This is a genomic window from Salinispora goodfellowii, assembly GCF_059570675.1.
Genome location: NZ_JCANTD010000002.1, coordinates 1 through 49330 on the forward strand (window position 1 = coordinate 1; position 49330 = coordinate 49330).

Genomic DNA, 49330 nt, shown 5'->3' on the forward strand with positions numbered 1-49330 from the left:
ATCAACGACATCACCCCGGTACTGAACACCGAGACCGGCCGCGACGTGTACCGCAGCGTCGAGATCTCCACCCCCGAGGCCGACGACAAGCAGACCGACACCCTGCGCGAGGACATCATCCGCACCGTCGACGACGGCCGCGCCGTCGTGGCCAACATCGCCGGCACCGCCACCGACACCAACGGCGGCAGCCACTCCTTCGCCGGCGGCCACTACATCACCATCAACGGCTACCGCGACGCCGGCGACCAGGTGAAGATCGCCGACTCGGCGAACCCGAACACCGCCGAGTACTGGATCACCACCGAAGCCCTCGGCGACTGGATCGCCACCCGCGGCTACTCCACCAGCTGACCACCAACCAACCGACGAAGGGCCGGCCCCACCCGGGGCCGGCCCTTCGTCGTCGGCTGTCGCTCGACGGATGCGGGCCGAGGGCCGGACCGGTAGTCTGAGCCACCGTGACCGGATACCTGGGCTCCTACGCGACGCTCGGGCTCCTGCTCCTCGCCAGTCTGCTCTTCTTCGTGACGGCCTTCTCGGCCAACCGGGTGTTGCGCCCCGCCCGCCCTGCCGAGCCACCTGGCAAGCGCGCCACCTACGAGTGCGGGCTGGACCCGGTGGGCGGTGACTGGGCCCAGGCCCAGATTCGCTACTACGTGTACGCCTACCTGTACGTGTTGTTCGCGGTCGAGGCGGTGTTTCTCTTCCCCTGGGCCGTGATCTTCAACCGGCGCGGCTACGGGCCGGTCACCGTCGTGGAGATGGGGATCTTCGTGGCGGTGCTGGCGCTGGGCATCCTCTACGCGTGGCGGAAGAACATCCTGCGCTGGACCTGACCGTTCGCCACACCGGGTCGGGACCCACGGTGGCGGTGCGTTACGCCAGGCCGCGCCGGGTGGACTCGGGTGGGCGGTCGCCGCGGATGGTGGCCACCATGTCCAGGACCCGGCGGGTCGCCTGGACCTGGTGCGCCCGGAACACCCGGGCACCCAGCCAGGCGGAGATCGCGGTGGCGGCGAGGGTGCCTTCCAACCGTTCGACGGCTGGTAGGTCCAGGGTCTCGCCGATGAAGTCCTTGTTCGACAGGGCGACCAGCAGCGGCCAGCCGGTCCCGGCGAGTTCGTCGAGGCGGCGGGTGAGCTCCAGGGAGTGGTAGGTGTTCTTGCCGAAGTCGTGGGCCGGGTCGATCAGAATGCCGTCGGGCCGTACCCCCAGCGCCACCGCCCGCTCGGCGAGGCCGGTCACGGTCGCCACCACGTCCGCCAGCACGTCGTCGTAGCCGACCCGGTGCGGCCGGGTACGCGGTGTCAGCCCGCCCGCGTGTGAGCAGACCAGTCCGGCGCCGGTCTCCGCCGCGACCTGAGCCAGCGCTGGGTCGGTGCCGGACCACGTGTCGTTCAGCAGGTCCGCACCGGCGGCCACCGCCGCCACGGCCACCTCGGCCCGCCAGGTGTCGATCGAGATGACCACGTCGGGGAAGGCGGCGCGGACCGCGGCGATGGTGGCCACGGTCCGGCGGATCTCCTCGGCCACGTCGACCTCGGCGCCGGGGCCGGCCTTGACCCCGCCGATGTCGATGATGTCGGCCCCCTCGGCGACCGCGCGCTCCACCGCGCGCAGCGCGCTCTCCTGCCCGAAGGTCGCGCCCCGGTCGAAGAATGAGTCCGGGGTGCGGTTGACGATCGCCATGACTCCGAGCTCGCCTGGGCCGAAGGTGCGTCGGCCGAGCCGCAGTGCGTTCGTCATCCCGCCTCCTGAGGGTGTCGCCGGACCTCCCGGCCGTCCCGACGCTAGCCGGTGACCATCGAGTCGGCCGGACCGGCGGTCGCTTCGCCTGCTCACCGGCGATCCGGGGTGGTGGGGTCGCCCCGCCTCGGTTGACGTGCCACGATTTGGTGCATGGGTCAGGTTCTGCTCCTGCTGGTCGCGGCGCTCACCGTCGCGGCAGTCGTCTTCGGTGTGGCGGTGTTGGTCACTGATCGGGATCCGGGTCTGGTGCCAGCCGAGCCGGACGGGACGGCGGTGCCCCTGCCCGACAACCGCCCGCTGCGGGAGTCCGATGTTGGCCAGGTGCGGTTCGACACCGCGTTGCGTGGGTACCGCATGGCTCAGGTCGACCAGGCGATGCGCCGGGCGGCGTACGACATCGGCTACAAGACGGAGCTGATCGGGGTGCTGGAGGCAGAGGTCACCGCGTTACGAGAAGGGCGCAACGCCGATGCGGAGACGCTGCTGCGCGCCCGCCGGCAGGCCGCCGGAGCGCACTCCGGGGCCGCCGCTGACCCGCCCGATGGCGCAGCGCAGCGGTCCCAACCAGAGACCGGCGAGGCCGCTGACGAGTCGGCGGACGAGGCCCGGCTCGGTGGCGAGGTCAAGCCAGGTTCCGGGGCTGGTTCCGGCGGCGAGGCCCGGTCCGGTTCCGGGGCTCGGTCCGGCGGTGAGAGCACGGCTGAGTCGGCGGATGGCATCCGGCCGGCCGGCGCAGCGGATCCGGCAGCCCGGTCGGAGTCGGTGTGACGGTGGGGGCCGGCGCCGAGGAGCCGGCCACCCCGGACCGCGCTGACCTGCGCGAGGTGGCGCGGCCGGGGGCCGGCGAGGTTACCGCCGCGGTGATCGTCAACGCGTCGGCGGAGCGGGTCTTCGCGGCGCTCGTCTCCTGGGAACGACAGAGCGAATGGATCCCCTTCACCCAGGTTCGGGTGGTCGAGGGGGATGGTGGCGAGGGCAGCCTGGTCGAGGCGGTCACCGCGGTCGGGCCGGCCACACTCCGCGACGAGATGCGGGTGGTCCGGGTGGACGCACCGTACGAGGTGCGTGTGGTCCACTGCGGGAAGCTACTGCGCGGCCCCGGCGTGCTGCGGTGCACCCCGTTGGCCGGAGAGCGGACCCAGGTCGTCTGGCACGAGTGGTTCCAGCTGCCGGGCGGGGCCGCCGGACGGGTGGTGTGGCCCTTCCTGTGGCCCGGCTCGAAGGTCGGCCTGACGCGGGCCCTCCGGCGGTTCGGGCGGCGGGTGGAGCAGGGCCGCCTTCCCTGATCCGCCCGGCTGGCCACGGCCGGGCGTGGTCGGTATGTCGGTGGGGTGCCTTAGCGTTGACGCGTGACTGACCTTGTGACCGGTGCTGACGGTTCGCCGCGCTGCGCCTGGGGGGCGGGCACGCCCGACTACGTCGTCTACCACGACACCGAGTGGGGCCGTCCGCTGCACGGCGATGATGCCCTCTATGAGCGGATGACGCTGGAGGCGTTCCAGTCCGGGCTGTCGTGGCTGACCATCCTGCGGAAGCGGGCCGCGTTTCGGGAGGCGTTCGACGGGTTCCGGATCGAGTCGGTGGCCGCGTTCTCCGCGGCGGACGTCGCCCGGCTGCTCGAGGACAGCGGCATCGTCCGCAACCGGGCCAAGATCGAGGCGGCGATCTCCAACGCGCGGGTCGCGCGGGAACTTCCGGCCGGTCTCTCCGCCCTGCTCTGGTCGTACGCGCCGCCCTCGCGCCGCGCCCGGCCGGCCTCGTTGGCGCAGGTGCCGGCGCTGACCGTGGAGTCCACCACGATGGCGAAGGCGTTGAAGAGGCGGGGCTTCCGGTTCGTCGGCCCGACCACCGCATACGCGCTGATGCAGGCCACCGGCATGGTCGACGACCATCTCGTTGGTTGCCACGTGCCGGCGGGCGGTGCCGACGTGATGGGATGGAGTGCATGACGACGGACACCGCGGACCGGACCGACCGGACACCCCGTGCCGACGGCGCGGACACCTGGGCGGTGCTGCTGCCGCCGGGGCGGTACGAGGCCGAGCGGCTCGTGCACCATGACACGCTCGAGCTGACCGGTGCCGAGGGAACTCGGCCGCGCCTCGGTGACCAGGTCGCGGTGCTTGCCGATGCGCCGTCGAGGCTGGTAGCGCTGGGTCGGGTCACGGACATCGGCGACCTGCGCCCGGCGGGCCCGCCCACGGATCAGGTCGAGCCGCGGCTGGTGATCACGTACACCCGACGGTCCTTCGACACGCCGGTGTCGGCCGATTCCCTGATGGTCGATGGGCCGGTCACACCGCTGGACCCGACGGCCTTCCAGGCACTGGCCGACCAGCTCGGCCCGCCCCCGCCGCGGCAGTCCTGGATGGTCAGTCTCAACCTGCCGATCGAGGCCGTGTCGCCGGCGGAGGCGGTTCGGGAGTTCTGGGCCTACGTGCAGGAACTGGGCCCCGGCGAGCTACCCGCATTCGTCTGGCCGTCCGGTAACGAGCTGGCCATGCAGGCGTTCGTCCTCGGCGAGGAGGCCAACCAGGACCCGGAGGAGGACGACTGACCGGGGGCGGATCCCGGCGCCGTCAGCGGCCCTCGAAGACCGGCTTCTGCTTGGCGACGAAGGCCATGGTGGCGGACCGGTGGTCGGCGGTGGCACCGCAGATCGACTGAGCCTGCGCCTCGGCGGCCAGGGCGTCGGCGAGGGTACCCGCGTCCGCGATGGAGAGCTGTCGTTTGATCGCCCCGTACGCGATGGTCGGGCCAGCCGCCAGCCGGGCGGCCAATTCCTGCGCCGCCGGCAGCACCTCCTCGTCGGTCGCGACCAGCCGGTTGAGCAGGCCGAGCTGGTGAGCCTCCGCCGCCCGTATCGGCTCGGCGAGCATCAGCAGCTCGACGGCCTTGGCGTGGCCGACGAGCCGAGGCAGCGTCCACGAGGCGCCGGTGTCGGCGGCGAGCCCCACCTTGGCGAACGCCATGAGGAAGCTGGTGGCGGGTCCACCGACGCGGATGTCGGCGAGGAAGGCCAGCGAGGCGCCCGCCCCGGCGGCCATGCCGCCCACGGCGGCGACGACGGGTTTGGCCAGCCCCGCCAGCCGGGCGACGATCGGGTTGTAGTGCGTTCCGACGGTGTCCAGCGGGTTGCCCTCGCTCGACTCCAGCGTCCGCACGTGCTCGCGCAGATCCTGACCGGCACTGAACGAACCGCCCGCCCCGGCCAGCACCACCGCTCGGCAGCTCCGGTCGCTCTCCAGCTCGGCCAGGGCGTCCCGGAGCGCCTCCTTCAGTGCCATGTCGAAGGCGTTCATGGCCGCGGGGCGGTTCAGGGTGAGGGTTACGACAGCGTCGGTGCGGTCGATGAGGAGTGGCTCGGTCATGGTGTCAACTGACCCTTCTGTCCAATGATGCGGCTACCCGGCGTCGAGACATGCCTCGACGTAGCGGTCGGCGGCCGGCCGCAGCCGGGCCGCGTGGCGGTCGAAGAAGCTGCCGGCGGCGGTGCCCGGCCAGCGCTCGGGGAGCAGCGCCAGCGGCAGCTGTGGATCCCGGAACAGGAACGTGCGCCAGGCGTGTACGAGTCGGAACCGGGCGGCGTACGCCTCCTCGTCGGGACTGCGTACGGTGACTCGGGCGAGCAGCGTCCGTTGTTCGGCGACGAACTGCTCGTATGCCCGGCCGATCTCGGCCAGGTCCCAGGCGCGGCGGACGATGCCCATCGCCCCCGGAGTGCCGGCGGCGTGCGCGGCGGTGAACCGCTCGTAGCGCACCCCCGCCTCGTCTAGGAGCAGGTCCACGCCCTCCCCCGGTCGGGTGGCCACCCACGTGCACTCGTCAAGCGTGCCGTAGCCGAGGAAGCTCAGGTTCGCGGCGAGGCGCTGCCGTTCCCGGCGGGCGGCCGGTGCCGCCAGGACGAGCAGGTCGAAGCGCCCGTCCCAGCCAGTTTTGCCGGTGCGGTAGATCCGCGTGGCCGCCTCGTCCAACCGGCGTGCGGCTTTCGGCGTGATCGCGTAACCCGGTCCGGTGACCATCCGGAGGGGTTCGAGCCAGCCTTGGCGCACCATCCGGGAGACCGCCGTTCGTACTGCTGGCGGTGCGATGCCCAGGGGTGCCAGCAGCTTGACCAGAGCGGCGACCTGTGCGCGGCCGCCTCGGGGCCGGAGGTGGTCACCGTACAGGTCGAAGAGTGCTGACCGTGCCTGCATGACCGCACATTGTGACAGGCATTCTCGGGATAAGCTAGGTTCTGTTACATCAATACCGCCTCGGTTTGGGTCCGGCGGTGTTCATCAGGGAAAATCGTTGGTCGACACCCCGGTGAAGGTTGCGGGTGGTCGTGGCGAAGTGGCTGTGGGGCAACCCACCGACCCTGGTTCAGGTCTGAGGGGAGACAACATGGCGGCGATGAAGCCGCGGACGGGCGACGGTCCGCTGGAAGTCACCAAGGAGGGCCGGGGCATCGTCATGCGAGTCCCGCTGGAGGGCGGTGGCCGGCTCGTCGTCGAGATGACTCCGGACGAGGCCAACGCGCTCGGTGACGCGTTGAGGGCGGCTGCCGGCTGAGTACGGACCGTCCGCGCCTCGCGTGGACGGTCCGTCCGCCTCCTGATCCACCGGCGTTCGCTCGCCGGTGGTCGTAGGTGTGCTGAAACGGGACGGCCGGACGGTGGCCATCCGGGACTCCGGGCGGCCACCTTTGGTCGTGACCCACCGCCCCGGCAGCCGCCTGCGGAATTTTTCCCTGCTCTGCGGAGGTCACTCCGCAGGCTCTTCCTGGAAGGTACGGCGTCGCGTGCTCGCCATCCGTCTAATCGCCGAGTCTGAGCGACTCGATGTCCTGGCCCTGCCCGTCCGACCCGCCGGCGAGGCGGAACGGTCAGCTCAGCCGGTGCCCGTCGCGGCGGCCCTGCCGGCCGGGGTCGCTGACGAACTCGCCGCGCTGCTGCCGGCCGCCCGGCTGGGCGGCGAGCCGGGCCAGACCTGGACCCAGATTCGCCCCGAACGGGTGCCGGCCCGCCTGCGCCCGTTCGGTATCGGGGCCGGGGACGAGGCCGCCTGGCGGACGGCCGGGGCCGCCCTCGCCCGGGCGGCGGCCGACGCGGAGCACGTCACGCTCCCGCTACCGACGGCTGTCACCCCAGCAGCCGTACGGGGGCTGGTGGAGGGGTTGCTGCTGGCCTCGTACCGGTTCCGGCTCGGCGCCGACGAGGCCACACCCGCCCTGGCCGCGGTCGACCTGGTGGTGCCGGATCCAGCGGAGTACGCCGACGTGGTCGCGGGCGCCCGTACCACCGCGGAGATGACCCGACTCGCCCGCGACCTGGTGAACATGCCCTCGTCGGTGAAGAACCCGGAATGGTTCGCCGGGCAGGTGGCCGACGCCGCGGCCGACCTCCCCGACCTGCACCTGCGGGTCCGGGAACCGGATGAACTGGCCGCCGAGGGCTTCGGCGGGATCGTCGCGGTGGGCAGCGGCTCCGCCAACGGTCCCCGGCTGGTCGAGCTGGACTGGCGGCCGGCCGGCGCGCGGATGCACGTCGTGCTGGTCGGCAAGGGGATCACCTTCGACACCGGGGGAATCTCGATCAAACCCCGGGCCGGCATGAAGCTCATGCGCAAGGACATGGCCGGCGCGGCGGCGGTGGTGGCGGCCACGCTGGGGGCGGCCCTGCGGCGGCTGCCGGTCCGGGTCACCACGCTCGCCCCGCTCGCCGAGAACATGGTCAGCGGCGCCGCGTTCCGGCCAGGCGACATCATCCGCCACTACGGTGGCGTGACCAGCGAGACCACCAACTCCGACGCCGAGGGCCGGCTGGTCCTCGCCGATGCGCTCGCCTACGCCGTACGGGAACACCAGCCCGACCTGGTCGTCGACCTGGCCACGCTGACCGGTGCGAACGCGGTGGCGCTGGGCAAGCGCACCGGCGCCCTGTACAGCGAGAACGACCGTCTCGCCGGGGACCTGTTGGCGGCGGTCGACGCAGCCGGTGAAGCGGCGTGGCGGATGCCGCTGCCGACCGACTACGTCGACTACCTCAGCAGCGAACTCGCCGATCTCTACAGCGCGCCGAGCCAGGGTGCCGGGTCGGTGGTGGCGGCACTCTACCTGCGCGAGTTCCTCGGCGAGCTGCGGGACCGGTGGGTGCATGTCGACATGTCGGCGCCGTCCTGGTCGGAAGGGGCGGACGCGGAGTTGACCCCGGGCGCCACTGGCTGGGGCGTCCGTTCGCTCCTGCGCTGGCTGGACACGCTCGGCTGACGCTGGTCGATCCGATCCGGGCGTCCGGATGCCTAGCTGCGCACCGCGGTGAGTAGCCCGTGGCCGACCGGGAGCAGAGCGGGAATCCAGTACTCGGACTCCCGGATCGCCTTGATCGTCTCCCGGGTGGTCACCGTCTCCACGTCCCGGGCGGCCGGGTCGGCGATCCGGCCGTCGGCCAGGGCGCCGTTGAGGGCGAGTACTCCACCCGGTCGGAGTAGCCGGTGGGCGGCCTCCACGCAGGTGGCGAAGCCGGTCGCTTCGGTGTCAACGAACACCAGGTCGTACGCGCCGTCGGCGAGGCGTGGCAGCACGTCCAGCGCCCGGCCGGTAATGATCCGGCTCCGCCCGGAGGGGAAACCGGCCTCGGTGAAGATCCGGCGGGCGATGCGCTGATGCTCGATCTCACCGTCGATCGTGGTCAGTACCCCGTCGGGGCGCATGCCGCGCAGCAGCCAGACACCGCTGACGCCGGTGCCGGTGCCGATCTCCACCACCGCGCGGGCGCTGCCCGCGGCGGCCAGCAGCCGCAGGGCGGCACCCGCACCGGGGGTCACCACCTCGAGCCCGACCTCGTGGGCGAGCGCGCGGGCGGTGCGCAGTACGAGATCCTCGGTCACGTACGACTCGGCGAGTTGCAGAGCCTGGGCCGAAGAGCCGGAATTGGCGACCGTGGCGATGGGGCACCTCCGGACGGCGTTCGGGTCAGAGCGGGCACCGGGTGCTGCGGCAGCAGGTCGGAACGCGCCCTTCAGGGGTGAGTGGGGCACTGTGAGCCTAGAGGCGATGTGCACGGGGCGCAGCCGCGCATCCCACGCATCGACGATCACGTTGGGTAGCCATGACTCCACCCGCGGCTTCCGTGCAATCCTGGAGGCGGTGTCCGTACGAGTGCGCCGGTCGAGCGTGGTTGGCACGGATGGGCCCAGGACGAGTGGGAGGCAGCGACGTGACCGACGGCTGGGACTGGCGCCAGCCCGGGACGGGTGCCACAGCGGCGGGCTCGTCGCCGGCCCCTCCTTCGCCGGGCGGCCCGGGTTCGCCCTGGTGGTCTGACGCGTTGGCCGACCCGTGGCGGGATCCGACGGCACCGGCGGTGGTGGTCGTGCCCGCCGCGCCAGTTCCCGGCACCGAGCCGGAGCCGGTCACCGACCCGGATTCGGCCCGTCCCAGACTGCGGCACCTGCTGATCATTCCGTTGGTATCGGCCCTGCTCGCCGGTGCGCTGGGAGGCGCGCTCGGTTACGCGTTCGCGATCCGGGGCGATACCGCCCCGGTCCTCGGTGGCGCCCCGATCCAGCCGCCGGAGCTGGCCCAGCGCCGGCCGGAGTCGCTCGCCGGGGTGGCCGAGCGGGTGCTGCCGAGCGTGGTCACGGTTCGGGTGGCGGGGCCCGCCGGGACGAGCGAGGGTTCCGGCTTCATCGCCACCACCGACGGCTACGTGATTACCAACGACCATGTGGTGGCGGGCGCGACCGGGCCGGCCACGGTGGTCTTCAATGACGGAAGCTCTGCCCCGGCCACCCTGGTCGGTCAGGATCCGGAGTCGGACGTCGCGGTCATCAAGGTCACGAAGGAAGGGCTCCGCCCGGTGGCGTTCGGTGACTCGGAAGCGCTCGCGGTCGGCGATCCGGTGTTGGCCATCGGGTCGCCGCTCTCCCTCGCCAACACGGTCACCGCCGGCATCATCAGCGCGCTCGACCGGACGATGCAGGCGGACGAGCCGGGCGGCCCCACCCGCTACTACGCGGCGATCCAGACCGACGCGGCGGTCAACCACGGCAACTCCGGCGGCCCCCTGGTGGACGGTGCCGGCCGGGTGATCGGGGTCAACTCCACGATTAAGTCGCTGGTGGCCGAGGGGCAGGAGGCCGGCAACATCGGGCTTGCCTTCGCGATTCCAATCAACCAGGCCAAGCGGATCAGCCAGGACATCATCGGCACCGGCAAGGCCCGTCGTACGGTGATCGGCGCCCAGGTGGGCGGCGGGGGCGGGGTGGGGGTGCGGTTGGTCTCGGTGGAGCCGTCCGGCCCGGCGGCCAGTGCCGGGCTGCGGGCGAATGACGTGATCGTCACGCTCAACAGGCGGCCGACGAACGAGCCGACGGACCTGATCGCCCTGGTCCGTAAGTTCGCACCCGGGTCCGTGGTGGTGGTGGAGTACCGGCGTGGCACGTCGCGGCGGAACGCCTCGGTGACCCTGGTCGCGGATGTGAAGTGAACCGCTCGGCCCCCTGCCGAGCTAGCCTGTGACGTGCGTACGCTTGCGCTGGGGCCGAAGGGAGGATCGTGCGGTGTTCGACAACCTGAACTGGTGGGAGATCGGTGCGCTGTTGCTCCTGGCGCTGCTGATCTTCGGTGACCGGCTGCCCGCGGTCATCAGCGACGGTCTGCGGATGGTGCGTAACCTGCGCCGGATGGCGACCAACGCCACCACTGACCTGAGTCGGGAACTGGGCACCGACATCCAGCTCCAGGACCTGCATCCGAAGGCGTTCGTTCGCAAGCACCTGCTCAGCGAGGAGGATGAGGCGGCGATTCGGAAGCCGCTGCAGGGGGTCTACGACAACCTGCGGGCCGATGTCACCAGCGTGCGCGAGGAGCTGAAGGACGTCGCCACCGCCGTTGACCCAGCCAGCCGCCCGGCCCAGGCGACCGGCGGTACCTCGCCCGCGCCCACTCCTCGGGTCAGCTACGACGACGCGACCTGACCGACGACGCGACCTGACCGACGACGCGACCTGACCGACGACGCGACCTGACCGACGACGGCGCTACCAGCGACGACGGCGCGGTGCAGGGCCGGCGCGACCAGCTGTTGACAACGCGACCTGACTGACGCCTGGCCGAGCCGGGTTGTGCGGCCGAACTACGGTGCCGTGGCATGACTAGCATCGACTGTGGATCGACGTCGTCCGTCGGCGCCGACGGCGACAACACGACGACGGCGCAGGGCAGGGAGCTCTCCTGGGACGGGTGCGTCAACGCCCGGGATCTGGGTGGGCTCGGCCGGGTGCGGTGGTCCGGATGGCGGAGCCGAACGGCCTGAGCGCGGCGGGCTGGGCGGCCGCCTGGGCGTACGGGGTTCGCACGGTCGTCGATCTGCGTAACGCCGACGAGTACGGGCAGGACCGCGCGCCCAGACCAGTGGGGATGACGACGGTGCGGGTGCCGCTCGAACCGGTCGGCACACCGTTCTACGACCACTGGGAGAAGATCGACAACCTGGCGTCGCCGCTGTACTACCCGGCGATGCTGGCCGAGCAGTCGGAGCGGGTGACAGCCGCCGTCCGGGCGGTCAGCACCGCCGCACCGGGCTGCGTGCTGTTCCACTGCTCCGGCGGTAAGGACCGGACCGGGCTGCTCGCGCTGGTGCTGCTTACCTTGGCGGCGGCGACGCCGGAGGAGATCGTCGCCGACTACCTGCTCTCCTACGAGCGCATGCGGCAGCGCTACGCCGAGCTCGGTCACCGCGACCAACTCGTCGCGGTGACCGAATTGCTGGCGACTCGGAACACCACCGTTGAGGCGTCGCTGAGCTCGACAGTCGCCGCCCTGGCGATGCCCGAGTACCTCGTCGAGAAGGGCCTCTCCGGGGCCGAGATCAGCAACCTGCGGGCCCGCCTGACCGGCTGACCGGCGGGCCCAGCAAGAGGTCTGGGGAAGTGTGGCTCGACCAGGTCGAGCTAGTTGCCGGCCGGCTTGAGGCCCAGCGGTTTACCGAGCAACGACTCGCGTCGTACCGCGAGCCGGTCGGCGACCTGGCCCAGCGCCGCGGCGGCGGGGGAGGTCGGCTCGGCGAGTACGACCGGGTTGCCCTCGTCGCCGGCCTCGCGGACCCGGGTGTCGAGCGGGACCTGACCGAGTAGCGGCACCTGCGCACCGACGGCCTTCGTCAACGAATCGGCGACCGTCTGGCCGCCGCCGGACCCGAAAACCTCCATCCGGGTGCCGTCCGGCAGCTCCAGCCACGACATGTTCTCGATGACACCGACCACCCGCTGGTGGGTCTGCAACGCGATCGCGCCGGCCCGCTCCGCCACCTCGGCGGCGGCGGTCTGCGGCGTGGTGACCACCAGGATCTCGGCGTTGGGCAGCAGCTGGGCCAGCGAGATCGCCACGTCTCCGGTGCCCGGGGGCAGGTCGAGCAGGAGCACGTCCAGGTCGCCCCAGTACACGTCGGCGAGGAACTGCTGTAGGGCCCGGTGCAGCATCGGGCCGCGCCACACCACGGCGGCGTTGCCGGGGGTGAACATCCCGATCGAGATGACCTTCACCCCGTGCGACTCGGGCGGCATGATCATGTCCTCGACGCGGGTGGGTCGCCCCTCGGTCCCGAGCATCCGCGGCACCGAGTGGCCGTAGATGTCCGCGTCAACCACCCCGACGGCGAGTCCCCGGGCGGCCAGCGCCGCCGCCAGGTTGACCGTCACGCTGGACTTGCCGACGCCGCCCTTGCCGCTGGCCACCGCGTACACCCGGGTCCGGGAGCCGGGCTGGGCGAACGGAATCACCGGCTCCTGGTCGGTGCCGCCGCCGCGGAGCTTGGTCTGGAGTTCCTTGCGCTGCTCGGGGCTCATCACGCCGAACTCGATCTCCACCCCGGTCACCCCCGGCACCGCGCCCACGGCGGCCGTGATGTCCGAGCGCAGCTTCTCCTTCAACGGGCAGCCGGCGACGGTGAGTAGCAGCTCAACCTGAACCACGCCGTCGTCGCCGATCGCCGCGGAGCGGACCATGCCCAACTCCGTGATGGGACGGCGGATCTCCGGGTCGTTGACAGTGGCCAGGGCGGCCTGAATCGCGTCGGAGACGGTATTGGCGGGTGCAGACATGACGGCAATGCTACGTCGGCGACGAGGTGGCGCCGTCCTGGGTGGCAGCGACGATGGTCACCTGCTCCCGGCACCGGTGTGGCCGTCGCCGGCCGGGTCGGTCTCCACCTCATCCCGGGGTTCGTCGAGCCCGTACCCGTCAACCGGCCGTCCCGGGGCCCGGTGTTGCCGGCGCAGCCGGCGCTGGGCGGCATCGTCCAGTTCCTCGGCGAGCCGGGCCAGCTCGGTGCGGAGGAAGTCGCGGGTGGCGACCTCACCCATCGCGTTCCGGAGCGCGGCGATCTCCCGGGCCAGGTACTCGGTGTCGGCCTTCTGGGCGGTTGCCCGACGCCGGTCCTCCTCCAGCGCCAGCCGGTCCCGGTCCGCCTGGCGGTTCTGGGCGAGCAGGATCAGCGGCGCCGCGTAGCTCGCCTGCAAGGACAACATCAGGGTCAGGAACGTGAAGGTGTACGGGTCGAATCGAAAATGCGTGGGGGCGAGCGTGTTCCAGCTGAACCAGGCGGCGATCACCACCGTCATGTAGACGATGAAGTGGGCGGTGCCCATCTTCCGGGCGATCGCCTCCGACCAGCGGCCGAATGCCTCCGGGTCGAACCGGGGCAGCTGGACGCGCCGGACCTCGCGTGGCTGGTCCAACCGCTCCGGCCGCCGCCGCTCAACCATCCGTGCCGTCCGACGACTCGCCGGTGCCGACCGGGGTGGACGGCCGTGCGTCCCGGTCCCGCCAGTCCCGAGGCAGCAGGTGGTCCAGCACGTCGTCCACGGTGACCGCGCCCACCAACCGGCTGCTGCGGTCGATCACCGGCATGGCGACCAGGTCGTAGGTGGCCATCCGGCGGGTGATCTCAGGTAGCGGGGTGACCGGCCGCAGCGGGTCGATGTCGTTGACCACCACCCCGCCCAACAAGTCGGCCGGCGGCTCCCGCAGCAGCCGTTGGAAGTGCACGATTCCGAGGTAGCGGCCGGTCGGTGTGGTCATCGGCGCCCGGGTGACGAAGACCTGGGCGGCTACCGCGGGGGAGAGCTGGGGCTCGCGGATTCGGGCCAGCGCCTCGGCGACCGTGGCGTCCGGGGGCAGAATCACCGGCTCGGAGGTCATCACCGAGCCGGCCGTGCCCGGCGTGTACTTGAGGAGCTGGCGTACGGGGTCGGCCTCGTCCGGTTCCATCAGGTCGAGCAGGACATCCTGCTCCGGTGGCGGTAACGCGCCGAGCAGGTCGGCGGCGTCGTCCGGGTCCATCTGCTCCAGTACGTCCGCGGCCCGCTCCCGGTCCAGTGCGGCCAGGACCTCCACCTGGTCGTGCTCCGGCAATTCGCTGAGTACGTTGGCCAGCCGTTCGTCGTCGAAGGCGGCAGCGATCTCGTTGCGCCGCTCGTCGGGCAGGTCCTGCAGGGCGTTCGCCAGGTCCGCGGGGCGCATCTCCTCCAGGACCGCCAGCAGGTTGGCGGTGCCCCGGTTGTCGGCGATCCCGCTCAACCCGCGAACCCGGTCCCACTCGAGCTGGCGCAGGTTGCCGCGGCGGGTGAGCCGGCCGGTGTGCTCGCGGACCGCGACTCGCGCCAACGTCCACTCGTCGCGGGTCGCCTCCATGGCGACATCCACCACGACCCCGGACGTCCCGTCCGGGTGGCTCTGCACCCGGCGGTCGAGCAGTTCCTGGAGGACGAGCAGCTCGTTCGGGCGCTTCTCGAACCGGCGCAGGTTGAGGGTGCCGGTGCCGAGAACCACGGCCTCCGAATCGATCGAGGTGATTCGGTTGATCGAGAGGAAGATCCGCCGCCGCATCGGCATCTCGGCGACCAGGCCGACCACCTCCGGCGGGTGCTTCGTGGCCCGTAGCCGAGCTACCGCGTCGCGGACCCGGCCCACCTGGTCGCCGTTGGGGTCGTAGACGGCGACACCGGCGAGCCGGGCGAGGTAGACCCGGGTCGGCGTACTCACGCAGACCAGCCTAGGCGCCTACTGTCTATCAGCATGTCGACCCTGGATTACGAGATCGTGGACGTCTTCACCGATCGCCCTTTCGCCGGTAACCCGCTGGCGGTGGTGTTTGATGCCCACGGGTTGGCCACGGAGCAGATGCAGGCACTCGCACTGGAGTTCAACCTCTCCGAGACGGTGTTCGTGCTCCCACCCACCCGGGCCGACGCCACCTATCAGGTGCGGATCTTCACCCCGGCTGCCGAGTTGCCGTTCGCCGGTCATCCGAGTGTTGGCGCGGCGGTCACCGCCAGCCGACGTGGTCTCTTCGCCGCCGGCTTGGTGCGGCAGGAGTGCGGCGTGGGGGTGCTGCCGATCGAGGTGGATGCGACCGGCGCGACGCTGACCGGCGGTACGCCGACGCTCGGCCCCGAGCTGGATCCGGGACCGCTGCTGGAACTGGTTGGCCTCACCGCGGTTGACCGGGCCGGGCCGGCGCCCCGAGTGGCCGGCTGCGGTCTGGAGTTTCCGTACCTGCCGGTGCATCGGGACGAGGTGCCCCGCGCCCAGCTGAATCCGGGGGCCGCGCAGCGGTACGGCGTGGAGCACGTCGCGGTCTTCTCCTGGGATGCCGAGTCGCGGACCGCGCACACCCGGGTCTTCGTTCCCGGGCTGGGCGGGCCGGAGGATCCGGCGACCGGGTCGGCCGCTTTGGGGCTGGGGGTGTGGTTGGTGGCCAGTGGGTTGTTACCTGGTGCTGGTCGGACCGGCTACGCCGTTCGCCAGGGCAGCGAGATCAGCCGGCCATCCACGCTGGCCTGTACGGTTACCGCGGCCGATGGGGCCGCCATCGGTGCCACCGTCGCCGGCCGGGTGGTGCCGGTGGCCCGGGGCGAGATTGTGATCCCGCCGTTCGTCGGCTGAGCGGCGCGGGCGGTGGGGACCGCTGCCGCGACGGCGGACCGGAGCGGCGTCAACCCCGACCGTGGGTGCGGACCGGCGGTCGGTGCGGGAGGATGCGGGGGTGAGTGACGCGGTACGACGCAGCAACCTGCTGGTTGACGAGGCGCTGAAGAAGGCGGCCATCGCCTGGGTCGGCGTCGCCGACGCCCCGGCATCCGCGCTCTGGTGTGTGCCCCTGGCTGGCGCGCTTCTGGTGGTCAGCGGGCCGGGGGAGCAGTCCGCTCCCGGGCTCGCCGATGCGAGGCGGGCGGAGGTCACGCTGCGGGGCGATCACGGCGGCCGGATCGTCACCTGGCCGGCGGAGGTGACCCGGGTCCTGCCCGACACCGAAGACTGGGAGACCAGCGCACCGCTGGTTGCGGCGAAGCGGTTGAACGCACCAGGTTCGGCTGCCGACCTCGTGGCCCGCTGGGCGACGGTCGGTTGCGCGCTCAACCGCCTCGTTCCCGCTGGCGATCCGCTGGCCGGCCCGGAACTCCCCACCGGTTCGCTGGCCCAGCCACCCCGCCCGGCAGCGGTGGTGCGGGCCGCCCGTAAGCCGTTCCGGCTGCACCGCGTCCGCCGGCGCTGACCTCGGCCGGCTGGTGCTGCGGAGCGCCGGCGGGCCCAGGCGCCGGCAGGCGGCCTGGTGCGGCTCCCCTCGGCGGTGCCCAGGGCGCCGGTGGCGAGCACCGCCTGGAACCTGGGCAGGGGGCCCTTCGGCGGTGAAGGGTTGGCGGTGCGTCCCGGACGATCGTAATCGGATGCTGATCGAGCCCGCTTCGGATACGTGGGACTATTGCTCTTTGTGTCCGCCCTGCCGTACCGGCTGCCGTCGGAGCCGTTGACCGGCGGCGCGCTCGTCCTCGCCGTGCTCGCCGTGTCGTCCTCCGCGCCGCTGGTGGCCTTCGCCGCCGCCCCGGCCCTGGCGGTCGCCTTCTGGCGCAACCTGCTCTCGACCGCGGTGCTCGGTCCGGCCACTCTGCTCCTTCGGCGGGCCGAGCTGCGGGCGTTGGCCGCTCCGGCCGGACGACGCGCCGGCCGGCTCTGTGTCTTCTCCGGTTTCGCGCTCGCCGCGCACTTCGCCACCTGGATGCCGAGCGCCAAGCTCACCACGGTGGCGGCGGCCACCGCGCTGGTCGCCACCCAACCCGTCTGGCAGGGGCTGATCGCGCAGGCCCAGGGGCGGCGACTGCCGAGGGCGGTGTGGATCGGCGTCGGCGTGGCGGTCGCTGGCGCGGCATTGGCCACCGGAGCCGACTTCGCGCTCTCCGGGCCGGCCTTCCTCGGTGATCTGCTCGCAATTCTCGGCGGAATGTTCGCCGCGGTCTACACGGCCTTGGGGGAGCAGGCCCGTCGAACGGTGAGTACCACCACGTACACCACCGTCTGCTATGGCGTCTGCGCTCTGGTCCTGCTTGCGGTCTGTTGGATTGGTGGGGTGCGGCTATCCGGCTTCGACACCCGTACCTGGCTCGCGGTGCTGGCCCTGGTGGCTGGTGCCCAGCTGCTCGGTCATTCGATGTTCACCTACGCGCTGCGCCGGGTCTCGGCCACCACGGTCAGTCTGCTGATTTTGTTGGAGGCGCCGGGTGCGGCGCTGATCGGCTGGGTCTGGCTGGGCCAGCTGCCACAGCCGTTGGCGTTGCCGGGCCTGGCGTTGCTGCTGGTGGGCGTCGCGGTGGTGATCCACAGCAGTGCGCGGGGTCATCGCGCCTGACCCTCCCCGGATCCCTGGCTCCCGTCGATGTCGACGGCCTTCGCGCTGGTTTCCCAGAGCTGAGTAGCCGATTCCGGATTAGTTGCCCTCTGTGCTGGTTGGCGGAGCCGTAGATCCTGGTAGTACCCGCCGCTGTGGAGCCGTTCCGGAGCCTGGTTGGCGAGCCAGATCAGGGTCTCGGCCCCCTTTTCCGCACGGCGGGCCGGCATCAGCCGCATGGCGAAGGTGATCAGCCGGCTGTCACCGCCGAACCGGGTCCGCACCACGCCCGGGTGGAAGCAGTACGTCGGCAGGTCCGGCCAGCGGCGGGCCGCCTCCGTGGTGAACAGGATATTCGCCTGTTTGCTGGTGCCGTAGGCGTTCATCGCGCGGTACCGGCGCAGCGGCTGGTTGAGATCGTTCGGGTTGAGTGACCCGCTGCGGTGGGCGCCGGACGCGGTCACCACGACCCGGCCGAGTCGATCCCGCAGGAGGTTGGTCAACAGGAACGGTGCGAGATGGTTGGTCTGAATCGACAGCTCGTAGCCGTCAACGGTGGTGGTCGGCGCGAGCACGATCCCCCCAGCGTTGTTGGCCAGCACGTCGATCCGGTCGTACGCGGCGCGCAGCCGCTCGGCCAGGGCACGGACATCGTCGAGGCGGGCGAAATCCGCGCGGAACACCTCCGGCAGTTCGCCAGCAGCCTCCCGGAGCTGCTCGGCGGCGGCGTGGAGGCGGGCCGAGTCGCGCCCGACGAGTACCACCTGGTCGCCGCGGCAGGCCAGGTCAACGGCGGCGGCGAGGCCGATGCCGGAGCTGGCTCCGGTCACCACCACCAGTCGACGCCCAGTGAGATCTTCCACAGGTTCGTTCACCCCAGTCACGGCCCGAGGTTACCGTGACGTCCCCATTACTTTGGCATCGTCAAGCCGCCTGCTTGGATCGCCAAGTCCAGATACGTCTGCATGGTTGAGGTGGCGCCGGCCTGTCGCCGGACGCTGGAAGGAGCGCTTACATGACCGCTGTCGGTCGCCCCCGTCGGTCCTGCCTCGCGGTACCGGGTTCCAGCGTCAAGATGCTGGGGAAGGCGCAGGGCCTCCCCGCCGACCAGGTCTTCCTCGATCTGGAGGACGCGGTCGCGCCGCTCGCGAAGCCGGACGCGCGGAAGAACATCATCGCCGCCCTCAACGAGGGCGACTGGACCGGCAAGACCCGGGTGGTCCGGGTGAACGATCTGACCACCCCATGGACCTACCGGGACGTCATCGATGTGGTCGAGGGCGCCGGCGCCAACCTGGACTGCGTCATGCTGCCGAAGGTGCAGGACGCCGGCCAGGTGCAGTGGCTGGACCTCACCCTCACCCAGGTGGAGAAGACCCTCGGCCTCCAGGTCGGGCGGATCGGTATCGAGGCGCAGATCGAGAACGCGGCCGGCCTGGTGAACGTTGATGCGATCGCCGCGGCGTCGCCTCGGGTGGAGACCATCGTCTTCGGCCCCGCCGACTTCATGGCATCGATCAATATGAAGTCGCTGGCGGTCGGGGCGCTGATCCCGGACTACCCGGGCGATCCCTACCACTACATTCTGATGCGCATCCTGATGGCCGCCCGGATGCATGACAAGCAGGCGATCGACGGCCCGTTCCTGCAGATCCGGGATGTTGATGGGTTCCGCGACGTGGCCAAGCGCTCGGCCGCGCTCGGCTTCGACGGCAAGTGGGTGCTGCACCCGGGCCAGTTGGAGGCCGCAAACGAGGTCTACTCGCCAGCTCAGGACGACTACGACCACGCCGAGCTGATCCTCGACGCCTACCAGCACTACACCTCCGAGGCTGGCGGGAAGCTCGGTGCGGTGATGCTCGGCGAGGAGATGATTGACGAGGCGTCGCGCAAGATGGCGTTGGTCGTCGCGGCGAAGGGCCGAGCGGCCGGGATGGCTCGTACCTCTTCCTTCACCCCGCCCGCGCAGTAGCCGGCCGGCGGTCGGGGCGGTCAGCCGCTTCCGGCCCGCCGGGCTTGGCCCCGGTTTCTCGGGGGCGGCCCGTTGCGGCTGGGTGGGCTCAGCCGGTGCTCGCGGGTTCGGTGGCGACAGGGACGAGCACCACCACGGAGAAGACGATCAGGAGTGTTGCCAGGCCGGTGAGGATCCAGCCGACGATGATCGCGGCCTTCGCCAGGCCCTCGCCGCTCTCGCCGGTTTCCCGGATCTGCTTCTGCGCGACGTGGCCGAGGATCGCCCAGACCGGCGCGGTGATGCAGGACGTCAGCCCGAACAGCGACAACACCAGGGCGGCGACGGCCAGACTGTTCGGCTGCGGCCGGGGGCAGCCGTAGCCCGGGTACGCGCCCGGCGGGTTGACGTTCGGTGGGTAGCTGGCCGGCGGGTAGGCGCCCGGGTAGTTCTGCTCTCCGTTTGGGTAATGGTGAGCCGCCAGCGTAGTCAGCCGAATGAAGTTCGGGACATTGCCACCGCGCCGCGTTGCTCGGGCCGGGGCAAACGGGCAGGATTCTGACATGGCGATTGACGCGAGTGCCGGGAGCCGACCGAAACGAGACGCGAGTCGTCGCGGTGTGGCCCGCCGTAGCCGGGCGACGGGCGGCAGCGGGGCCGGGCCCGGCGGGCAGGACGAGCAGGTACCCCTGCCGGAGCCGGTCACCATGCGGCTGGACGGGCGGGTGGCGTTGGTGACCGGAGCCGGCAGCCCGGACGGGATCGGGTACGCGACCGCGCGTCGCCTCGCCGACCTGGGCGCGCGGGTCGCCATCGTCTCCACCACTCGCCGCATCCACGAGCGGGCCGGCGAGCTGGGGGTCACCGGATTCGTGGCTGACCTTACCGATGAGTCGGAGGTCGGTGCGTTGGCGGATGCGGTCACCGAGCAACTCGGTGACGTGGAGGTGTTGGTCAACAACGCGGGCTTGGCGAGTCGGGCGAGCCCGGAGGTGCTGCGGCCGGTCGCCCAGCTCAGCTACGAGGAGTGGCGCGGTGAGATCGATCGCAACCTGACCACGGCCTTCCTGTGTAGCCGGGCGTTCATCGGCGGGATGGCCGAGCGGGGTTGGGGCCGGATCGTGAGCCTGGCGGCGACTGCCGGCCCGGTCAACGCCTTGCCAACGGAGGCCGCCTACGCGGCGGCCAAGGCGGGAGTCGTCGGGCTGACCCGGGCGTTGGCGATGGAGATGATTGCGGACGGGGTGACCGTCAACGCGGTGGCCCCGGGGACCATCCACACCGCCGCATCAACGATGGCCGAACTCAAACAAGGACTGGGCACGCCGGTGGGTCGGCCGGGCACGCCGGACGAGGTGGCGGCGTCCATCGCGTTCCTCTGCTCGCCGGCTGCCTCCTACATCACCGGTCAGATGCTGGTCGTGGACGGCGGCAACAGCGTGCGCGAGGCGCAGTTCCGCTGACCCAGGGCGCTCACCACCCCGGTCGCCACGCCCCCGGGCCTGGGCGTTTCGATTCAGTACGTGCCGCTCTCGTTGCCGCCGATGGCGGCCAGGACCGCCCAGCCGCAGCAGGCCAACAGGCCGAGCGCGGTGAAGATGTAGCTGAGGATCAGGCCCGCGGTGGCGAGTTGGCCACCGGACTCGCCGCTGGTGCGCAGCTGCCGGCGGGCCAGGTGGCCGAGGACGATGCCAGCGGGTGCGAAGACGAAGGCGAAGACCAGGCAGAGGATGGCCAGGACGTTCGTCGCCGAGCTTCTGGGCGGACCATAGAGCTGGTGCTGCTGCCCCCATTGTGGCTGTTGCGCCCACGGTTGTTGCTGTTGTTCCCATTGTTGCTGTTGTTCCCACTGCTGCTGTCCCCACTGGGGCGGGCCGCCCTGCGCCGCACCGTGCTCCGGCTGGTTCGGGTCTGCTCGGTGCGAGGGGGGCGGCTCCGGGCCGGCGGTGGGCTGTTCCCAGGGGGACGCGGGCCGGTCGGGATCCGGTGGATCGGGCGACGATGGCTGGCTCACGGTTTTCTCCTCCTGCCGAGGTCCCTATGGCCGGACGCTACCCCGGCTGGTGAAACTTTTCACAGCGGTTGGGGGGACCGGTCGCCTTGGCGGCACCGCCCGCGCCGCCGATACTGGCCGAGCATTTGGTTACCCCCGAGTAGCACAACGACCCGGAGGCGGATATGGCGCGACTCGCCCAGACACCCGGCCTGACCGACGTGCAACAGTCGATTCTGGAAACCGTCCGGGAGTTCGCGAACAAGGAGATCATCCCGCACGCGCAGCGGTTGGAGCACGCCGACGAGTACCCGGCCGACATCCTGGACGGGATGCGTGAGATGGGGCTGTTCGGCCTGACCATCGGTGAGGAGTACGGCGGGCTGGGCGAGTCGCTGCTGACCTACGCGTTGGTGGTGGAGGAGCTGTCCCGTGGCTGGATGTCGATCTCCGGCATCGTTAACACCCACTTCATCGTGGCGTACCTGATCTCTCAGCACGGCTCGGTCGACCAGCGGGCCCGGTTGCTGCCGAAGATGGCGACCGGCGAGGTACGTGGGGCCTTCTCGATGTCCGAGCCGGAGTGCGGCTCCGACGTCTCGGCGATCACCTCGCGAGCGGTCCGGGACGGCGCGGACTACGTCCTCAACGGCCAGAAGATGTGGCTGACCAACGGGGCGTACGCGTCGGTGGTCGCCACCTTGGTCAAGACCGACACCGGCGCCGATTCGGTGTACGGGAACATGAGCACCTTCCTGCTGGAGAAGGAGCCGGGCTTTGGTGAGACCGCTCCGGGCCTCACCATCCCCGGCAAGATCGACAAGATGGGCTACAAGGGGGTCGAGACCACCGAGATGGTTCTCGACGGCGTGACCGTCCCCGAGTCCGCGGTGCTCGGTGGAGCGGAACAGGTCGGTCGCGGTTTCTACCAGATGATGGACGGGATCGAGGTGGGCCGGGTGAACGTGGCGGCCCGGGCCTGCGGCATCTCGATCCGCGCCTTCGAGCTGGCCGCCGCGTACGCGCAGCAGCGCCGTACCTTCGGCCAGCCGCTCGCCACCCACCAGGCCATCGCGTTCAAGCTGGCCGAGATGGGGACGAAGATCGAGGCCGCACACGCGTTGATGGTCAACGCCGCCCGGCTCAAGGACGCCGGACAGCGCAACGATGTCGAGGCCGGCATGGCCAAGCTACTCGCCTCCGAGTACTGCGCGGAGGTGGTCCAGGAGGCGTTCCGTATCCACGGTGGCTACGGCTACTCCAAGGAGTACGAGATCGAGCGCCTGATGCGGGAGGCCCCGTTCCTGCTCATCGGGGAGGGCACCTCGGAGATCCAGAAGACCATCATCTCTCGTGGTCTGCTCAAGGAGTACCGGCTCTGAGGCATGGTCAGCCCCGGCGGCTCAGGCCGGCGGCGGCGCGTTCGACGGCGAGGCAACGGTCCTCGACGTAGTCGATGCCGGCGTCGGCGGCGATCCGTCGGGCCGTTGGGGAGACGATGCCGAGTTGCAGCCAGACCGCCGGTGCGCCGATCGCGACGGCCGAGCGGACGACCTCCACCGCGTCGGCGGCCGGGCGGAACACGTTCACCAGGTCGACCGGGTGCGGGATGTCGGCGAGGGACGGGTGGGCGCGCTCGCCGAACAACTCGTCCACGGTCGGGTTGACCGGGATGATCCGCCAGCCGTGCTGTTGCAGCTGTAGCGGCACGGTGTGCGCGGGCTTTCGCGGATCCCGGGACGCGCCAACAACAGCGATCACGGCGGCGTCGGCGAGGAGCTGCTGGGGCGTGCGCATCCATCGACTCTAACGCCGCTGATCGTGGCGGGCCGCCGGGAGCAGGGGTGCGCCCGCGAGGTGCTGCCGGCAGTGCTGGGCCGCGGTATCCGGCGGGGGCGGAAGGCCGGGGGATCCGGTGGGGCGGCTAGAGCAGGCTGAGCTGCTCGGCGTGCGGCCGGTCGGGGGGCCGCGGGGTGCCCATCGCGATCTGCCCGCCCCGCCAGCTGGGTGCTGCCAGTTCTCGGCGGAGCAACTCGCCGGCATTGGTCTTGACGATCACTCTGCGGTCGACGTCGGCACCGGCGTCGAGGCCGAGGTAGGTGTGCGTGTTGCGGGCGAAGCAGTACCCGCACGCGTGGCTGCAACCCCGATATGGGTTGATGGTCCACTCGAAGGGGACCCGGGAGGCGCTCGGGACTCGGTTGGTGATCGACTTTGCCTGGATCTCACAGAAGGTCATGCCGGCGAAGTCGGGCGTGGGGAAGCTGCGGGCGGTGGCGCCGGTCAGCGCCAGCGGCAGGGGTGGCGTCGCTGGCGCTGACCCGTCGAGGCCGATCGTGCTCGGATCGGCGGCGAGGTTGTCCTAGCGCATGGCTGATATTCGAACACAGGTACGAACGGGCGGGCAAGTGTTGTGCGTGGGGGGCGTGCCCGCCCGAGGCGGGTCAGTGGGGGTGCTCGGCGAGCTTCTTGCGGACGTCGTCCATGTCCAGCGCCTCGACCTGCTCGATCAGGTTCTCGAGGGCCGACTCGGGTAGCGCGCCGGGTTGGGCGAAGACGATGACCCCGTCGCGGATCGCCATGATCGTTGGGATGGAGCGGATGTCGAATTTTGCACCCAGCTCCTGCTGCGCCTCGGTGTCGACCTTGCCGAAGACGATGTCCGGGTGCTTCTCCGAGGAGCGCTCGTACACCGGGGCGAACCGCTTGCAGGGGCCACACCAGTCGGCCCAGAAGTCGACCAGCACGATTCCGTCGCCGCCGGTCAACTCGTCGAAGTTCGCCGTGGTCAGCTCAACGGTTGCCATCTCAATCTCTCCGATCGCGTGGAACAGCTACCTCTGGTCGAACCAGGGCGCGCCGCAGGGAATTCCCGGGACCCTGATGGCCGAAACGCCGCCGTCGCGGGTCGGTTACGGGGGTGGCCAAAAGTATCGATGTATCTCGTTGGCGAGCTGGGTGCTGCAATACGCAAGTGCATGTCGCATTTGCGTAACCATCGGTAGTGGGAGCGCTCTCAGGGAGATTGATGACGTTGCGCCTACGGGTCGGTAACTTTAGTCATGACAAGGAGCTATTGGATCCACGGTGATCACTTGCGGCGGGGGTCTGGATTGCGCTGAGTGATGTAACAAAAAGGAAACTGTGACCCCCGTCTCTGTTGGAATGTGGCTTCGGTGCGGCAGAATCTGTCGCATCAGAGCGTGGGCGGCGGGTGCCGGGGAGGGCCCCGCCGCTCATTGCGTCCGGCCTCAGGCGGCACTGGTGTGACTTTTCCCGACCACCGTCGTCCCCCGGCCCACCTTTACGATCGGTAAGGCATGCTGTGCCGAACTCATCACCGCCCGTCGAAGGGGGATCAGGATGCAGTTCGGCCGCTACTACGAGGATTTCGAGGTTGACGCGGTCTACCGGCACTGGCCGGGCAAGACGGTCACGGAGTACGACGATCATCTCTTCTGCCTGCTCACGATGAACCATCACCCGCTCCACCTGGACGCGCACTACGCCGAGACCGCAAGCCAGTTCAAGCGCAACGTCGTGGTCGGTAACTACGTCTACTCCCTGCTGCTCGGCATGTCGGTGCCCGACGTCAGCGGCAAGGCGATCGCGAACCTGGAGATCGAATCCCTGCGCCACGTCGCCCCGACGTTCCACGGCGACACGATCTATGGCGAGACCACTGTCCTGGACAAGCGGGAGTCCTCCTCGAAGCCGGACCGCGGCGTGGTCGCCGTCGAGACCCGTGGCTACAACCAGGACGGCACGCTGGTCTGTGTGTTCCGGCGCAAGGTCATGGTGCCGAAGAAGGCGTACGCCGAGGCCGCGGCCGCCGACGGGGTGGATCTGGAGCGACCGAGTTTCCCCACGCCGCGCTGACGGCGTTGCCACGCCGGAGGCTCCGGAAGGCCTCCGGCGTGGCCCGCCCTTCGCACTATTACAGATTTATCCGGTACTCCTCGTTTTGTTGGCCTTTTCTCGGTAATCGGGGCTTATGCTGGCGCCGGAGGTTCCCATGAGCCACTCCGTCGCCGGCGAGCCGTCCGTCCCTGGCCGCCACGCCATACCGCCGACCGCTGCTCCCTACTCCAGCGCGGAGTGGGACCTGCTCTCCAGCCTGCCCAGCTGGACCGTCGCCGTTACCGCCACCCAAGCACCGGTGCGGGGGGTCGCCGCTGGGCTGGCCGGCCTCGACGCCGTCGCCGCGGGTCGGTCCTTCGACAGCGATCTGGTTCGCGCTGTGGTGGCCACGATCTACGCCCGGCACGACGGTTCGGCGAGCGCGCCGAGGGGGCGGCTCGCCGACGACGCCGAACTGCTCGCCGTCGCCCGCGCGGCGGCCCGGCTGCTTGAGCGGCGAGCCGATCCAGCTGACTCGGCCGCCTACCGACAGTGGGTGCAGTCGGTCGCCGCCCGGGTCTGCCGAGCCGAGCCGAGCCGGGGCGGGCCGGTCGCCCGCAGCGACCGGCGGTTCCTCGATCGGCTCGGGGATGCCCTGGGGCTGGGCTGAGTGGCACGTCCGACTGGCCGTACCCTCTAGGACCCGTGACCGGTGAGCAGTTTGAGGTGGGGGTGGGTCCGTGGCAGGGCACCCCGCCGGACGACCCGCGCTACGACCCAGACCTGCTGGCGCACGGTGACCGACGCAACGTCGTTGACCGGTACCGCTACTGGCGACAGGAGGCGGTCGTCGCGGACCTGGACCAGCGGCGGCACGACTTTCACGTGGCGATCGAGAACTGGCAGCACGATCTGAATATCGGCACCGTGGTCCGCAACGCCAACGCGTTCCTCGCCGCCGAGGTCCATATTGTCGGCCGCCGCCGATGGAATCGACGCGGCGCGATGGTGACCGACCGCTACCAACATGTGCGGCACCACGAGACGATCGAGGGCTTCGTCGCCTGGGCGACGGGTGCCGGGCTCTCGGTGGTGGGCATCGACAACCTGCCGGGTTGTCAACCGCTGGAGACGGCCGCGCTGCCCCGGCGGTGCGTGCTGCTCTTCGGTCAGGAGGGCCCGGGTCTGTCCGAACCTGCTCGGGCCGCCTGTGACCAGCTCTTCTCGATTGCCCAGTACGGCTCGACCCGTTCGATCAACGCCGGCGTGGCCAGTGGCATCGCCATGCACGCCTGGATCCGGTCCTACGGCGGGCCAGCGGCCTGAGGCGGTGCCAGCCCTCCACTGTGTGGTGTGCGATCATCGATTGATCGAAGCGCGTCGGCCGGCGAAGCTCGGGGATCGTGGCTGCATGCGATAACCTGGCCGACGAGTGCGGGGTCGTTGCTCGTGGGTCGTTCGGCGTGACCTTTCGAGGTTGACGCGCCTTGGGCTCAGGCACGGTGCACCCGCTCCGGAGTCCGGTGGGCTTGACATGTCCCCCGGAATGTCGGAGAACGGACACAGTCAAATAACTGTACGGCATCACGCTGATACTCTGAGTGTCGCTGCGGTAATCGGACCCGGCGCCCGCGCGAGAGGATGGCCCGTCATGGTCAAGAAGGTCCTCACCTGGGCCGGTATCGCATTCCTGATCTTTTTCGTGGCCTACCGGCCAAACTCCGCGGCGGACGTCTTCAAGTCGCTTGGCGGCGGTCTCGTGGACATCGCCCAGGGGTTTGGCGAGTTCGTCACCAACATCGTCGGCTAGTCGACGATGGGCAGCCCCTCCGGTCCCCCCTTCGACCCCGACGATCCCGACCGGGAGCGCCGGGAGCGCGACACGGAATCGATCCCCCGGATCGAACCAGAGGACGGATCCGGCTATGGATCCGATCCACCCCCGTTCCCGGGTCCTGGCCCGTTCGATGAGGCGAGGCTGGGCGAGGGGCCCGGTTTCGCCGACGACAGCCGGTCGGGGCGGACCTGGATTCCGGACCCCGAGGGCGACTACCAGCCGCCGCAGATCTCCGAGGACGAGATCGCCGGCCTGCGGGCGGACTCGGCCGGCATGGCGCCGCGCCGGGTCCTGCCGCTGGAGGATGAGCCCAGTTCACTCGTCGCCCGCTACCTCTTCCCCACCGAGCGGTACCGGGGTGAGTGGAAGCGGCACTGGGTTCACCTCGTCACCCCGCTGCTCATCGGCGTCGTCGCCACCTTCGTGCTGGGGTACCTCTCCGGCTTCCTCGCCGGCCGGGATGTCGGTGGGCTGACCACCGTCGCGGTGCTGGCCTGGTTTGCCGTGATGGGTTGGGTGGCGTGGCGGGTCGCTGACTGGTGGTACGACCGGTTCATCCTGACCAACAAACGGGTGATGGTGGTCAACGGCATCATTACCCGCCGGGTGGCGATGATGCCGTTGGTGCGGGTTACCGACATGAAGTACGAGCAGACCCCAGCCGGGCGAGCGCTCAACTATGGCACCTTCGTCCTCGAGTCCGCCGGTCAGGAACAGGCGCTGCGCGAGATCAAGAACCTGCCCAACCCGAACGAGCTCTACCTGCGTGTCGTCGAGGAGATGTACGAGCCGCAGGCGGTCGAGGCGCGGCTGGGCAAGGAAGCCGACGAGGCGAAGGCCGACGACGGCGCCTGAGACAACACCGGAGCCGGCGTGACCAGCGTCCCTTCTGGGGTAGGCGACGTGCCGTCCGCGCCGGCGCCGTTAGGTTGATCCGGTGGATATCAAGCTCTTCGGCGAGGTCTTCGTAACCCTGCTCGTGATCGTTGACCCGCCGGGCATGATGCCCATCTTTCTGGCGCTGACCGGACCGTTGTCCGCGCGGGACCGGCATCGGGCGGCCTGGCAGGCGGTGGCGCTGGCGCTCGGGGTGATCGCGATCTTCGCGGTGGCGGGCTCGACCCTGCTCGACTACCTGCACGTGGACCTGCCCGCACTGCAGGCCGCCGGTGGCCTGCTGCTCGTACTGGTCGCCCTGGAACTGTTGACCGGCAAAGCGGATGACCCCAGCCAGCAGGCCACCTCGAACATCGCGCTGGTGCCGCTGGGCACCCCGCTGCTCGCCGGTCCCGGCGCGATCGTGGCCACGATGCTCTTCATGCAGCAGGCCGATGGCGCGACCGACATAACCGCGATCGCCGGCGCGATCGTCGCCGTGTTGCTCGCCGTCTGGGTGGTCCTGCGCTTCTCCGGCGGGATCGTCAAGATCCTGCGTCCGGGTGGGATCGAGGTGCTGACCCGGATCGCCGGACTGCTGCTGGCGGCGATCGCGGTCCAGCTGATCGCCGATGCGGTGGCCGCCTTCGTCACCCAGTACACGACCGCGGGCTGACACTGTCGGGGGCGGATGGCAGGATCGCGGTGTGCGACGAGCTGGCCGACCTTCCACCAACCCGCCGCGACCCCGCGTCGCCGAGCCCGAACAGCTCGGTTTCGAGGGCATGCCGGAGCGGCTCTTCGTCTGCACCCCCAGCAAACTCGGCGCCTACGCGGATTGCCCACGGCGTTACCGCTACACCTACCTGGACCGGCCCGCCCCGCAAAAGGGGCCGCCCTGGGCGCACAACTCACTCGGGGCCAGCCTGCACACCGCGTTGAAGAACTGGTATGCGCTCCCCGTTGACCGGCGGCGGTCGGCGGCGCTGGCGACGCTGCTCAAGGGCACCTGGGTGCGCGACGGCTACCGGGATCCCGAGCAGGAGCGAGCCGCGTTCCGAAAAGCGCTGGGTTGGCTTGAGGCATACGTGGCGACGCTTGACCCGGAGACCGAACCGTTGGGGGTGGAGCGGGTGGTCGCGGTGAAAACCGGGGTGCTGGCGTTCAATGGCCGCGCCGACCGGATCGACTCCCGGATCGGGCCGGCGGGGGCGGAGCTCGCCATCGTGGACTACAAGACCGGCCGGGCCGGGCTGGACACCGACGACGCCCGCGGCTCGCTGGCGCTGGCGCTCTACGCGTACGCGGCGGAGCGGGTCTTCCGCAAGCCGTGTCGCTGGGTGGAGCTGCACCACCTGCCGACCGGGACCATCGCCGCGCACGAGCACAGCCCGGAGTCGCTTGCGCGGCAGGTGTCCCGGGCTGAGGAGACCGCCCGGGACATCATTGCCGGTGAGCGCTCGGTCGCCGCCGGCGGTGACCCGGACCAAGCCTTCCCCACCGCCCCGGGTCCGCGTTGCGGCTGGTGTGACTTCCGGCGGCACTGTCCGGTCGGTGCACAGACGCCGGGGAAGGATCCGTGGACCGCCGTGGAGCGGGTGACCGACAGCGCGTGACGGTCACGCCCCGAGACCGCCCACGGGACCGGGGGCGCGTTGCGTCCCCGGCGCAACGGCGTGAGCCGGGTCGGTCAATCTTCGGCGCGGCGGCGGGCCTGGCAGCGGGGGCAGAGACCCCAGAAGGTCACGTCGGCCTCGTCCACCTCGAAACCGTGGGCGGTGTTCGGGTCGAGGCAGGGGGCGTCGCCGACGGCGCAGTCCACGTCGGCGATGTCGCCGCAGCCCCGACAGACAACGTGGTGGTGATTGTCGCCAACGCGGGCCTCGTAGCGGGCGGGGCTGCCGGCCGGCTCGATCCGGCGGGACAGCCCGGCCCGGGACAGTGCGCCGAGCACGTCGTAGACCGCCTGGGTGGAGACCGAGGTGAGACGCTCTCGGACCCGCCGAGCGATCTCGTCCACCTCCAGGTGGCCCCCGGCGGCGAGCACGTCGAGGACAGTGAGGCGGGGACGGGTTACCCGCAGACCCTTCGACCGGAGCAGCTCCGCACTACTGGGCATGCGCCAATGACAGCACGCGACGACCGAGAGCGACAACCGGGCGGCGGACCGGCGGGGTGAACCGAGCGGATCACGACTGCGTGTAGCTCGGGCGCGGGACGTAGGTGGGTGGGTCAGGTGACCGTAGGCTGGCCGTCCCGTGCCGGCACTCACCCGGAGGTGTCCATGTTTAAGGAGTTCATGGGGCTGCCCGCCCACGTTCTTGTGGTGCACGCTGTGGTCGTTTTCGTGCCGCTACTCGCGCTGGTGGCGATCGCCTATGTCGCGTTGCCGCGGTTCCGGCCCCGGATCGACTGGGCGCTCGTCCTGCTGGCGGTGACGGCGCCGGCCACCGCGTGGGTCGCGGTGCAGTCCGGCGAGGAGCTGAGCGATCTTTTCACCGCCCGCGGAATACAGGGGCCGATCGTTGACCAGATCGCTGAGCACTCGCGGTACGGTGCCCTGACCTTCCGGTACGTACTGGTGTTGGCGGTCGCCGCCATCGTGCTGCTCGTGGTGACCAGCGGTCGCCCCCGTGCGCCGAAATCGCCGCCCTGGGTGATCCGCGTGCTGTCAGTGGTGGTGGTCGCGTTCGCCGTCGTCAGTCTCATCTACGTCTCGCTCACCGGGCACACCGGCGCCGAGGCGGTCTGGGGGAACACCCTCTGACCCTCAGCGCACCAGCCGGACGCAGAACGCACAGCTGAGCGCCAACAGGATCACGACGACGACCGCCCCGACGGTCCAGGTCAGGTGCTGCGCTCGCTGCTCGGCCCGGTCCAGCGCCGTCAGGTCCTGTCCGGGAAGCTGCCGTGGTGGTGGCGGCTGGACGTGTAGCGGCGGATGCCAGCCGGCCGGCGGCGGGATGGTCGGCGGCGGGCCGGTGTATCCGCCGGGCGGAGTTGTCGGCTGCGGGGCGGGCTCGGCGGGCGGTGCGCCGGCCGGGTGGGACTCGGCGGGCGGGTCGGGCTCGCCGGGCGGTGCGCCGGCCAGGTCGGTCTCGCCGGGCGGAGCACCGACGCCGGGGGGTCGCCAGTAGTCGTCCGCGGAGCTGCCGGGAGTCGTCACGCCCGCTGACGCTATCAAGGGCCAGCCCACCCTGCAGACACCCTCAGGCGCACCCCGGGAACGCGGTCCGGTGGTCGAGGTGCATCGGGACCGCGCTGTCTCCTCGGCCGGCCGGGCTAGGGTTAGCTTTGTGACCCACCAGGAGCCGGGAAGATCCGGGGTGCGTGCCGAGGATCGGCCGAGCAAGCGGCGCGATGACGGCTACTCGATGCTGCCGGAGCGGGCCGTTGACGACACCGACCAGGGGTGGGGGGAAGTCACCGGCGGTAACGACGTGTGGTTGCTCGAGCAGCGCCCGCCGCACTGGGACTGAGTACGTGGGCCTGATCCGGGTGCCGTAGCCATCACCTCCGTCGGGCGAGGCCGCTTCCGAGACTCCGGACGACTCACCCTGGTGGGATCGCGTTCCACACCGTGGCTGGCCCGCTCGGTCATCGCCGCACCCTGCCCAAACCGTCGTCGCGAAGCCGGGGCTGACCGTTGCTCCCGGCTTGTTGATCTTCTCCCAATGCAGGTGGGGTCGCCATTGTCAAGCCTAGCAATGTTAAATATGTGAATCGATTGTATTAAGCGTTGCTAAAGGATTTGGTGCGGCCCTGGTGGTGAATTGACGGCGTATGCGAGTGTTCTCCCCACTGTCGGCTTTGGAGGGAGAACAGGTTGTCTGTCAGGAGAATGATCACCGCCATCTTGGTCCCACTTGCGCTGATACTCGGTTCGGGCACGGCGGCGGTAGCCACGACCACGACCGCGACCGCGACCGCGACCGCGACCGCGAACACGACAGCGGAGCGGACCTATAACACCTGGGTCTGGAACATTGCCGGCTGGACGATGAATGACTCGTCAACAACGAACGGTTTGATCAAGGCGATCACCGACTCGATCATTAACCGGACCGCGGACTTCGCCGCCCTCAACGAGGTGTGCCTGGGGCAGTATCAGGCTGTTATTCAAAGGCTGCGCGACCTGGGCTGGCCGGAAGACGACAGCAACTTCGCCCGGTTTGAGACGTCCCACTCCACCTCCTGCAAGGGTGGGGCCATGGGAAACGCTATCTTCAGCAAGGCCCCACTCGGCACCGCCTTGCGTTACACGCTGCCCTCGGACGGGTCATCCGAGGACAGGACGCTATTGTGTGCCCCATTGTTGACTATGCAGAAAATGGTGTTCTGCACCACGCACATTACGCCATCTAATGCGATTATCGACGGTAAGAATATCAATGAGCAGCAGCTGGACGAGGTGCACGGCCTCATGGAGACCTTCAACGGGCTTGGGATGACCGCCATTCTCGCTGGCGATCTCAACAATGAGGCCAACGACGCGCGGTTGAACAAGTGGTACTCGTCCAGTGTGAACACTCAGCACAACTCCGCCAACTATGGCAGCTATCGGGAGCTGGATGACACGGACACCCGTTGTGTCGGGTACGGCGAGACCACCTTCGGCAACAACGACGAAGGCCCGTGTGGGCTGGGCCGCAAAATTGACTTCATCTTCGTGCGAGAGAATCGTCTTGCCGGGTCGTACGACGGTGACTCGCTCTCCATCTCCACCGTGTGCGGCGGCCCCTGTTCCGACCACCGGATCGTGATCGGCACGGCCACGGTCGAGGTGAACCTCTGACCCGGTCGGTCCGCCCCCTGCCACCGAGCTGAACCCAAGCGATCACGGGCAGCCCCTGCGTGTTGACGGTCCCGCTGAGGGACCGTTTCCCGACCGGGTCTGCCCGTGATCGACGTGCCGGAGGCCGGGGCAGGGCGAGGCGGGGCGACCCCGCCCCTCGCTCAGCTGGTGCCGCTGGCGGCGGGGGTCTTCTGGCCGCCGGAGTTGGCCGAGGAGCCCGTGCTCTTCGCGGAGGTTGCGCCGCCCGCTGCGGAGCCGTTCGACGCCGCTCCGTTCGACGTCGATCCGCTCGAGGTCGAGTCCTTCGAGGTCGAGTCGCTCGACGAGCCGGAGTCGTTGCTCGCGGCGGCGGGCTTGCTGCCCGCGCCACCCGAGCCCGAGTCGGAGCGGGAGTCGGTGCGGTAGAACCCCGACCCCTTGAACACGATGCCGACCGAGTTGAACAGTTTCCGCAACCGCCCCGCGCAGGTGGGGCACTCGGTCAGCGGCTCGTCGGTGAAGGACTGCACCGCTTCGAGCTGGTGGCCGCACGCGGTGCAGGCGTACTGGTACGTGGGCACGTTCTCCTCCGGAACTGGCACTGTCGGTTGGCACTCAACGTATTCGAGTGCCAATGGTGCGTCATCGCTCCGGATTCGTCCAGCGGACGTGTGGTGCGCGACACCACCGCGGGTTCACCGCGGCACGGCACCGTCCAGCGTACGCAGGCCGTCCGCCGGGGTGACCACAGCGTGGACCGGCCGGTCATGCGGCTCCATCGGTAGGGTGTGCACCAGCTCACCATCGTGCAGCGGCACCACGGTCAGGGTGGACGCCGGGACCCGGGCGAGCGCCCGGTCGTACGAGCCGCCACCCCGCCCCAGGCGCACCCCCCGCCGGTCCACCGCCAGCGCCGGCAGCACCATCAGGTCGGCCGTCACGACCGCGGCCCGGCCCAGCGAGGGCGCGGTCGGCTCCCGCATCCCCCGCCCGGCGGCGGCCAGGTCGTCGGGCCCGGTCCACGGCGCCCAGTCCAGGTCGAGGTCAGCCCGGAGCACCGGCAGCAGCAGTTCGGCGCCCTCCGGCAGCGCCGCGTGCAGTACCGCCGGCAGATCCGGGCCCCCGGGTTCGGTGGCGACCGGCACGTACGCGGTCACCCGGCGTGGGCGCAGCCGGCGCACCAGGGCGACCAGGCCGGCCTGGACCTGCCGCGTGGCGGCGGCCCGCTCGGCGTCGCCGAGCCGCCGACGGTGGGCGAGCAGCCTGGTTCGCGCCGCAAACTTGGCATCGCGGGTTAATTCCGCCCGATCAGAAAAATCTGGCACGCAACACTCCTGACGCAGGGCTCATCCGGGAGTGACTCTGTGTCAGCATCGCAGGCATCGGCCGGCGAAGTCCCGGGGGGACCGAGTGACACTACGGGCACGCTTAACCGCAGCCTTCCTCACCGTGGTGCTCGGCCCGGTGCTGGTCGGGGCGTACCTCGTGGGGTCAGCGGTGAACAGCATCGATCGAAGCCGGTCCGCCGACCGGCTCGCGGTAGCCACGACCGCCGTCCGAACCGCGGTCAACGTGCTCTGCCAGCAGCTGCGGACGGCCGCGGAGGTGGTGGCCCTCGCCGCCGATCGGGCGGTCGCCGTGGGGCAGGTGGTCGATCGGGGTCTCGCCGCCGCCGTGCGGGTTACCGATGGTGCGGGGCAGGTGCTTCATGCCACCGCGCCGCTGCCCGCCGCGCCCTGGCGGGACTGCGCGGCTCGTACCCCGGCCGAAGCTCCGCCCGGTGCGTTGGCCGTTCGGGTGGAACTGCGGGGCGGCGCCACCGGGGCCGCGCCGGGCGCGGTCACCGCGGTGCAGCCGGTCAACCCTGCGTTCGTGGCGCGGCTAGCGGTGCTCACCGGGGCAGCGGTCACCCTGCTCGACGGCGCGGACCACCCGGCTGGCCGGTTCCAGCGCACCACCGAGTCGGCGGGAGTGCGCGAGGCGGTGCTCGGCGCTACCGGTGGATGGGACGGTGAACAGGTGGTGGGCACCGACGGTCGGTACGTGCGGCGGGTCGGTCCGTCCGACGGGCAGCCACTGTCGCTGGTGCTCTCCGTTCCGCGCGAGCAGCCCGTCAGTCTGTACGCCGCTCTGGCCGCCGCCGTGCTGTTGACCGTGCTGTTGGTGGTCGTTGTCGCCGGACGGCTGGCCCGGGCCACCAGCCGACCCCTGGTCGAACTGGCGGGGGCGGTGGACCGGGTGGCCCGGGGCGATCTGACCGCACGGGTACCGGTGCGCGGCCGGGACGAGATCGGACGGCTGGCCGGAGCGTTCAACCGGATGACCCGGGAGACCGGCACCTACGTCGCCGCGCTGACCAGCAGCCGGGACCAGCTGCGGGGACACCTGGAGGTGCTGGGGGACACCCTGGCCAGTACCCATGACCTGCAGCGGATTCTGCGGGTCATCCTGCACAGCGCCATCGCGGCGACGGGCGCCCGCGCGGGGGCGGTACTCCTCGTCGATTCGGCGGGGCTGCTGGTCGCGCAGGCCACCGAAGGGCTCGAGGCGCCGGCCGGTGGGCCGGGGCCGATCCGGGTGCCGCTGGGCGACCTGGTGGGCGCGGTTACGGTCAGCGGAGAGGCGCGCCGCGGCCGGGTGGAGCCGCCGGTGGCGCCGCCGGGGGAGCCCGCTTGCCGGACGTACATTGCGGTGCCCTTCGCGGCTCCGCAGGCTGATGGTGCTCCATGGGATGGCGGCCCATCCCCCCACGCGGGTGGGCCGCCGGACGGTGCGGCGCCGGCGACGTTCGGCGTGCTCGCCCTCTACGACCGGCTCGGCGGGGAGGAATTCGACGACGACGACCTGGTCACGCTGCGCACCTTCGCCGGGCACGCCGCGGTGGCGGTGGACAACGTCCGGGTGCACGAGGAGACCCAGCGGCTGTCGCTGACCGATCCGCTCACCGGTCTCTGGAACTACCGCTACCTGCGCCAGTCGCTCCGCCGTGAGGTGGAACGGGCCACCCGGTTCGGCCGAATGCTCAGCGTCCTCGCCCTCGACCTGGACCGCTTCAAAGACGTCAACGACACCCACGGACACGCTGCCGGGGACGGGGTGCTGGTCGAGTTCGCCCGGCGGATCCGCGGCGAGATCCGCGAGGTCGACCTCGCCTTCCGGCTGGGAGGAGAGGAGTTCGTGGTGCTGCTACCGGAGACCGACGCCACGGGTGCGACCATCGTCGCGGAGCGGCTCGGTGCGGCGGTACGGGACACCCCGATCGCCGTCGGCGGGTTGGCTGCCCCGACCCAGGTGCCGGTGACCGTCTCTATTGGTGTCGCTGTCCACCCCCACCACGGTGGCACCGGACAGGAGGTGCTCAACGCCGCTGATGAAGCTCTGTACGCGGCGAAAGCCAGCGGCCGAGACACCTGTCGGGTCGCCGGAGCGGCGAAGGCGCCCGCGACCGGGCCCGGGCTGCCGGCGCCGGCCGGCCCAGCCGAGGGGACACCCCGAGCCGGGGCGCGGGATGAGCCGTCGGCGCAGCCCGGTGCCGGTGGGAACGGGTCGGAGACCGAGGCGGCGCCGGGGTCTGGAGCGGTCACTCCCCGCGGCGCGACTTCCGGTCCTCACCGGCCACGGCAGAGCCGCGGCCGATAGTCTCGCGGCATGTCGGAGCACTCAGCGAAAACTCCATCGACGGCCATCGGGACCGGCGGTCCCCGCGCGGTCAAGGCGGTCATTCCGGCCGCCGGGCTCGCCACCCGCTTCCTGCCGGCCACCAAAGCGGTGCCCAAGGAGTTGCTCCCCGTGGTCGACCGGCCGGTGTTGCAGTACATCGTCGAGGAGGCCACCCAGGCCGGGATCGCCGACGTCCTGTTGATCACCGGGCGCGGCAAGACCTCCATGGTCGATCACTTCGACCGCCGTCCCGACCTGGAAGAGCGGCTCGCAAAGAAGCCCGAGCTGCTGGCCGAGGTCAAACGGACCGAGGACCTGGCCGCGATCTACACCTGCCGGCAACCGGATCAGCTTGGGCTCGGCCACGCCGTCGGCTACGCCGAGTCCCACATCGGGGACCAGCCCTTCGCGGTGCTGCTCGGCGACGAGTTCGTGAAGCCGACCGAGCCGCTGCTGCCGGCCATGTTGGAGCTGCAGGCCCGTACGGGCGGGGTCGTGCTGGCCTTCTTCGAGGTCGAGCCCGACCAGACCTCCCGTTACGGCATCGCCTCGGTGGCTCCAACCGAGGCGGAGTTCGCCGACCTCGGTGACGTGGTCCGGGTGACCGGCCTGGTGGAGAAGCCGGAGCCGGAGGAAGCCCCCAGCAATCTCGCCGTGTTGGGCCGCTACGTCCTTCCTGGCCGCATCTTCGAGGCGATCCGCCGGACCGATCCGGGCAGCGGCGGCGAGATCCAACTGACCGATGCGATGGAGCTCCTGCGTACCGAGGGGGTGCCGGTGCACGCCATCGTCTACCGGGGCACCCGGTACGACACGGGCATGCCGTTGGGCTATCTCCAGACCGTCGTGCAGATCGCCGCGGAACGCGACGACCTTGGCGCCGAGTTCCGTAAGTGGCTCGCCGACTTCGTCAACGCGGGCTCCTCGGGTGGTCCGCGTACATGAACGCGACGGCCGACGCCGAGGCGGCCGTGAACGAGTTGACGCCGCTCGCCGACTACCTGGGCAGTGTGCTGCGCAGGTTACGCGCACTGCCGCCACTCGACCTCGACCTCACCCAGGCGTACGGAAACGTCCTCGCCGAGGATGTCGTCGCGACACACTCCGTCCCGGCCTTCGACCAGGCGGCCGTGGACGGGTACGCGGCGTGCTGGGAGGACATTGCCGCCGGTGGCCGGGGCATCGTGTCCGCACCGGCCCAGGCCGGCTCGCCCGGCGGGCGGGTCGTGCAGCTCAACGTCGTCGGTGACCTGGGTGCCGCTAGTTGGCGTCCGGTCCGACTCACCCCGGGGACCTGCTTCTCGGTGGCCGCCGGGGCGCCGCTGCCGATCGGTGCGGACCTGGTGGTTCCGGTCGAGTGGACCGACCAGGGCATGGCCTCGGTGGAGATCTACCGGATACCGAAGCGGGGGTACAGCGTCCGCAAGGCCGGCGAGGAACTCCCGGCCGGCACGTTGCTCGCCCGGGTCGGTACCTACGTCTCGCCGGCGCTGGTCGCGGTGCTCGCCGCTACCGGAATCGGCCATGTGGTGGTCCGGCCCAGCCCACGCGTGGTGGTCGTGGCCACCGGCGACGAACTCGTCGAGGTGGGGCGGGGCAGCCAGCCCGGCCAGGTGGTGGACGTGAACTCGCACGCGTTGACTGCGGCGGCGGCTGAGGCCGGCGCTCTCGCGTACCGGGTGGGCATCTGCGACGACGACCCGGAGGGGTTACGAGGCCTGCTGGAGGACCAGACCCTGCGGGCCGATCTGATCATCACTACCGGTGGTACCGGCACCGGGCCGGGCGACATGGTCCGGCGGATCCTCTCCCGTCGGGAGGGGAACCGGACCGGCCCGGTGGCCTTCACCGAGGTGGCGCTCTACCCCGGTACCGCGCTCGGGTTCGGTACGGTCAGCCCGGAGGAGGTGCCGGTGGTCTGCCTGCCCGGGGATCCGGGGGCGGCGCTGATCGGTTTCGAGGTACTGGCCCGACCGGTGATCAATATGTTGGCCGGGGCGGAGCCGGTCTTTCGCCCCGGTGTTCGGGGACATCTACTGGAGACGATTTCGTCGCCGGCGGGGTTGCGTGAGTTCCGACCGGCGCAGGTCGCGGAGCGGCGTGGCGGCGGCTACACCGTCCAGCCGTTGCGGGGCGGGCCACTGGCCCTTTCCGGACTGGCCGAGGCGAACGGGTTGCTGGTGCTCGGTGAGCGGGTGACCACCGCCGCTGCGGGTTCCACCGTGGACGTTCTGCTGCTGGACCGACGTCGGTGAGGGTGCTTGCCCCGGCCAGCGTTGAGGGCGGAGGATCGGCCGGTGAGTCTTCTGGGGCGTCGTACGCCGGGATGGCCCGCCGTGTTGGCGGACGGTCCGGTGCTGGTGCGGCCCTACCGGCGTTCCGACGCCATCGCCTGGTCTGAGGTGCGCCGCGCCAACGAGGCGTGGCTCGCTCCCTGGGAGGCATTGCTCCCAGGTGCCTGGGCGGACCGGAACTCACCCGACGCGTTTCGCTGGCTGTATCGGGAGCAGCGCCGCTCGGCCCGGATCGGCGAGAGCATGCCGTTTGTGGTCTGTCTCCGCGAGGCAGGACGGGAACGCCTGGTCGGGCACCTGAATGTCGGCAGCATCGTGCGCCAGGCGTTCTGCTCGGGCTGTGTCGGCTACTGGGTGGATTCCCGGGTGGCCGGGCGAGGCATCATCCCGACCGCGCTTGCCCTGGCGGTGGACCACGCCTTCGGGCCGGGCGGGCTGCACCGGGTCGAGATCAGCATCCGCCCGGAGAACCAGCCGTCGCGTCGGGTGATGGAGAAGCTGGGCTTTCGCGAGGAGGCGTATCACGTGCGCTACATGCACATCGATGGCGCCTGGCGTGACCACATCGGGTACGCCCTGACCGGCGAGGATGTGGCGGCCGAGGGGGGCCTGCTGGCCCGTTGGTACCGGCTACGGGCAACGACCGGCTGAATGGGTCCCGACCGGGACGATCGGCGCGGCGTGCCGGCATCTGGTGCCTCCGCCCGTAACCTCAGGTAACTGCAAGCTAAGGCATTTGCAGCCCACCCGTAGGATCTTCGGCTTCAGGCCGAAATGTGATAGATCGTCCGGCGTTGGCCTGTGCTTGCCTGAAATTTCGGCGAACGGGAGGGGTGCGGGTGCCGACCTCGGTGCTCCTCGCCGTCCTCGCCGCCGCCGGCCTGCTCGCCCTGGCGCCGGCCCTGGTCCGCCGGTACGACGCGACCGAGCGGCTGGTGGCGGAGCGGGCGAAGTCGACGGCGCGGGTGCTCCAGCGCCGTCGACGGCGCCGCACTGTCCCAGGTCGCCGACCGGTAAATCCGCCGCGTTGGCTTTCAGTTACGCTAAGCGAGAATAGGGGTTCCGGTGCCGGCGGTGCCGAATCGGCGCCAGGGTCCCGTCGGTCGGACCAGCTGCGCGCGGTTCCGGCGAACCCCAAATGGCAGCGCCGGCTCGGCGGGCGCCTGGGCGCCCACCCACGCCGGCCCAAGCCGCGCCGCCGCCAGGGCCCCCCAGTCATCTACCGGCGGCGACGGGTGCTTGCCGCGCTGTTCTTGCTCAACGCCGTCGAGCTGGTCGGTGTGCTGTTCGTCGGCCCCGGATTCTGGATCAGCTTCGCGGTCACCGCCGCCCTGCTCCTGGCCTACGTCGCCCACCTGCGCTCCCGTGCCCTCGCCGACCAGCGCCGCCGACGCGCCCAGGCCCGCGAGGCAGCCTGGCTGGCCGCCCGTCAAGCCGAGGTGCGGCGCGAGCAGGCGCGCCGGGCCACGGCCCGGCGCGAAGCACAGCGCCGCCTGGCGGCCCAACGGGAGTCGGTGCGCCGTACCGCGATGGGCCTGGACCGGCCGGCGGACCTGCCGGCGGTGGCGAACGGCGGGACCGTCTCCTACCGGCGGGCCGGCGGCCTCCGCGGGCGCCCGTACCAGTCCGGCCGCGGTGCCCACCCGGCCTGACCTCGGAGATCGCCCGCCCGGCCGGAACCGGGCGGGCCACCCGCTCGGTTCGCGGCGCACCCCTTCGCCGCGTCGGGGGCAATTCGCCGGGCGGCCAGCGACCTGTTAGCCTTAGCGCCGGCCCGCTCGGTGAACACCGGGTGGGACCTACGCCGGTACGCCGGCGGAGGGGCTGTGGCGCAGACCGGTAGCGCACCTCGTTCGCATCGAGGGGGTCAGGGGTTCAAATCCCCTCAGCTCCACAGAATTAAGGCCCTGACCAGCAGGAATGCTGGTCAGGGCCTTAATGTTTGTCTATATCATTTTGAATCACCCCCCGAAAACCCCCCACAAACGTGTGGGCGCGGTCGCGTTCGTCGGTGGGGGTCTGCCCGGTTCGCGGGCCGTCAGGCGTTCGCCCGCGTGTGCCTAGGTTGCGGGGGGCGGGCTGTGGCCTGGGCGGTCGGAACCGGCTGGTGTCGGGCTGGCACCGAGTTGTTCGAGGATGTGGGAGCTGTCCGGGGCGAGAGCGGGTTTGACGATGTAGTACGTGTTGGTGACGTCCTCGCTGGCGTGCCCTAGTTGGGCGGCGGCGCTCTTGGCGTCGGCCTCCTTGTCGATGAGGGTGGCGACGGTCTTGCGGAAGGTGTGTGGGGTCACCCATTCGAGTTCGGTGTCGGCGCGGGCTTGTCGCCACTGTCGGCGAACGTTGTGGGGGGACAGCCAGGTGCCGCGCCGGGAGGCGAAGATTGCGTCGTGGGGGTTGTCGGCGGCGTTGAGCTTTCGGGCCAGCAGCATCCCGACCGCGAATCGGGGCAGGATGATGGTCCGGTATCCGGCGTCGCTCTTGGTCCACTCCTGTCGGAAGAAGCCCTTGCCCTTGAGGTAGACGATGGTGCCGCAGATGGTCACGGTCGGGTGTTCGGCGGCGAGGTCCGCGTCTTCCCACCGCACGGCCAGGATCTCGCCGATGCGGGCGCCGGTGGCGAGCATGAGGTCGACGATGTCGGCCAGGTCGCCGCTGTGCCGAGGCCCAGGCTTACCGGGCGTGGGCTGTTGCCACTGGCGGATCGCCGAGCGGACGCCTTCCAGGTGTTCGGTTTCGAGGGCGCGCACGGTGCGGCGTGGCTTGCGAAGGCGACCGGTTTCCCGGAGCAGCGACGGGCTGAGCTCCTGCCCATCACCGAGATCGATCGAGCCCACCTCGTGATGCTGCGTGAGCAGGGCTTCCTCGACGGTGCCCAGACCGCCGCCCTGCTCGACGCGATCCGCCGGTTGGTCGCCGAGGATTTCGCGGCGGTCCGCGACCGGCCCGCGCCGCGCGGGCTCTACCTGATGTACGAGCACTACCTCGCCGACGTGCTCGGCGCCGACCTGGCCGGCCGGCTGCACACCGGACGGTCGCGCAACGACCTGAAGGCCACCGCGACCGCCCTGCGGTTGCGCCGGTGGACCCTGGACTTCATTGCGGAGGCGGTCCGGCTGCAGGGGGTGCTGCTGGCCCGTGCACGAGCCCACCGGGACGCGCTGATGCCGGCGTACACCCACTTCCAGGCGGCGATGCCGATCACGTACGGCTACTACTTGACCGGGGTCGCCCTCGCCCTCGGCCGTGACCTGCACGCCCTGCGGCACGCCGCGGCGAGCCTCGACACCTGCCCGATGGGCGCCGGGGCGGTGTCCGGGTCCGACCTGCCCATCGAGCCGGCTAGGGTGGCCGAGCTGCTCGGGTTCGACCGGCCGCCGGTGCACGCGATGGACACGGTGGCCAGCCGGGACACCGCATTGCGGATCCTCGGCGCGGTGGCCGGGCTGGCCCTGACGCTCAGCCGCCTCGCCACCGATCTGCAGCTCTGGAGCACCGCCGAGTTCGCCCTGCTGTCCTTCCCGGACCGGCTCGTCGGGGGCAGTTCCGCGATGCCGCAGAAGCGCAACGCCTTCCTGCTGGAGCACGTGAAGGCCAAGGCCGGCGTGGCGGTCGGGGCCTGGACGGCGGCGGCCGCCGCGACCAAGTCCACTCCGTTCACCAACTCGATCGAGGTGTCGACGGAAGCGGTCGCCGCGATATGGCCGGGCCTGGACGCGGTCCGCGACGCCGTTCAGCTCGCGCAGTCCCTGGTCAGCGGCGCCCGGCCGAGTGCCGAGCAGGGCCGCCGCCGAAGCGAGGAGGGCTTCGTTACCGCCACGGCGCTGGCGAACCGGCTGGTACACGAGGGCGTTCCGTTCCGCGACGCCCACGCGCGGGTGGGTGAGGCGGTCCGGCGCGCCGTCGCGGCCGGGACCACCGTGCTGGAGCTCGATCCACCGGCCCGGGCGGTCGGACCGCTGTCGCCCGCGGCGGCGGTGGTCGGGCTCAACCGGGGTGGTGGGCCGGGGCAGTTCGATTCGTCGTTCGCCGCGGCGCGGACGTCCGTGGTCGCCGCCGCGACCTGGGGCCGGCAGCGCTGGTCACGGCTGGCCGGGTCGGCCGAGGAACTCGACCGCGCGGTGACCGCGCTGACCGAGGAGGCGGCATGACGGCGCCCTGGCTGGCGCTGGTAGAGAGCAACACCACGGGGACCGGCCGACTGTTCTGCGCCGCCGCCCGGCACCTTGGTCTGCGCCCCGTGGTGCTGACCCTGACGCCGGAGCGATACCCGTACCTCGCCATGGACGGGATCGACGTGCGGGTGACCGACACCACCGACCCGACCGCCGTCCGCGCGGTCGCCGGGGAGCTGGCCGGGTGCGGCCTTGCCGGGATCACCTCCAGCTCGGAGTACTTCATCACCATCGCCGCGTCGACCGCTCGGGCGCTCGGCCTGCCGGCGCCGGACCCGGACACCGTCGCCCGCTGCCGGGACAAGGAGCAGCAGCGGGCCGCCTTGGCGGCTGGCGGCCTGATCGTGCCGGCCTTCGCCGCCGTCGACTCGGTGGCCGCGGCGGTGGCCGCGGCACTGCGCATCGGCTTGCCGGTGGTGGGCAAGCCGGTCGCTGGCTCCGGCTCGGTCGACGTCCGGATGTGCGACAGCCTTTCCGATCTCGCGGCTTGGGCAGCCCGGCTGCGCGAGCGCGATCCCGCTGGACGGCTGCTGGTCGAGGGGTACGTGGACGGTCCGGAGTTCTCGGTGGAGACCTTCGACGGCGAGGTGGTGAGCGTCGTCGGGAAGCACCTCGGGCCGGCGCCGTACTTCGTCGAGACCGGACACGACGTGCCCGCGGTGCTGCCCGACGAGGTCCGTGCCGGCCTGGCCGCCACTGCCCGGCAGGCGCTGCACGCGCTCGGGCTCGGCTGGGGCCCGGCGCACACCGAGCTGCGCTGGTCCTCCCAGGGCCCGGTGGTCGTGGAGGTCAATCCACGGCTGGCCGGCGGGATGATCCCGGTCGTGATCCGGGCCGCCGGTGGCACCGACCTGGTGCAGGCCACGGTCGCCAGGGCCGCGGGACTTCCGGTGCCGGCACCGGCCGGTCCCGACCGCTATGGCGCCATCCGCTTCGTGGTGGCGGAGGAGGGCTTCGTGGTCGCCGCGGCGGACCTCGCCGAGGTGCGCATCATGCCGGGCGTGGCGGCCGCGGAGCTGACCGCACCACGGGGGAGCCTGGTGGACATCACCCACTCTTTTCGGGACCGTGTCGGACACGTCATCTGCATCGGCGACACCGCCGACGACGTCTCGTGCGACGCCGAGCGCGCGGTGGCCCGGATGCGACGGCTGACGCGGACGTCCATCGAGGAAAGGATCCCCACGTGAGCAGGACAACGGTTACTGAGGCGGACGTGCTCCGGAACAAGCCCGGTCGGGCTCGTCGGAGCGTCGCCGCGGCAGTGGCGGGTGTGGCGGCTGTCGTGGTTGTCGGGATCCCTGCGCCGTGGCTGCGGGAGCACCCGTACCCACTGGGGGCGTTCGTGGTGGCGCTCGCCGCCGTGCTGGCGGTCGCGTGGTGGTCCGGCGTCGACCGCGCTCGTCGGATCGCGCTGACCGCGGCGGCGGTACCGGTGCCGGTGCTCGTGTTCGGCAAGGAAATCTGGCCGCTGCCGCTCCTGCTCGCCGTCGCGGTGTGGTGGCTCGCCGGCCGCTACCTGCGCGCCGACCGACCGGTGTGGCTGAAGTCCGGTCGGCTGGGCGTGGAGATCGTGCTGCTCATGCTTGCCACGGCCACGGTCAGCGCTGTCGCGCTGGCGGTGTGGGCCCAACTCGGTGACCCGGACGCCGGGCCGTATCTGGGTGGCCTGCGCGACCGGCCGGCGGCCGTCGCGTTGCTCGGCATCCTTGCCTTCTCCCTGGCCAACTCGGCCATGGAAGAGGCGGTCTTCCGCGGCGTCTTCCAGACCGAACTGAACGGCCTGGTGCCGGCGGCCGCCGCGATCGCTGCCCAGGCGGTGGGCTTCGGCCTGCTGCACATGACCGGCTTCCCGTCCGGGTGGCTCGGTGTCCTGCTGGCGACGGCGTACGGCCTGCTGGTCGGCCTGATCCGGTTCCGGGCCCGCGGAATGCTCGCGCCATACCTGACGCACGTACTTGCCGACCTGACCATCGGGGTGATCGCCATATGGCTGCTGTGACCGTTCCACTCGTCTGCCTGCCGTTCGCCGGTGGCGGGGCCAGCTTCTACCGTGCCTGGCAGAAGCTGAACGTGCCCGGCGTCCGGCCCGTCCCCCTGCAACTGCCCGGACGCGAGGAACGCTTCCTCGAGGAGCCGTACACCGACGTGTTCGCCGCAGCCGCCCACCTGGCCGCAGGCGCTGCGGCGATCGCCGCCGAGCAGGGTCCGATCGCGTTGTACGGTCATAGTCTGGGCGCGGTGCTGGCCTTCGAGACCGCCCGCGAGGTCGAGGCCCGGGCACCCGGCACGGTCCGGCACCTGTTCGTCAGTGGCTCGCCGGGCCCCTGGACGGGGCGGACGCGGCACGCGACCGGCCTCGACGACGCCGACTTTCTCGCCCAGGTCGCCGAATTCGCCGGATACCGGCACGAGGCGCTCGAGGACCCGGACGCGGTGGAGTTGCTGCTGCCGCTGCTCCGCGTAGACGTGGCCATGCACGAGTCGTACCGGGCGCGCAGTGACGACCGGTTGCCGGTGCCGATCACGTCGATCCGGGGCAGTGGCGACACCCTGGTGTCCGCGGCGCAGGCGGCCGAGTGGCGGGCGGCCACGTCGGCCGACTTTGTGCCGGTGGAGCTGCCGGGCGGCCACATGTACCTGGTGGACGCGGCCGACGAGGTGCTGCGGATGATCGCCGGCCGCCTGGTGGGCGGCGGTGGGGATAGTGCTTGACGGCAAGGTCGCGCTGATCACCGGGGCCGCGCGCGGTCTTGGACGGGCATGCGCCACGACGTTCGCCGCCAACGGCGCCGATCTGGTGCTGCTCGACGTCGGCCACGACATCGACGGGGTGCCGTACCCGCTCGGGTCGAAGACCCAGTTGGAGCGTACGGCCGCGCTCTGCGAGCAGGCCGGCGCGGCGGTGTTGACGGTGCCGGCCGACGTCCGGGATCAGGACGCCGTCAGCGGTGCCGTCCGCGCTGCCCTGAACCGCTTCGGCACCATCGACGTCCTGCTCAACGGGGCGGGCATCGCCGCGCCGGCGGGCAAACCCGTGCACGAGATCACCGAGGCCGAATGGCTGCTGATGCTCGACGTGGACCTGTCCGGAGCGTGGCGGATGATGCGGGCGGTGGCGCCCGTCATGCTCGATCGGGGCTCAGGCAGCATCGTCAACGTGTCCTCCACGGCCGGCCAGGTCGGCTACCGCCATTTCGCCGGTTACGTGGCGGCCAAGCACGGTCTCATCGGGCTGACCCGGGCGGCGGCGTTGGACTACGCGCCGTTCCGGGTGCGGGTGAACGCTCTGTGCCCCGGCTCCGTTCGCGACGACCCGGAGGTGGAGGGCCGCATGTTGGCCGAGATCGCGCGCAGCCTGTCGGTGGCGGTGGACGAGCACGAGCCGCTCTTCCTGCAGTCGCAGCCGATGAACAGCCTGATAGAGCCGCCGGATGTGGCGGCAGCGGCGCTCTGGCTCGCCGGCGACGGGTCGCAGCAGGTGACCGGCAGCGTCCTTACCGTGGACGGCGGGTTCACCGCGCGCTGAGCCCGCCGGCCATCTTGTCATGTCTGATGGAAGGAAGGGGCCAGGGTGATCCAGTCCGCCCGCGGATGCCACAGCAGGACAGTCCGAGTTCCCGCTCCGGTCGACGAGGCACGCGTGCGGGCGGTACTCGACGGGTATGCCGCCGCTCCAGTGGTCAAGACCGGCGATGTCTATCCGCTCCGGCCGCCGAACGCGGAGGCGGCGGCCCGTGCGGTCCGCGCCGAGGCGCTGCGCCCGCTGCACCCGTCCGGCCCGCCGCTGCGCGCCGTTCTCGTCCAGCACGGCGGTGCGGCCGACCTGGTGCTGGTGGCGGCCCGCGACCAGGTGTCCCGGGCCGTCCTCGACCAGTTGACCGACCGGCTCCGTGGACGTCCGGACCGCGCGGTCCCGGCCACCGCCGGGGACCCGCTGCGGCTGCCCGAGCCGGAGCGGGTGCCGTGGGGCGACGGCGATCCGCGCCGGCGCGGCCGGCTCGGCACGGTGAGCCGGGACATGCTGCTCGGGCCGGTCGACCGGGCGGTCCTCACCGCGGCCACCCTGCTCACCGTCGCCCGGTACGACCCGGACACCCTGCCCGCCGTGGCGGTGCTGGACGCCGACGGCGACCTCGACGTGGACGCCGACGGCGACCTCGACGTGGTCGCCGACCCTGCCGCAGCCGGTGAGCACCGTACGGTCGGGGAGTTGCTCGCCGTCGCGCAGGGCGCCAACGCGTCGGCCGTCCCACCGGTCCTGCTGGTGTTCGACACCGCCGACGCCGGGCGTTACGTGCCCGCGCTCGCCCCGGCCGTCCCGCTGGCCATCGTCTGGACGGGCCGGCCCGGGGGACGCTGGCACGCGGAGTGCTTCCACGACCCTGGACTGGTCAGCGCCGAGATGGCCGCGTCCTTCATCGACCGGCTGGCCACCGCCGCTCGGGCCCTGGCGACCGCCCCGCCGGAAACCCCCGTCGGGACGATCGACCTGTTGGACGCTGGTGCGGCCCGCGAGATACTGCGCCTCGGCGAGTCCGGGCCGGTCCTGGTGGAGGCGGCGGAGACGATCCACGGCCGGTTCGCCGAGCTGGTACGTACCCGCCCCGAGGCTCCGGCGGTGGTGGACGAGAGGACCGAACTCAGCTACCGCGAACTCGACGAGGCGGCCGAGCGGGCCGCCGCCGGCCTGCGGGCGTGCGGCCTACGCCCCGGCGACCTCGTGGGAGTGTGCCTCGACCGGGACGTCACGCTGATCGTCACCATCCTGGCCGTGCTCAAGTCGGGCGGGATCTACGTGCCGATGGACGTCACCTATCCGGCCGACCGGCTCCGCTACATCGCCTCCGACGCGGCGATGCGGGTGGTGGTGGCCCGGCCGGAGCGGTGGCCGGACACGAACGGCGTGCGGGTGGTTTCCCCGGACGACCTGGCCCTCCTCGGCGCGGACGAGCCGGCGCCCAGCCCGCCGGTGGACGGCACCGCGCCGGCGTACGTCATCTACACCTCCGGCTCGACCGGCCGGCCGAAGGGTGTGGTGGTCCCGCACCGCAACCTGCTCGCACTGGTCGCCGCGACCGCGCCGGACTTCGCGCTGGGCCCCGACGACGTCTGGTCGCTGTTCCACTCCAGCGCCTTCGACTTCTCGGTCTGGGAGATCTGGGGCTGCCTGCTCACCGGCGGACGGCTGGTCGTGGTGCCGTACTGGGCCGGGCGGGACAGCGCTGCGTTCCACGACCTGCTGGTCCGGCACCGGGTCACCGTGCTGAGCCAGACCCCTTCGGCCTTCTATCAGCTCGCCGCCGCGGACCTGGACCCGGCGGCGGGCCGACTGACCGTCCGCCTCGTCGTCTTCGGTGGGGAGCCGCTCGACCAGGGGATGTTGCTGCCCTGGTTCGCCCGCCACCCGGAGTCGGAATGCCGGCTGGTGAACATGTTCGGCATCACCGAGACGACGGTGCACGTGACCGCGCAGACGGTGACCCCGGCGGCGGCCCGTGCCCGGTCCCGCTCGGTTGGCCGGGCGTTGCCGGGCTGGACGATCTCCGTCCGCGATCGGCAGGGCCGGGTCTGCCCCGTCGGTGTCGCCGGGGAGATCTGGGTCGGCGGGGCGGGTGTCGCCAGCCACTACCTCGGGCGACCCGACCTGACCGCGCAACGGTTCGTCTCCGATGCGGTAACCGGCGTGCGCTGGTACCGCAGCGGGGACCTGGGACGGCTGCGGCCCGACGGCGCACTGGAGCATCTGGGGCGCATCGACAGCCAGGTCAAGATCCGTGGACACCGGGTCGAACTCGACGAGATTCGCAGCGTGCTGGCCGACGACCCGTGCGTGCTGGCCGCTGCGGTGGTCGTCCGGCAGGCGGTCGACGGCGACTCGGCCGGCGCGCGGCTGGATGCGTACGTGTGCCTGGCACCCGGTGGCGAACCGGCCGCGGTGCTGCGCAACGCGGCCGCGTTCCTGCCCGGGTACATGCTCCCGGCCACCATTACCGTGATCGACACGATCCCGCTGACCGTCAACGGCAAGCTGGATACCGCTGCGCTGCCGGAGCCGGCCGGCCGGCCGGCCGCGGTCGCGGCGGGCCGCGCGGATCCGGAGCCGGTCGACCGGCTGGGCGAGCAGGTACTGGCGTGCTGGAGCCGCCATCTGGGGACGCCCGTCGGGCTGCGGGACAACTTCTTCGAGCTGGGCGGCAACTCGCTGCTGGCGATCCGGGTGCTCCGCGAACTGCGCGACAGCGGACTGCCCAGGGTCCCGATCCAGCAGATCTACCGCCACTCCGTGGCAGCCGACTTCATCGAGGCGGTACGTGGCATCACGATCGAGGTCGTTCGATGACGCGGTGGCTCGTGACGCCCGAACCGGCGACCACCGTCGCCCGGCACCGGCTGGTCTGCTTCCCGCACGCCGGCGGCGGGCCTCACTTCTACCGAGGCTGGCGCCCACTGCTGCCGCCCTCGGTCGCGTTCGACATCGTCCACTATCCCGGGCGGGAGACCCGGCTCGGCGAAGCGATGCCCGCCGACGTG

54 protein-coding genes, 1 tRNA gene and 5 pseudogenes are annotated in these 49330 nt (G+C 71.0%); 42 read left to right on the forward strand and 18 right to left on the reverse strand.

Annotated features, from left to right (window positions below; translation table 11 throughout):
• On the forward strand, nucleotides 1–354 hold a 354-nt coding region (locus tag T398_RS02405), incomplete at its 5' end, for a C39 family peptidase (RefSeq protein ID WP_496444096.1).
• A 107-nt stretch (nucleotides 355–461) separates the two neighbouring features.
• Complete coding sequence (ndhC, locus tag T398_RS02410; RefSeq protein ID WP_496444098.1) at nucleotides 462–839, forward strand: NADH-quinone oxidoreductase subunit A; 378 nt, start codon at nucleotides 462–464, stop codon at nucleotides 837–839.
• 40 nt (nucleotides 840–879) lie between these two features.
• Here the strand turns inward: ndhC and folP are convergent, their stop codons facing one another.
• On the reverse strand, nucleotides 880–1749 hold the full coding sequence (gene folP, locus T398_RS02415) for a dihydropteroate synthase (protein ID WP_496444100.1): 870 nt from the start codon (nucleotides 1747–1749) through the stop codon (nucleotides 880–882).
• Nucleotides 1750–1902: 153 nt separating this feature from the next.
• Between folP and T398_RS02420 the strand changes: the two genes are divergently transcribed.
• The 4 genes from T398_RS02420 to T398_RS02435 all read left to right on the forward strand — a co-directional run bounded on the left by T398_RS02420 (nucleotide 1903) and on the right by T398_RS02435 (nucleotide 4309).
• The gene (locus tag T398_RS02420; protein ID WP_496444102.1) at nucleotides 1903–2520 is read left to right on the forward strand and encodes a DivIVA domain-containing protein; all 618 of its coding nucleotides are present in this window, start codon (nucleotides 1903–1905) and stop codon (nucleotides 2518–2520) included.
• A complete protein-coding gene (locus T398_RS02425) occupies nucleotides 2517–3038 on the forward strand; it encodes an SRPBCC family protein (protein ID WP_496444104.1) in 522 nt (173 codons plus the stop codon). Before T398_RS02420 ends, T398_RS02425 begins: the two co-directional genes overlap by 4 nt.
• A gap of 63 nt (nucleotides 3039–3101) precedes the next feature.
• Nucleotides 3102–3701 carry a DNA-3-methyladenine glycosylase I gene (locus T398_RS02430; protein ID WP_496444106.1) on the forward strand — a complete coding sequence of 200 codons (600 nt, stop codon included), beginning with the start codon at nucleotides 3102–3104 and terminating at the stop codon, nucleotides 3699–3701.
• The gene (locus T398_RS02435; protein ID WP_496444108.1) at nucleotides 3698–4309 is read left to right on the forward strand and encodes a hypothetical protein; all 612 of its coding nucleotides are present in this window, start codon (nucleotides 3698–3700) and stop codon (nucleotides 4307–4309) included. The genes T398_RS02430 and T398_RS02435 overlap by 4 nt, the downstream gene beginning before the upstream one ends.
• A 22-nt stretch (nucleotides 4310–4331) precedes the next feature.
• Here T398_RS02435 and T398_RS02440 read toward each other — a convergent pair whose 3' ends face one another.
• Nucleotides 4332–5123, reverse strand: coding sequence for an enoyl-CoA hydratase-related protein (locus T398_RS02440; RefSeq protein WP_496444110.1), 792 nt, complete (start codon nucleotides 5121–5123; stop codon nucleotides 4332–4334).
• Nucleotides 5120–5948, reverse strand: a pseudogene (locus T398_RS02445) (PaaX family transcriptional regulator). Before T398_RS02445 ends, T398_RS02440 begins: the two are co-directional and overlap by 4 nt.
• Before the next feature lie 190 nt (nucleotides 5949–6138).
• Between T398_RS02445 and T398_RS02450 the strand changes: the two are divergent.
• On the forward strand, nucleotides 6139–6306 hold the full coding sequence (locus T398_RS02450; RefSeq protein ID WP_011904620.1) for a DUF3117 domain-containing protein: 168 nt from the start codon (nucleotides 6139–6141) through the stop codon (nucleotides 6304–6306).
• A gap of 229 nt (nucleotides 6307–6535) precedes the next feature.
• Nucleotides 6536–8002 carry a leucyl aminopeptidase family protein gene (locus T398_RS02455; protein ID WP_496444112.1) on the forward strand — a complete coding sequence of 489 codons (1467 nt, stop codon included), beginning with the start codon at nucleotides 6536–6538 and terminating at the stop codon, nucleotides 8000–8002.
• A 32-nt stretch (nucleotides 8003–8034) separates the two neighbouring features.
• Here T398_RS02455 and T398_RS02460 read toward each other — a convergent pair whose 3' ends face one another.
• On the reverse strand, nucleotides 8035–8622 hold the full coding sequence (locus T398_RS02460; RefSeq protein WP_496444114.1) for an O-methyltransferase: 588 nt from the start codon (nucleotides 8620–8622) through the stop codon (nucleotides 8035–8037).
• A 329-nt stretch (nucleotides 8623–8951) separates the two neighbouring features.
• On the opposite strand from T398_RS02460, the gene T398_RS02465 reads away from it, so the two are divergent.
• From T398_RS02465 to T398_RS02475, 3 genes and pseudogenes are all read left to right on the forward strand, one after another.
• Nucleotides 8952–10223, forward strand: a complete 1272-nt coding sequence (locus T398_RS02465) for a S1C family serine protease (protein ID WP_496444116.1) — start codon at nucleotides 8952–8954, stop codon at nucleotides 10221–10223.
• A 73-nt stretch (nucleotides 10224–10296) separates the two neighbouring features.
• Nucleotides 10297–10713 carry a twin-arginine translocase TatA/TatE family subunit gene (locus T398_RS02470; protein WP_496444118.1) on the forward strand — a complete coding sequence of 139 codons (417 nt, stop codon included), beginning with the start codon at nucleotides 10297–10299 and terminating at the stop codon, nucleotides 10711–10713.
• Between the two features lie 173 nt (nucleotides 10714–10886).
• Nucleotides 10887–11638 (forward strand): annotated as a pseudogene (locus tag T398_RS02475) (tyrosine-protein phosphatase).
• Nucleotides 11639–11688: 50 nt separating this feature from the next.
• On the opposite strand, the gene T398_RS02480 reads toward T398_RS02475, so the two are convergent.
• Genes T398_RS02480 through T398_RS02490 form a run of 3 tightly spaced genes read right to left on the reverse strand, consistent with a single transcriptional unit; the run spans nucleotide 11689 to nucleotide 14779 of the window.
• Nucleotides 11689–12837 carry an Mrp/NBP35 family ATP-binding protein gene (locus T398_RS02480; RefSeq protein ID WP_496444120.1) on the reverse strand — a complete coding sequence of 383 codons (1149 nt, stop codon included), beginning with the start codon at nucleotides 12835–12837 and terminating at the stop codon, nucleotides 11689–11691.
• A gap of 57 nt (nucleotides 12838–12894) precedes the next feature.
• A complete protein-coding gene (locus tag T398_RS02485; protein WP_496444122.1) occupies nucleotides 12895–13500 on the reverse strand; it encodes a DUF1003 domain-containing protein in 606 nt (201 codons plus the stop codon).
• On the reverse strand, nucleotides 13493–14779 hold the full coding sequence (locus T398_RS02490; RefSeq protein ID WP_496444124.1) for a magnesium transporter MgtE N-terminal domain-containing protein: 1287 nt from the start codon (nucleotides 14777–14779) through the stop codon (nucleotides 13493–13495). The genes T398_RS02485 and T398_RS02490 overlap by 8 nt, the downstream gene beginning before the upstream one ends.
• A gap of 33 nt (nucleotides 14780–14812) precedes the next feature.
• On the opposite strand from T398_RS02490, the gene T398_RS02495 reads away from it, so the two are divergent.
• From T398_RS02495 to T398_RS02505, 3 genes are all read left to right on the forward strand, one after another.
• Nucleotides 14813–15682, forward strand: coding sequence for a PhzF family phenazine biosynthesis protein (locus T398_RS02495; protein WP_496444126.1), 870 nt, complete (start codon nucleotides 14813–14815; stop codon nucleotides 15680–15682).
• A 100-nt stretch (nucleotides 15683–15782) separates the two neighbouring features.
• Entirely contained in the window at nucleotides 15783–16292 is a 510-nt protein-coding gene (locus T398_RS02500) for a hypothetical protein (RefSeq protein WP_496444128.1), read from the forward strand.
• Between the two features lie 216 nt (nucleotides 16293–16508).
• Complete coding sequence (locus T398_RS02505) at nucleotides 16509–17420, forward strand: DMT family transporter (protein WP_496444130.1); 912 nt, start codon at nucleotides 16509–16511, stop codon at nucleotides 17418–17420.
• On the opposite strand, the gene T398_RS02510 is transcribed toward T398_RS02505, so the two are convergent.
• Nucleotides 17408–18262 (reverse strand): SDR family NAD(P)-dependent oxidoreductase, encoded by an 855-nt coding sequence (locus T398_RS02510; protein ID WP_496444132.1) that lies wholly within the window; start codon nucleotides 18260–18262, stop codon nucleotides 17408–17410. The genes T398_RS02505 and T398_RS02510 overlap by 13 nt on opposite strands.
• 152 nt (nucleotides 18263–18414) lie before the next feature.
• Here T398_RS02510 and T398_RS02515 point away from each other — a divergent pair, with 152 nt between their 5' ends.
• Nucleotides 18415–19371, forward strand: coding sequence for an HpcH/HpaI aldolase/citrate lyase family protein (locus T398_RS02515; RefSeq protein ID WP_496444134.1), 957 nt, complete (start codon nucleotides 18415–18417; stop codon nucleotides 19369–19371).
• An 88-nt stretch (nucleotides 19372–19459) separates the two neighbouring features.
• On the opposite strand, the gene T398_RS02520 is transcribed toward T398_RS02515, so the two are convergent.
• Nucleotides 19460–19915: a DUF4190 domain-containing protein gene (locus tag T398_RS02520; RefSeq protein WP_496444136.1), complete on the reverse strand. Its 456-nt coding sequence runs from the start codon at nucleotides 19913–19915 to the stop codon at nucleotides 19460–19462.
• On the opposite strand from T398_RS02520, the gene T398_RS02525 reads away from it, so the two are divergent.
• On the forward strand, nucleotides 19914–20813 hold the full coding sequence (locus T398_RS02525; protein ID WP_496444138.1) for an SDR family NAD(P)-dependent oxidoreductase: 900 nt from the start codon (nucleotides 19914–19916) through the stop codon (nucleotides 20811–20813). The two genes, T398_RS02520 and T398_RS02525, sit on opposite strands and share 2 nt — an antisense overlap.
• A 53-nt stretch (nucleotides 20814–20866) precedes the next feature.
• On the opposite strand, the gene T398_RS02530 is transcribed toward T398_RS02525, so the two are convergent.
• Nucleotides 20867–21364, reverse strand: a complete 498-nt coding sequence (locus T398_RS02530; protein WP_496444140.1) for a DUF4190 domain-containing protein — start codon at nucleotides 21362–21364, stop codon at nucleotides 20867–20869.
• Between the two features lie 164 nt (nucleotides 21365–21528).
• Here T398_RS02530 and T398_RS02535 point away from each other — a divergent pair, with 164 nt between their 5' ends.
• Nucleotides 21529–22725 (forward strand): acyl-CoA dehydrogenase family protein, encoded by a 1197-nt coding sequence (locus T398_RS02535; RefSeq protein ID WP_496444142.1) that lies wholly within the window; start codon nucleotides 21529–21531, stop codon nucleotides 22723–22725.
• A 7-nt stretch (nucleotides 22726–22732) separates the two neighbouring features.
• Here T398_RS02535 and T398_RS02540 read toward each other — a convergent pair whose 3' ends face one another.
• The 3 genes and pseudogenes from T398_RS02540 to trxA all read right to left on the reverse strand — a co-directional run bounded on the left by T398_RS02540 (nucleotide 22733) and on the right by trxA (nucleotide 24150).
• Nucleotides 22733–23140, reverse strand: coding sequence for a CoA-binding protein (locus T398_RS02540; protein WP_496444144.1), 408 nt, complete (start codon nucleotides 23138–23140; stop codon nucleotides 22733–22735).
• Nucleotides 23141–23315: 175 nt separating this feature from the next.
• Nucleotides 23316–23678: pseudogene (locus tag T398_RS02545) on the reverse strand (radical SAM family protein); the annotation flags it as partial.
• Nucleotides 23679–23787: 109 nt separating this feature from the next.
• The gene (gene trxA, locus T398_RS02550) at nucleotides 23788–24150 is read right to left on the reverse strand and encodes a thioredoxin (RefSeq protein ID WP_018721305.1); all 363 of its coding nucleotides are present in this window, start codon (nucleotides 24148–24150) and stop codon (nucleotides 23788–23790) included.
• Nucleotides 24151–24706: 556 nt separating this feature from the next.
• Here trxA and T398_RS02555 point away from each other — a divergent pair.
• The 8 genes from T398_RS02555 to T398_RS02590 all read left to right on the forward strand — a co-directional run bounded on the left by T398_RS02555 (nucleotide 24707) and on the right by T398_RS02590 (nucleotide 29512).
• The gene (locus tag T398_RS02555) at nucleotides 24707–25222 is read left to right on the forward strand and encodes a MaoC family dehydratase (RefSeq protein WP_018218446.1); all 516 of its coding nucleotides are present in this window, start codon (nucleotides 24707–24709) and stop codon (nucleotides 25220–25222) included.
• Nucleotides 25223–25337: 115 nt separating this feature from the next.
• Nucleotides 25338–25853: a hypothetical protein gene (locus T398_RS02560; protein ID WP_496444146.1), complete on the forward strand. Its 516-nt coding sequence runs from the start codon at nucleotides 25338–25340 to the stop codon at nucleotides 25851–25853.
• A gap of 35 nt (nucleotides 25854–25888) precedes the next feature.
• The gene (locus T398_RS02565; protein ID WP_496444148.1) at nucleotides 25889–26509 is read left to right on the forward strand and encodes a TrmH family RNA methyltransferase; all 621 of its coding nucleotides are present in this window, start codon (nucleotides 25889–25891) and stop codon (nucleotides 26507–26509) included.
• Between the two features lie 18 nt (nucleotides 26510–26527).
• Nucleotides 26528–26650, forward strand: a complete 123-nt coding sequence (locus T398_RS02570) for a DUF6758 family protein (RefSeq protein WP_496444904.1) — start codon at nucleotides 26528–26530, stop codon at nucleotides 26648–26650.
• A gap of 184 nt (nucleotides 26651–26834) precedes the next feature.
• On the forward strand, nucleotides 26835–26993 hold the full coding sequence (locus T398_RS02575; RefSeq protein ID WP_496444150.1) for a hypothetical protein: 159 nt from the start codon (nucleotides 26835–26837) through the stop codon (nucleotides 26991–26993).
• Nucleotides 26994–26999: 6 nt separating this feature from the next.
• Nucleotides 27000–27875 (forward strand): PH domain-containing protein, encoded by an 876-nt coding sequence (locus T398_RS02580; protein WP_496444152.1) that lies wholly within the window; start codon nucleotides 27000–27002, stop codon nucleotides 27873–27875.
• 82 nt (nucleotides 27876–27957) lie between these two features.
• Complete coding sequence (locus T398_RS02585; RefSeq protein ID WP_496444154.1) at nucleotides 27958–28572, forward strand: MarC family protein; 615 nt, start codon at nucleotides 27958–27960, stop codon at nucleotides 28570–28572.
• Nucleotides 28573–28603: 31 nt separating this feature from the next.
• Nucleotides 28604–29512, forward strand: coding sequence for a RecB family exonuclease (locus T398_RS02590; RefSeq protein ID WP_496444156.1), 909 nt, complete (start codon nucleotides 28604–28606; stop codon nucleotides 29510–29512).
• Between the two features lie 74 nt (nucleotides 29513–29586).
• Here the strand turns inward: T398_RS02590 and T398_RS02595 are convergent, their stop codons facing one another.
• A complete protein-coding gene (locus T398_RS02595; protein WP_496444158.1) occupies nucleotides 29587–30015 on the reverse strand; it encodes a Fur family transcriptional regulator in 429 nt (142 codons plus the stop codon).
• A 165-nt stretch (nucleotides 30016–30180) separates the two neighbouring features.
• On the opposite strand from T398_RS02595, the gene T398_RS02600 reads away from it, so the two are divergent.
• Nucleotides 30181–30663 (forward strand): DUF2231 domain-containing protein, encoded by a 483-nt coding sequence (locus T398_RS02600; RefSeq protein WP_496444160.1) that lies wholly within the window; start codon nucleotides 30181–30183, stop codon nucleotides 30661–30663.
• A gap of 3 nt (nucleotides 30664–30666) precedes the next feature.
• Here T398_RS02600 and T398_RS02605 read toward each other — a convergent pair whose 3' ends face one another.
• Nucleotides 30667–31062: a hypothetical protein gene (locus tag T398_RS02605; protein ID WP_496444162.1), complete on the reverse strand. Its 396-nt coding sequence runs from the start codon at nucleotides 31060–31062 to the stop codon at nucleotides 30667–30669.
• Between the two features lie 130 nt (nucleotides 31063–31192).
• On the opposite strand from T398_RS02605, the gene T398_RS02610 reads away from it, so the two are divergent.
• The 3 genes from T398_RS02610 (at nucleotide 31193) to T398_RS02620 (ending at nucleotide 33096) form a co-directional block, all read left to right on the forward strand.
• The gene (locus tag T398_RS02610; protein WP_496444164.1) at nucleotides 31193–31375 is read left to right on the forward strand and encodes a hypothetical protein; all 183 of its coding nucleotides are present in this window, start codon (nucleotides 31193–31195) and stop codon (nucleotides 31373–31375) included.
• Nucleotides 31376–31737: 362 nt separating this feature from the next.
• A complete protein-coding gene (locus tag T398_RS02615; RefSeq protein WP_496444166.1) occupies nucleotides 31738–32691 on the forward strand; it encodes an endonuclease/exonuclease/phosphatase family protein in 954 nt (317 codons plus the stop codon).
• 114 nt (nucleotides 32692–32805) lie between these two features.
• Nucleotides 32806–33096, forward strand: a complete 291-nt coding sequence (locus T398_RS02620) for a hypothetical protein (protein WP_496444906.1) — start codon at nucleotides 32806–32808, stop codon at nucleotides 33094–33096.
• Between the two features lie 14 nt (nucleotides 33097–33110).
• Here the strand turns inward: T398_RS02620 and T398_RS02625 are convergent.
• A pseudogene (locus T398_RS02625) lies at nucleotides 33111–33272 on the reverse strand (FmdB family zinc ribbon protein); the annotation flags it as partial.
• Between the two features lie 93 nt (nucleotides 33273–33365).
• Nucleotides 33366–33995 carry a 5-formyltetrahydrofolate cyclo-ligase gene (locus T398_RS02630; RefSeq protein WP_496444168.1) on the reverse strand — a complete coding sequence of 210 codons (630 nt, stop codon included), beginning with the start codon at nucleotides 33993–33995 and terminating at the stop codon, nucleotides 33366–33368.
• Nucleotides 33996–34119: 124 nt separating this feature from the next.
• Between T398_RS02630 and T398_RS02635 the strand changes: the two genes are divergently transcribed.
• From T398_RS02635 to T398_RS02660, 6 genes are all read left to right on the forward strand, one after another.
• Nucleotides 34120–36309: a diguanylate cyclase gene (locus T398_RS02635; protein ID WP_496444908.1), complete on the forward strand. Its 2190-nt coding sequence runs from the start codon at nucleotides 34120–34122 to the stop codon at nucleotides 36307–36309.
• 9 nt (nucleotides 36310–36318) lie between these two features.
• A complete protein-coding gene (locus tag T398_RS02640) occupies nucleotides 36319–37275 on the forward strand; it encodes a UTP--glucose-1-phosphate uridylyltransferase (protein WP_496444170.1) in 957 nt (318 codons plus the stop codon).
• Nucleotides 37272–38585, forward strand: coding sequence for a molybdopterin molybdotransferase MoeA (locus T398_RS02645; RefSeq protein WP_496444172.1), 1314 nt, complete (start codon nucleotides 37272–37274; stop codon nucleotides 38583–38585). Before T398_RS02640 ends, T398_RS02645 begins: the two co-directional genes overlap by 4 nt.
• Before the next feature lie 42 nt (nucleotides 38586–38627).
• Nucleotides 38628–39275 (forward strand): GNAT family N-acetyltransferase, encoded by a 648-nt coding sequence (locus T398_RS02650; protein ID WP_496444174.1) that lies wholly within the window; start codon nucleotides 38628–38630, stop codon nucleotides 39273–39275.
• Nucleotides 39276–39457: 182 nt separating this feature from the next.
• Nucleotides 39458–40276, forward strand: a complete 819-nt coding sequence (gene sepX / locus T398_RS02655) for a divisome protein SepX/GlpR (RefSeq protein WP_496444176.1) — start codon at nucleotides 39458–39460, stop codon at nucleotides 40274–40276.
• A 168-nt stretch (nucleotides 40277–40444) separates the two neighbouring features.
• Nucleotides 40445–40518: transfer RNA gene (locus tag T398_RS02660), tRNA-Ala, on the forward strand.
• A 166-nt stretch (nucleotides 40519–40684) separates the two neighbouring features.
• On the opposite strand, the pseudogene T398_RS02665 reads toward T398_RS02660, so the two are convergent.
• Nucleotides 40685–41410, reverse strand: a pseudogene (locus tag T398_RS02665) (tyrosine-type recombinase/integrase); the annotation flags it as partial.
• Between the two features lie 54 nt (nucleotides 41411–41464).
• Between T398_RS02665 and T398_RS02670 the strand changes: the two are divergent.
• The 7 genes from T398_RS02670 to T398_RS02700 all read left to right on the forward strand — a co-directional run.
• Nucleotides 41465–42772 carry an argininosuccinate lyase gene (locus T398_RS02670; protein ID WP_496444910.1) on the forward strand — a complete coding sequence of 436 codons (1308 nt, stop codon included), beginning with the start codon at nucleotides 41465–41467 and terminating at the stop codon, nucleotides 42770–42772.
• On the forward strand, nucleotides 42769–43986 hold the full coding sequence (locus tag T398_RS02675; protein WP_496444178.1) for an ATP-grasp domain-containing protein: 1218 nt from the start codon (nucleotides 42769–42771) through the stop codon (nucleotides 43984–43986). The genes T398_RS02670 and T398_RS02675 overlap by 4 nt, the downstream gene beginning before the upstream one ends.
• Entirely contained in the window at nucleotides 43983–44798 is an 816-nt protein-coding gene (locus T398_RS02680; protein ID WP_496444180.1) for a CPBP family intramembrane glutamic endopeptidase, read from the forward strand. Before T398_RS02675 ends, T398_RS02680 begins: the two co-directional genes overlap by 4 nt.
• Entirely contained in the window at nucleotides 44786–45511 is a 726-nt protein-coding gene (locus T398_RS02685) for a thioesterase II family protein (protein ID WP_496444182.1), read from the forward strand. The genes T398_RS02680 and T398_RS02685 overlap by 13 nt, the downstream gene beginning before the upstream one ends.
• Nucleotides 45504–46325, forward strand: a complete 822-nt coding sequence (locus T398_RS02690) for an SDR family oxidoreductase (protein WP_496444184.1) — start codon at nucleotides 45504–45506, stop codon at nucleotides 46323–46325. Before T398_RS02685 ends, T398_RS02690 begins: the two co-directional genes overlap by 8 nt.
• Before the next feature lie 114 nt (nucleotides 46326–46439).
• Entirely contained in the window at nucleotides 46440–49139 is a 2700-nt protein-coding gene (locus T398_RS02695) for a non-ribosomal peptide synthetase (RefSeq protein ID WP_496444186.1), read from the forward strand.
• The coding region (locus T398_RS02700) for a thioesterase II family protein (protein ID WP_496444188.1) at nucleotides 49136–49330 on the forward strand (195 nt) is incomplete at its 3' end. The genes T398_RS02695 and T398_RS02700, both read left to right, overlap by 4 nt.

Excerpts from the sequence above, each read along its gene's own strand:
- folP (WP_496444100.1), bottom strand. The coding sequence starts at position 1,749 with ATGACGAACGCACTGCGGCTCGGCCGACGCACCTTCGGCCCAGGCGAG.
- T398_RS02420 (WP_496444102.1), top strand. The coding sequence starts at position 1,903 with ATGGGTCAGGTTCTGCTCCTGCTGGTCGCGGCGCTCACCGTCGCGGCA.
- T398_RS02435 (WP_496444108.1), top strand. The coding sequence starts at position 3,698 with ATGACGACGGACACCGCGGACCGGACCGACCGGACACCCCGTGCCGAC.
- T398_RS02440 (WP_496444110.1), bottom strand. The coding sequence starts at position 5,123 with ATGACCGAGCCACTCCTCATCGACCGCACCGACGCTGTCGTAACCCTC.
- T398_RS02450 (WP_011904620.1), top strand. The coding sequence starts at position 6,139 with ATGGCGGCGATGAAGCCGCGGACGGGCGACGGTCCGCTGGAAGTCACC.
- T398_RS02480 (WP_496444120.1), bottom strand. The coding sequence starts at position 12,837 with ATGTCTGCACCCGCCAATACCGTCTCCGACGCGATTCAGGCCGCCCTG.
- T398_RS02485 (WP_496444122.1), bottom strand. The coding sequence starts at position 13,500 with ATGGTTGAGCGGCGGCGGCCGGAGCGGTTGGACCAGCCACGCGAGGTC.
- T398_RS02495 (WP_496444126.1), top strand. The coding sequence starts at position 14,813 with ATGTCGACCCTGGATTACGAGATCGTGGACGTCTTCACCGATCGCCCT.
- T398_RS02515 (WP_496444134.1), top strand. The coding sequence starts at position 18,415 with ATGACCGCTGTCGGTCGCCCCCGTCGGTCCTGCCTCGCGGTACCGGGT.
- T398_RS02525 (WP_496444138.1), top strand. The coding sequence starts at position 19,914 with ATGGCGATTGACGCGAGTGCCGGGAGCCGACCGAAACGAGACGCGAGT.
- T398_RS02520 (WP_496444136.1), bottom strand. The coding sequence starts at position 19,915 with ATGTCAGAATCCTGCCCGTTTGCCCCGGCCCGAGCAACGCGGCGCGGT.
- T398_RS02535 (WP_496444142.1), top strand. The coding sequence starts at position 21,529 with ATGGCGCGACTCGCCCAGACACCCGGCCTGACCGACGTGCAACAGTCG.
- T398_RS02540 (WP_496444144.1), bottom strand. The coding sequence starts at position 23,140 with ATGCGCACGCCCCAGCAGCTCCTCGCCGACGCCGCCGTGATCGCTGTT.
- trxA (WP_018721305.1), bottom strand. The coding sequence starts at position 24,150 with ATGGCAACCGTTGAGCTGACCACGGCGAACTTCGACGAGTTGACCGGC.
- T398_RS02555 (WP_018218446.1), top strand. The coding sequence starts at position 24,707 with ATGCAGTTCGGCCGCTACTACGAGGATTTCGAGGTTGACGCGGTCTAC.
- T398_RS02560 (WP_496444146.1), top strand. The coding sequence starts at position 25,338 with ATGCTGGCGCCGGAGGTTCCCATGAGCCACTCCGTCGCCGGCGAGCCG.
- T398_RS02575 (WP_496444150.1), top strand. The coding sequence starts at position 26,835 with ATGGTCAAGAAGGTCCTCACCTGGGCCGGTATCGCATTCCTGATCTTT.
- T398_RS02580 (WP_496444152.1), top strand. The coding sequence starts at position 27,000 with ATGGGCAGCCCCTCCGGTCCCCCCTTCGACCCCGACGATCCCGACCGG.
- T398_RS02595 (WP_496444158.1), bottom strand. The coding sequence starts at position 30,015 with ATGCCCAGTAGTGCGGAGCTGCTCCGGTCGAAGGGTCTGCGGGTAACC.
- T398_RS02600 (WP_496444160.1), top strand. The coding sequence starts at position 30,181 with ATGTTTAAGGAGTTCATGGGGCTGCCCGCCCACGTTCTTGTGGTGCAC.
- T398_RS02615 (WP_496444166.1), top strand. The coding sequence starts at position 31,738 with ATGATCACCGCCATCTTGGTCCCACTTGCGCTGATACTCGGTTCGGGC.
- T398_RS02640 (WP_496444170.1), top strand. The coding sequence starts at position 36,319 with ATGTCGGAGCACTCAGCGAAAACTCCATCGACGGCCATCGGGACCGGC.
- T398_RS02645 (WP_496444172.1), top strand. The coding sequence starts at position 37,272 with ATGAACGCGACGGCCGACGCCGAGGCGGCCGTGAACGAGTTGACGCCG.
- T398_RS02670 (WP_496444910.1), top strand. The coding sequence starts at position 41,465 with ATGCTGCGTGAGCAGGGCTTCCTCGACGGTGCCCAGACCGCCGCCCTG.
- T398_RS02675 (WP_496444178.1), top strand. The coding sequence starts at position 42,769 with ATGACGGCGCCCTGGCTGGCGCTGGTAGAGAGCAACACCACGGGGACC.
- T398_RS02685 (WP_496444182.1), top strand. The coding sequence starts at position 44,786 with ATGGCTGCTGTGACCGTTCCACTCGTCTGCCTGCCGTTCGCCGGTGGC.